The sequence below is a fragment of the Actinopolymorpha cephalotaxi genome (genome assembly GCF_013408535.1).
In the GTDB taxonomy this organism is placed as follows: Bacteria; Actinomycetota; Actinomycetes; order Propionibacteriales; family Actinopolymorphaceae; genus Actinopolymorpha; species Actinopolymorpha cephalotaxi.
In genome coordinates this window covers 5,617,879-5,674,204 of the sequence record NZ_JACBZA010000001.1, presented here as the reverse complement: position 1 = coordinate 5,674,204, position 56,326 = coordinate 5,617,879, and the positions used below count along the sequence as shown (strand labels likewise).

Genomic DNA, 56,326 nt, shown 5'->3' with positions numbered 1-56,326 from the left:
GGCACTTGGTGATCTCATGATGTCGTTGCCTGAGCACGTGCTGCGGGTCCTGCTGCCCGCGGGCGGACTGGATCGTGTCGACTTCGACGCGCTCGGTGAGAACGAATGTCCACCGGACGCCGAGCCCCACATCCTGACCGCGCGCTGGCACGTTCCGCTGGCCTGGTTCGTCATCTTTGGTGATGAGGACCGCAGTATCGGGATGGATCCTGTGGAGCTTCGCTACCGCGCACCCATGGTGGAGGCGCGCCGCCGGCTCAGCCGGGCCCACCGGCTGCTGACCCGGGCTCGCCCGGATTGGGAGATGGAGCCGCTTCGCACGCTCGGCCGCTGGATCGAGTCGTTCCATCCGCACAGCTGGGTGGAGCTGGACTACGGCGGTCTCGTGCGGCTGATGGGCTCGGAGCGGATGACCGCGGACCGCTCCGCCAGTGACGTTGCCGCCGCCCTCCAGGCGGTGGCGAAGGGTGACGACGAGGAGGCGAGAACGATCTACCACCGCCTACGGAAGCAGTGGTGGGAGATGCGCGAAAAAGAGCGCGCATCGTGAAACACCGGAACAGGTCCGGAAATTCTGGGAAAACTGGGCGGAACTACCGGATACGGGTTACGGTGAGTCACGTGAGGAGAGGGGTGGACTGGGACCACTACGTCGCGTGGGGGATGCATAACACGGCGTGACCAAAGTGGTGCTTGTCCTGACACAAGCCCCTGTCCTCGTAGAGGGATTCGATGCACCATGGAGGGTGCGGGACGGACGAATGTCCGCTTCTCGTGGAGGAGGCCGCTCATGACGACACGTACGCCGGAGACCGAGTCTCTGCTGACGCCGGCAGAGGTCGCGGCCATGTTCAGGGTCGACCCCAAAACAGTGACCCGGTGGGCTAAGGCAGGCAAGCTCAGCTCGATCCGGACACTTGGGGGACACCGGCGTTACCGTGAGTCCGAGGTGCGAGCGCTGCTGGCCGGGGTTCTCCCCGAACAGCGCGGGGGAGCAGAGAGCCGCTGAACGGTGGTTGTCTCACGCTCGGACACGCAGGTATTGCGAGGTGGCGGTCCATCCCGATGATGGGAGGGGCCGCCACTTTCCTGTCTCCGTACGACCTCGTCGTGCGTGCGGGACTTCTGTGCGTACGGGCTTCTGTGTGCGGGGCTTTCCGGGTGTGCGGGCACTTGCGATGTGTACGAAGAGTTCCGACCGCAGCCACACCGTGCCCGGGTGCCTCCCCTCCGACGGCTTCCCGTTCCCGCTGGTCGACCGTCCGACAACATCACTCTGAGTGAACGCGGGGCACGTCGCCGGAGCGACTGTCAGGGTCCGGCCAGATCGTTGCGGATTCGCGATTGGCGGCGCCCAGGGTGGTCCGGCAGGCTGACGAAGCTGACCGTCGAGGTGCCGGGGGCGGAAGGGGCGGGCTGTGCGTGCACGCGGACCGGCGGCCCGCTGGGCCGGCGTGGCCATGGTCGCCATGGTGCTGGTGCTCCTTGCCGCCGGCGCCGTCGGCCTCGGCTGGCAGGACCGGGTCTCCCTGAACTCCCAGCAGATCTCGGCGAGGACGATCGTCGGGATCTTCATGGTGCTGCTGGGCCTGAGCCTCGCGCTGGTCGTCGCGGCGCTGATCCTCGGGCCGTCGCTGCGCCGTAAGGACCGCCCGCAGCGGACCGGCGGGGCGAGCATGGTGATCGGTGCCGTGGTGATGCTGGTGATCGTGCTGGCGCTGTTTGCGTTCCGTGACCAGATCCAGTCGGCCCTGCAGGGCCACGGCGCGACGCCCACGACACCGCCCACCACGCTGCCCACCGGCCCGCCGGCCGGTGCCGAGACGGCCACGCCGGCACCGCGGCCGGGCGCACGCCCCACCTGGAACTGGCCGATCGCCGTCGCCGCCGGGTTCGTCGTCGGCCTGGTCGCGCTCGCGCTGGCCCTGGTAGTCCGCCGGCAGGCGCCGCAGGTGCGCGAGGTCGAGGTCGAGCCCTCCGTGGCCGACGTGCACGCGGTCGTCGCCGCCGGCCGGGCCGCGCTGGCCGACCTGGACGAGCCGCGGGCGGCCGTGATCGGGGCGTACGCGGCGATGGAGGAGGCCCTGGCCCGGACGGGAGTTGCCCGCGCCGCCGGCGACACGCCCACGGACCTGCTGCGGCGGGCGGTGGACGCCGGGCTGTTCAGCGCCACCGGAGCCGCGGCGGCGGAGGAGCTCACCGAGCTGTTCCGGCAGGCCCGCTACACCCGGCGCCAGCTCGATCCGCAGGTGCGCATCCGCGCCGTGGACGTACTCGGCCGGCTGGACACCGAGCTCCGCGTGGCGGCGAGCCGGGGCGAGGCGGCCGGGTGAGGCAGCTTCGCCCGATCCTGATCGTGCTGCTGCTCGGCGCGACCGTCACCCAGCGGCTGCAGGGGCTGCTGCTCGGGCTCACCGTCCTGGCCGTGGCCGAAGTGATCGGTGCGGTGCTGCGGCTGCAGGGCCCCGAACGCGCGCGCCGCCGACCGGTGTGGGACTGGCTGCGGCGACTGCCGTTCCCGTGGCGTCGCCGCCGGAGGACGTCGGCGGCGTCGTTCTCGGCGTACGACCGGATCGTCGCCGACATCGGCTGGGCGAGGTTCTCCCGGCGCGACTTCGACGTCGGGCTGCGCGAGCGGCTGCTGGCGGTCGCGTCGGTCCGGCTGGCCGATGGGCACGGCGTCGACCTGGCCGCGAACCCCGAGGCGGCTCGCCGGCTGCTGGGTGAGGAGGCCTGGGACCTGCTGGGGCCGGGACGGCCGGCGTCCACCGACCGCACCGCTCCCGGTGTCGACCTGCGCACGCTGGACCAACTGGTCGGCACCCTCGAAAGCCTGCGACCCGAGGCGAGCGCCGAGTCACGTACCGAGGCACGTCCTGAGGCACGTCCTGAGCAGGATCCCGCGACCGGTCAGGGTGACCGGCCGGAAAGGAGCACCAGACCGTGACGACACCGCAGAACCCCTCGGCCACGCAGAACGCAGGCGCCACGCAGGACCCGTCCCCGGCGTCTGTCACCCCCGGCACGTCCGGCACGTCCGGTGCGCAGGGCCCGCCGGCGCTCCGCCCGGAGCAGACCCGGGAGCGGGCGCTGGCCGTCCTGGCCGAGCTGGAACGCGTGATCGTCGGCAAGCGCGGCCAGCTCACCCTCGTCCTGCTCGGCATCCTCGCCGACGGCCACGTCCTGCTGGAGGACCTGCCCGGCCTGGGCAAGACGCTGCTGGCCCGGTCGTTCGCGCACACGCTCGGCCTGCACTTCACCCGGGTGCAGTTCACCCCGGACCTGCTGCCCCAGGACCTCACCGGCGCGTCGATCTACCACCAGAAGACCGGCGAGTTCGCGTTCCGGGAGGGGCCGGTCTTCACCCAGCTGCTGCTCGCCGACGAGATCAACCGCACACCGCCGAAGACCCAGGCCGCGCTGCTGGAGGCGATGGAGGAGCGGCAGGTGTCCGCCGATGGGGTGACCCGCGCGCTTCCGTCGCCGTTCGTGGTGCTGGCCACCGAGAACCCGATCGAGTACGAGGGCACCTACCCGCTTCCGGAGGCGCAGCTGGACCGGTTCGTGCTGCGGACCCGGCTCGGCTACCTCACCGCCGAGCTGGAGGCGGACATGGTGCGCCGCCGGCTCGACCGGGGTGCGCAGCGGCCGGTGCCGAACCAGGTCGTGGAGCCGGCCGAGCTGCTGGCGATGAGCGCGTCGCTGGAGCAGGTCGAGGTGCACGACGACGTACTGGCGTACGTCGTGGCGCTGGTGCAGGCCACCCGCGAACACCCGAAGGCGCAGGTCGGCGCCAGCCCGCGCGGCACCCTGGCGGTCACCCAGCTGGCCCGGGGCGCCGCGGTGCTGGCCGGCCGCGACTACGTCACGCCCGAGGACGTGCAGCAGGTGGCGGTCGCAGCACTCGGGCACCGGCTGGTGCTGCGGCCGGAGCTGTGGGTACGCCGGGTGTCCGGCGAGGACGTGGTCGCCGAGCTCCTCGGCCGGGTGCCGACGCCCAGCACCCGGGTCTTCGACCGCACCGGCGCCGCCCGGTGACCGTGCCCGCCCCGGCGCGGCCGGCGTCGCCGTTGCCGGGCGTCGAGGTCACCCCGACCTGGCGGCTGAGCAGGCTCGCGGTCCGGCTGGCGGTGTTCGGCGCGCTGGCGCTGGTGGCCGGCATCGTCGCGGCCCGGCCCGAACCCGTCCTGGTGGCCGCGCCCTGCCTGGTCGCGCTGGTCGTGGCGCTGCGCCGCCCGCGCCCGGAGACGATCCGGGTGGAGGCGGCGCTGTCGGAGCCGCGCAGCTTCGAGGACGAGGACGTCGAGGTGCACGTGGTGGTGCGCGCGGAGGAGGTGCTCGGCGAGATCGGGCTGGACCTGGCGCTGCCGCGGACGTTCGAGGTCGACGGGGAGCGGGCCTGCCGGGAGTTCGAGGTGCGGAGCGTGTCGCACACCTGGACGGTCCGGGCGCGGCGATGGGGACGCTGGCGGGCGGGGCCGCTGCGGTTACGGGTACGCAGCCGCGGGTGGGGTTACGTCGGGACCGCCACGCTCTCGCTGGCCGAGCTCACCGTCTTCCCGCCGCCCTCGGCGGCCCGCGAGGTCGCCGTACCGCCGGCGCTGCTGGCCCGGATGGGCAGCCACGTCGCCAGGCGCCCCGGCCCCGGGGTGGAGTTCGCGGGCATCCGTACGTACGCACCCGGCGATCCGGTGCGGCGGGTCAACTGGCCGGTGAGCACCCGCCGCGGCGAGCTGTACGTCAACGAGTACGCCGCCGAGCGGGCCGCGGACGTGGTGGCGGTCGTGGACACCACCGTGGACCTCGGGCCGTTCGGGCGGTCCTCCCTCGACCTGGCGGTGCGCGGGGCGGCGACCGTGGTGCAGGCGTACCTGCGGTACGCCGACCGGGTGGGCGTGGTCACCCTCGGCGGCGCGCTGCGCTGGCTGGCGCCCGACGTCGGGACCCGGCAGTACTACCGGATCGTGGAGACCCTGCTCGCGTCCCGCGTGGACGAGAGCTACCTCGAACCCGAGCTCGCGCACTTCCCGCCGCAGGCGCTGCCGCCGGGCGCGCTGGCGTTCGTGTTCACCCCGCTGGTCGACGCGCGCGCCGCCGAGGCCGTACGCGACCTGCGTGAACGCGGCCACCCGGTGATCGTCGTCGACGTGCTGTCCACCGAACCCGACGCCTCGCCCCGGGACCCGGACAGCGAGCTGGCCCTGCGGGTCTGGCGGCTGGAACGGGAGGTCCTCCTGCACGGCCTGGCGGAGATGGGCGTGACCGTGCTGGCCTGGGACGAGGAGGTCGGCATCGCCCTGGACCGGGTCCGGCTGGAGCCGCTGCTGGGAGGTACCCGATGAGGATCGGTCCGCTCGCCGCGGCGGTGGCGGCCGGCGCGTGCGTCCTGGCGTTCGTGGTGGTCCTGCTGACAGTGCTGCCGCCGTCGGCGCTGGTCTGGGTCGGGCTGCCCACGGTGGTGGCGCTGTGCCTGGGATACGCGGGCGTGGCCGGCGCCTGCGTCCGGGGGCTCGGCGCCCTGGCCGACCTCGGGCTGGGCGCGTTCGGCATGGTCGGGCTGGCCCTGGCCGCGCTCGGCGTCATGCTGTCCGCCGACAGCGGGCGGCTGCCGGCGCCCACGGCGGCGGTCCTCGGACTGCTGGCGCTGGCGTACCTCGTGCTGGTGGAACTCGCCCAGTCGCTGGCCGGGGAGGACGGCTGGCAGCCCGAGGGCACCCGGGCAGCGGGCTCCGGCGCGAGTACGGCCTGCCTGGCCGGCTGGGTGCGGACAGTCGCACCGTTGCTCGCCGCCGGGCTCGCCGGCGCGGTCGTGCTGTCCGTCGTCGTCGTGCTCCCGCTCCCGCCGGCCGCCTGGCTGGTGGTGACGGCCCCGGCGATCCTCGCCGTCGCGGTCGTCCTCGTCCTGCCGCGCCACTCCCGCCGCTGAACCCGGGCCGGGTTACGCGGGTGCGCCGGCCCCGACCGAGGACGTACGTCCGCGGCCGGGTTCACGCCACGGCTTGGGCGGGGTTCACGCCGGGTCGGTCGCGGAGCTCGCGCCGGGCGTGGTCGCGCCGTACCGCCGCAGCTCCTGCTCCAGGTCGAGCGGGCGGACGCCGTCCTTGCGGCCGGCGAGGGTGGCCTCGTCGAGCAGGCCGGCCGGGACGAACCACGCCACCTCGAACTCGATGCCGTCCGGGTCGCGGCCGTACAGGCTCTTGCTGGTGCTGTGGTCGCTGGCGCCGACCAGCGCGCCGGCGGCGACCAGCCGGGCGCGTACGGCATCGAGCTCGGCGAGCGTGTCGACCTCCCACGCGAGGTGGTAGAGCCCGACGGTGACGCGGCCGGCCTGGGAGGCGCCGGCCTGCGCGCCGATCTCGAACAGGCCGAGGTCGTGGTCGTTGGCCGAGCCCGCGGCCTGCAGGAACGCCGCGCCGGTGAAGCCCTCCGGGGTCATGTCGACCCGCCGGAAGCCGAGCACGTCGGAGTAGAAGGCCACGCTGCGGTCGACGTCCCGTACGTACAGCACGGCGTGGTTGAGGCGGGTGATCGGCATGGCGACCGTCCTCCCTGGAGCGAGTCGGTTGATCGAGCGGACTTGATCGAGCGGATGTGATCGGACAGGTGGTCGAGCAGGTAGTTGAGCGCTTGACTATCTGCAGGCTAACAGAGAATCATCAAGCGTTCAACCAGTTCGGGGTACGATGGGGCCCGTGGCGGAAACCAGGTGGCTCGACGACGGTCAGCAGCGGGTCTGGCGGGACTTCCTCGCGGCGACCCGGCTGTTCTTCGAACGCCTCGACCAGGAGCTGCAGGCGGAGGCGGGCATCCCGCACGCCTACTACGAGATCCTCGTCCGGTTGTCGGAGCACCCCGGCCGGGAGATGCGGATGAGCGAGCTGGCCGACCAGCTCGGCTCGTCCCGCAGCCGGCTCTCCCACGCCGTCGCCCGGCTGGAGGAACGCGGCTGGGTACGCCGCCGCGCCTGCGCCACCGACCGGCGCGGGCACTTCGCGGCCCTGACCGACGACGGCTTCGCCGCGCTCGAGGCCGCCGCCCCCGGGCACGTGGAGGGTGTACGCCGGCATCTGTTCGACCAGCTCAGCGACGACCAGGTGGCCGAGCTCGGCACGATCAGCGCCACCCTCGCCCGGCACCTGGAGGCCGGCCGCGAGGGTGCGGCCCGGCGGGCCCGTGAGACGGGCGTCGGGGAGTCGGCGTAGGACCGCACGGGTCGGCGGGGGACAGCGTCGGCCGGCGTGGGTCGGCGGGGGACCGGGGCCGGACCGGGCATGGCCTAGGGTGCTCGGCGTGGCCTCGACGTACAAGCTGGTGATCTTCGACTGCGACGGCGTGCTCGTCGACAGTGAGCCCCTCGCCCTCCGGGTCGACACCGAACTCTTCGCCGAACTCGGCTGGCCGCTGTCCAGCGAGGAGATCGCGCGGCGGTTCGTCGGCCGGACCACCGACTACATGATGGGCGAGCTGGCCGCACACCTCGGCGGGCCGGTGCCCGAGGACGTCGACGCCAGGTTCACCTCCCGATACCGCGAGGTGCTGGCCGCCGAGCTCCGCCCCGTGGAGGGGATCGCGGCCGCGCTCGACCGGATCGCCGGCCTGACCTGTGTCGCCTCCAGCGGCAGCCACGAGAAGATGCGGTTCACGCTGGGCCTCACCGGGTTGTACGAACGCTTCGAGGGCCGCATCTTCAGCGCCACCGAGGTCGCGCACGGCAAGCCCGCGCCGGACCTGTTCCTGCACGCGGCGCGCACCCTCGGCGTCGACCCGGGTGAGTGCGCGGTGATCGAGGACAGCGAGTACGGCGTACTGGCCGCGCGCGCGGCCGGAATGACGGCGTACGGTTACGTCGGCGGTGGCATCATCCCCGCCGAACGGCTCGCAGGCCCCGGCACCACGTTGTTCGACGACATGCGCGACCTTCCGGGGCTGCTCGGGGAGGAGTGACCCGTCGATGTCGCAGGCCGGTCGGGAGAGTTCGAGCGCAGACCTTCGTCCGGAGGCGGGTTCGGCCCGTGCCGGGTCCTCCGGTGCGACCCGCTGGGTGCCGGCGATCCTGGCGGTCTCCTTCGTGGTCTCTGTCGTCCACTACGCCGACAACACCGTGCGCTTCGACCGGTACGCGCTCAACCCCGACAGCCCCGTCGCCAACGCGCCGTGGTCGGTCCCCCTGGCATGGGTGGTGCTCACCGCGGTGGGGCTGGTCGGCCTGCTCGCCTATCGCGCGGGGAACTGGTGGCGGGCGGTCGGCGCGTTCGCGGTCTACTCCGTCAGCGGCCTGGTCAGCGCGGTCCACTACACCGACGCGCCGCCCTCGGCGTTCGACGGTCTGCAGAACACGCTCATCGTCGCCGACCTGGTGGCCGGGGTCGCCGTCGTGGGACTGGCGCTGTGGGTGATGTTCCGGCGCGCGCTGGTGGCCGACGCCCAGGCGGGTGCCGCGCGTCTGCGGGGCTGACGGAGCTGGCGGGCTGGCGGGGCTGACCGAGGCCCCTCAGGAACCCGCGCGGACGATCGCGCCGAGTTGGGTGCGCGAGGTGACGCCGAGCTTCGGATACGCCTTGTAGAGGTGGTATCCGACGGTACGCGGACTCAGGAACAGCCGGGCCGCGATGTCCCGGTTGGAACTCCCCTCGGCGGCCAGCCGGACGATCTGCAGCTCCTGCGGGGTGAGGGACGCCAGCGGGTCCGGGGCCTGATCCACGGTCGGCGATCCGGACGCGCGCAACTCTGCCCTGGCGCGGTCCGCCCAGGGGGCAGCGGCGAGTTGCTCGAACGCGGTGAGCGCGGCAGCGAGCTGGGTACGCGCGTCGGTCGGGCGGTGGGCCCGGCGCAGCCACTCGCCGTACAGCAGCCTGGTGTGCGCGGCCTCCCACGGCTTCGCCGACGCCTCGTGCAGCCCGAGCGCCGCGACGAAGTGCCCCTCCGCCTCCTCCTCGGGTGCCACCAGCGCCCGGCACCGGCGGACGAGCGCGTCAACCCAGGGTTGGCGTACCCACGAGGCCCATTCGGTCAACCGGGCAAGGGATTCGGCGGCCCGGTCGGGTGCGCCGAGGCGGACCGCTGCCTCCACCTGGTCGGGTGCGCAGCGGGTCGCGGGGATCTGGTGCCGGGCCGGTCCGCGTGCGAGCGCCTCGAGCCGGTTCAGGCTCGCCTCGGTGCGGCCGGTCGCGAGGTCGTACGTCGCCAGCGCCCACTGGGTCCACGACGGGCCGGGTGAGGAGTCGCCGGCGGTCGCGGCCCGCACCGCGCCGACGAGTTCGCGCAGGTGCGGCTCGTCGCCGCGCACGGCGGCGAGGTAGGCGCGGACGCCGCCGAAGTGGCTCACCGCGTGTGCCTGGCCGGTGTCGGCGCCGATCCGCATCGCCTCGTCCAGCCGGGCGGCGGCGTCGCGGTGCCGGCCGAGGAAGAGTTCGGCCTCGCCGAGCGAGCCGAGGGCGCCCGCGAGCCAGCCGATCCGGCCGTCGGCGCGAATCCGGTCGACGGAGGAGGCGAACACGTCGTACGCCAGGTCGTCCTGCGCGGTGATCCAGGCCGAGCCGCCGATCATCACCGTGGTGCGGGGGTCGCCGGTGCCGACCTGGCCGAGCGCCTCGGCGACGATCGACGGCCGGTCGCCGTCGTCGCGGGCCTCGCTGTCCCCGGGGCCGGGTGCTCCGCTCGCCAACCTTCCCAGCAGGGCCATCAGCGGAAGGATTGCCCGGTGCGGGTGGCCGGCGGGCAGGCGTACGTCGCGCAGCCGGTCCGCCGTCGCCCGGCTCAGGTCGCGGTCCCCGGTGAACCAGGCGACGTACATCGCCTGCATCGACAGCCAGGCGGCCAGCTGCTGGTCGCGTGAGGCCGCGGCGGTGGCGCCCTCGAGCAGCAGGCGGTGCGCGGTGGGAAAGGCGCCGGCCCAGAAGTGGGTGTTCGCGCGGACCAGCGCGAGCCGGGCGCGTTCGGTCGAGCGCTCCTCGCCGGGGTCTCCGGGGTCGTCGGGGTCGTCGGGGTTGCCGGGAGTGTTCGGTACGCGGTCGGCGAGGGCGAGCGCGCGGGTGAAGTCGCCGGACTGGGCGGCAGCCTCGGCGGCCAGGAGCAACCGCCGGGCGCGGTCCCGCGCCGTGGTGCTGGATCGGGCGGCGCGTTCGTACGCCGTCGCTGCGGCCGCGTCCCCACCGCGCTCGGCCGCGCGGGTCGCGGTGGCCTCGAGCTCGGCGGCGACGTGGTCGTCCGGGCCGGTGCTCGCCAGCGCGAGGTGCCAGGCCCGGCGGTCGCGGTCGGCAGGGTCGGCGAACGCCGCGGCCAGCGCCCGGTGCGCCTTCAACCGCAATCCGAGCGGGGCCCCCTCGTACACCGCCGCCCGCACCAGCTGGTGGCGGAACCGGATGGTGCCCGCGCCGGCGACCACCAGTCCGGCGTCCTCGGCGTCGGCCAGGTCGGTGAGCCCGGCGCCGAGCTCGCCCGCCGCCCGCAGTACGACGTCAAGGTGCCCGGCGTCCTCGGCCGCGGCGACCAGCAGGGCGAGCTGCGTCCTCGGTGGAAGCCGGCGTACCTGCCCGTCGAAGGCGACCCGCAGACGCTCGGTCAGCGGGAGCGCGCCGGGCCGGGCCGCCTCACCCGACGGCGCGGCGGCGAAGGCCGCGGGGAGCTCCGCCAGCGCCAGCGGGTTGCCGTGCGCCTCGGTGAGCACCCGGACGCGCACCTGCGCTGTCAAGCGTTCCTTGACGGGATGGGAGTCGAGCAGGGCGGTCGCCGCGCCGGCGTCGAGGCCGGCGAGGTGGAGCTCGGCCAGCCCGGTGGAGGGGAACGCGTCCGCCGCGTTCCGGGCGGCGACCACCAGGGCCACGCCCTCGGCGTCCAGCCGGCGGGCGGCGAACGACAACGCGTCCGCCGACGCCCGGTCCAGCCAGTGCGCGTCGTCGACCAGGCAGACGGCACCACCGTCCTCGGCGACCTCCGACAGCAGCGACAGGACACCGAGCCCGACCAGGAACCGGTCGCCTCCCGCCGGCGCCGAGGACAGCCCGAACGCGGCGGAGAGCGCGCCGGCCTGGGGCGGTGCGAGGGCGCCGAGCCGGTCCAGCGCCGGGTGCAGCAGCAGATGCAGTCCGGCGTACGGCAGTGTCGCCTCCGCCTCGATCCCGGCGCCGCGGAGCACACGCAGCCCGGCGGCCCGCGCCCGGTCGGCCACGTCGTCGAGCAGCGCGGTCTTGCCGATGCCCGGCTCGCCGCGCAGGACGAGCACGCCGCTGCGGCCCGTGCGGGCTCCTTCGACCAGGCCCGCCAGGCGTTCCTGCTCCTCCGCCCTGCCGTACAACACCGCTGCACGGTACCCGGGGTGATCCGCACCAGTCATCCACCGGTCATCCACCGGTCAACCACCGGTCGTGCGCGGAGGGCGGACCAGTCATTCGACAGATGCCGCGGACGCCCCGCGATTCCTAGCGTGTGAGGCACAACGACAACGCACCACGACCGGAGGTTCACCACCATGAGCGACTTCACCGAACTCGTCGAGCGCTACATCGCCACCTGGAACGAGACCGACCCCACTGCCCGTCGGGCGGGGGTCGAGGCGGTCCTCGCCGAGGGCGGCACCTACACCGACCCGCTGGTCGACGTGGCCGGCCACGACGCCTTCGACGCGACCGTCGCCGCGGTGCAGGCGCAGTTCCCGGGCCTTGAGTTCCGGCTCGGCGGCGGCGTCGACACCCACCACGACATCGCGCGGTTCACCTGGGAGCTGGGGCCAGAGGGCGGCGAGGCGCTGGTCGTGGGGTTCGACGTCGCGGTCCGCGGCGAGGACGGGCGGATCCGGGCGGTGCTCGGGTTCCTGGACAAGGTGCCCGCCGGCGCCTGAGCGCGAAGCCCCTCACCGCCGTACGCCCGTCACCCGGACGGTTTGACCTGAACCAAGGTTGAGCCAGCAGGGTGGCGGGCGTAGGCGTGTTCAGAGCCGGAGCAGGACGTGGACCGAGGAGGGGACGTGGAACGGATGTGGGCCGTACGGGTGAAGGAGTTCGGTGGGCCGGAGGTCCTGGTGCCGGAGCGGGTGCCCGCGCCGGCCGCCGGGCCCGGCCAGGTCGTGGTCGGGGTCGACGTGGCGGACACCGGCTTCGTCGAGACCCAGATCCGGCGCGGTGCCTGGCAGGACTACTTCCCGATCGGGCTCCCGTGGGTGCCCGGCAACGCGGTGGCCGGCCGGGTGCTCTCGGTCGGTGCGGACGTGGACCCGGGCTGGACCGGTCGCCGGGTGGCGACCGCAACGGCCGAGTGGGGCGGGTACGCCGAGCAGGCGGTGGCCCTCGCCGAAACGCTGGTCGTGCTGCCCGACGAGGTGGAGAAGGCCGTCGCGGCGGCACTGCTGCACGACGGGGTCACCGCGCTCGGGGTGTTCGAACCGGCCGCACCCGCAGCGGGTGAGACGGTGCTGGTCACCGCCGCCGCGGGCGGGATGGGCGTACTCCTCGTCCAGTTGGCTCGGTCGGCGGGCGCCCGGGTGATCGGGGCGGCGCGGGGCGCGGCGAAGCTGGACCACCTGCGCACGTACGGCATCGACGTCGTCGACTACGGCGAACCCGACTGGCCGGCGCGGGTCCGGGAACTGGCCGGGCCGCGCGGTGTGAGCGTGACCTTCGACGGTGCCGGCGGCGCCCTCGGCCGGGCGGCGTTCGAGCTGACCGCCGACGGGGGACGCATGTCCGCCCACGGCGCGCCCGGCGGCGGCTTCGCCACCGTCGATCCACGCGAGGCCGAGCGCCGCGGGGTGAAGCTGCGCGGGATCACCGACGTTCAGTTCGCGCCGGTGGAGGCGGCCCGGCTGGCGGAGCGGGCACTGGAGCTGGCGGCCGCCGGCCGGATCGTCCCGATGATCGGGGCGACCTTCCCGTTGGAGCGCGCCGCCGACGCGCACGCGGCGATCGAGGCGCGCTCGGTGGTGGGCAAGACGGTGTTGACAGTGGGTCGACAGCAGGCCTGACAGGCGGTGTCGACAGCGGGGTAGGCCGCCAGGGGACAGTTGCTCGGGCGGGGGAGGGAGCCCGCCGCTCCCTCCCCCGCCCTTCCTTCCCCCCGGCGCCGGCTCGTCCGCGACGGCTCCGGCAGCCGTCATGATGTGCGGACGTGACCGACGCGTCCTGGCGGGACGTGGCCGGGCAGCAGCCCGGGCTGAGGGTCCGGTCTCAGCCGAGCGCGCTGCCGGCCTTCCATTGCGACCAGTTGAGGTTCCAGTCGCCGTAGCCGTTGGTGAGTTCCATCCGCGGACCGTCGGGGTTGTGCACCTCGACCGGGTCGCCGATGCGGGTGTGGTGGAACAGCCAGTCGGAGTCCTCCAGGTCCATGCCGACGCAGCCGTGGCTGACGTTGGAGTTGCCCTGGGAGCCCGTCGACCACTCCGCGGTGTGCAGGAACTCACCGCTCACCGTGACCCGGATCGCGTACTGCGAGAGCAGGCTGTAGCTCTCCGGCACGTTGATCATCTCGTTGGTGAAGACGTAGTCGGTCTGCTTGTCGATGATCACCTTGGTGCCCTGCCGGGTCTCCCAGCCGGGCTTGCCGCCGGTGACCGCGATGGTGCGCTCGAGCTTTCCGTCGACGTACGCCCGCGCGTGGTGGTCCACCAGGTCGACCTTGGTGATCACGGAGTTGCCGATCTCGAAGCTCCGGGTGAGGTTCGCCGTGCCCCACACGTCCGCACCCGCGTTCACCTTGTCCAGGTCGGCGGACAGCGTCACCTTGGTGTGGGTCGGCCAGTACTCCTTGGGCCGGTAGTGGATCTCGGACGGGCTGATCCAGTGCCAGGCGCCCACGACCGGCCTGGACGTCTTCACCTGCAGGCGTTTCTCCACCGCGGCACGGTTGCGTACGGCCGTGGAGAACCGTACGGCGATGGGCATGGCCACGCCGACCTCGGCGCCCTCACGCGGCATGACGTCGGTGTTCAGCGCCTTCGGCGGCTCGGTGGTGCTGAACGTCCGCAACGTCTCCGAACTCCTGCCGTCGGCGTTGACCGCCTGCGCTCGCACGCTGTAGACCTCGGTCGGTACCAGCGTGCCGGTGCCTGTCCACGTCGTCCGGGCGGGGTTCAGTGAACCCGTCAGCGCCCGCCCGGTCTGGTCGGTGACCCGGACCCGGGTGAGCATGCCTCCGGAGGCCACCACCCTGATCGGGGTGTGCAGGCCGACCGCCACCGCGTTGTCGAGCGGGTTGGTGGCGATCCGGGCCGGCGGCACCGGGCCGCGCTGGTCCTTGTCCGGACCACCGGACCCCGTGCAACCAGCCGCCAGGGCGGTGCACGCGGTGAGCGCGAGAATTCCGATACCGCGAATTCCCATGCCGCGAGTGCCGTGAATTCCGGAACCCCCCGTGGCGGGGCTTTCCTTCCGTCCGCGCGGACGGGTGAATTCGGCCGATCCGGAGAATTCGGGTGCACCGGTGAGTTGTGTCGGTGTCGAACCGGTGGTCTGCGCCGTGTGTGGCGGGCGCACTCGTCGTGGAACCATCTCGACCCCCTGTACCGGCGGGCTTCGGGCGAGGTGTGCGCTTCCTTCGGCAGGGCCTCGGCGCTGAGGTGGTGCACCTGTCTCGGGGAAGGTCATCGCTGTGGTGCCACACAAAGATTACCCAACGACAGAGTTCGGGGACGGTGAGTGAGAGTTTTTCGGCGTACGGCGGTGTGGCCCGCTCAGCGGGTCGTCGGAATGTCCGTACTAATGAACTCCGGTACCTTTTCGAGAATATCGAAATGATCGCGAAGAAAGGCATGGAACAGTTCTTCGCCTTTCGACCCGAAGGTCACCAACCGGAAATGCCTCCCGACCAGGCGTTGGGGTCGGATAACCGGACGCGGCCTCAGTCGCGGCGGACGAACAGGTCCGGGTCGAACGCGGCCGCCGCGAGGTTCTGCACATACGGCCCTTCCGAGCCGTCGCGGTTCCCGGTCGGGTTGAGGGAGTACACCGCGACCCGGCGCAGGTCCCGGGTGGCGAAAGCCGCCATCGTGTAGCCGGGCACCGAACCGCTCTTGCCCCAGGCGGTCACGCCGTTGGGAAGAGTCGTCTTCTGCAGTCCCATGCTGAAGCACGCCCGGCCCGCTTCCGGTCCCACCCGGCACGGAACGCCGCCGCCGGTGTAGGGCACGTCCGGGACGCCGAACAACCGAGCCTGCTGCGCCGGCGGCAGGAGCCGGCCGCGGAACAACGAGGTGACGAAGCGGGTGAGGTCGCCGGCGCTGGACACCATGCCGCCCTCGGCCCACGACCACGCGCTCTGCTCAGTCACGTCGACGAGCGCGCCGTCCACGGTGACGTAGCCGTGCGCGTGCGGCCCGCGCAGCCTGGTGTCGGCGTAGCCGGGAGCGGAGGTGTGCGACAGCCGCAGGGGCCGGACGATGCGCCGGCGTACCTCCGTGGTGTACGAGTGTCCGGTGACCTTCTCGATCAGCAGGCCCGCGACGAAGTAGTTCGTGCCGTTGTACCGCTGCTGCGTGCCCGGCGCGAACTCCATCGGCGCGCGGACGGCGTCCGCGACCACCTGGCCGGGCGTCCAGCCCTCCAGCCGGTGCTCGGCGAACCAGCGGGGATCAGTGTCGGCGTCGTCGATGTGGGAGACGGGCAGGCCGCTGGTGTGGTCGAGCAGCTGCCCCACGGTGATGTCGGGGTAGGACGCGGGCAGCAGGTGCGGAAGGTAGTGCTGGACCGGCCGGTCGAGGTCGAGCCGATGCTCGGCGGCAAGCTGCAGAACCACCACCGCGGTGAACATCTTGGTGCCGCTGCCGATCCGGAAGACGCCGTCGGCGGGCACCGGCCGGTGAGTGCGTACGTCGGCGACGCCGCCGGTCCCGGCCCATGCTCCTGACGGTCCGCTCACCCGGACCAGCGCGCCGGTCACGGTGGCCGAGGGCAGGTCGCCGATCGCCTCGCGGAAGAGATCCGGGTCCAGCGGTGGGAGCTCCGCGTTCGTCCCGCTGGTCGCGGAGGTGGCGGAGATAGTGGAGATAGTGGCGCGGGAGGTGGCGAACGCCGGTGTCGACGGTACGGCCACGGTCGCCATCACGGCGGTCAGGGCGAGGCCGGTGCACACCGCGCCCAGTCTGCGGCTTCTGCTGGAGATCACGAAACGCCTTTCCTGACAGGGGAAAGCGGGCAGGCGACCGATCGGCGGTCGCGCTCGATCCTGGACGCTCGGAGGTCCGTGGGCATCCGGGCTCGGGCCCGAGTACTCCCTGACCGAACCCCGCCGCCGTCTCGGGGTCGGCGATTCCGGCTCGTGCCCGACGGCTGGTGCGTTGCCGGGCTGCCCTGTCAGGTCGTGGGCGGTCAGGTGAAGCGAGCGGGTGTGCCGGGCCGCCACGTCAGGCCGTCGTCGATGCGCATCCGCATGGACGCATGGATGTCCAGGGACGGCAGGTCGCTCAGCGGTACCCAGCGGGCCGCACTGGTCTCACCCGGCTGCGGACGCAGTGAGCCACCGACCGGCTCTGCCCGGAAGCAGATGCTGAACTGCTGGCGTACCTCGCCGTCGTCGTACCGCATCACGTGCCGCGGGTCGGTGTAGACGCCGACCACGCCGGTGACCCGCACGTCGAGTCCGGTCTCCTCCGCGGTCTCGCGTACTGCCGCTTGTACGGCGGACTCGCCGCGGTCGACACCACCACCGGGCAGTGCCCAGCGGTCGTTGTCCACCTTGTGGATCAGCAGCAGGTGCGCCTCACGGGTGACGACCGCGGTGACCGACGGAACGATGCTGGTGGGGGACGGCGCGTTCGGGTCGTCCCAGAAGTCGACGCGTGCCATGCCGTCCCTCCGCTCTCGTGGTCCAGCGGTCGATGCCGAATCTCTTTGCCGACCTTCGTTGTCGGTGGTGTCCAGCATGCTGTCCGCACCGATGAGTTCAGGCCGGGACGCCGGTCAACACCGCAGAGCGTCTCACACCGTTCAACTGCCTCACCGCACTCCGTTCAATTGCCACACCGTTCCACACCCCTTATCCGCAAGGAGTTCTCATGCGCTCGAAGACTGCCCCGGCCGGAGCGACCAGACTGCCCGCGGCGTTGGTGGCCGTGCTCGCGACGCTCGCGTTGCTGGTCGCGTCGGCCGCCGTCGTCGGCCCGGCACCTGTCGCTCGCGCCGACGACCGATCCCCGAACGCCGGTCGATCCCCCAACGCCGGCCCATCCCAGAACGCCAACCCATCCCAGAACGCCGGTCGATCACCGGACGACGGCCGGCGCCATCCGGTCCCGCACTGGACCGCGGCGTGGGCCGCCGCCGTCCACCACCCATTCACCCTGTCGGAGTGGTTCGGCCCCAACTGGTCGATGGAGGGATTCGCCGACCAGACGGTGCGGCAGGTGGTCCGGGTCTCCACCGGCGGCAACCGGGTCCGGGTCCGGCTGTCCAACCGCTTCGGCACGGCGCCGCTGCGGGTCACCGGCGTCACCGTCGCCAGGGCGGGCGACGGCGCGGCCGTCCGGCCCGGGAGTCTGCGCCCGGTGACATTCGGCGGCCGGACGAGCACGACGATTCCTGCCGGCAGGGACCTCGCCTCCGACCCGGTGCGGCTGCCGACGCGGGCGCTGCAGCGGCTCGCTGTGACGACGTACTTCGCCCAGCCGACGGGTGCGACGACGTTCCACGAGGGCGGGCTGACCACGACCTACCGCGCGGACGGTGACCATCGCTTCGCCACCGCGGCCGGGCCGTTCGGCGACGAGACCACCCACTCCTACTACCTCCTGACCGGCGTGGACGTCACGCGCGGGACCGGTCGCCGGACCGGCACCGTGGTGACCTTCGGCGACTCCATCACCGACGGCGCGCTCTCCATGGCGAACGCGGACAACCGCTACCCGGACGAGCTCGCCGAGCGACTGGTGGCCGCCGGGCGACGGCTCGGGGTCGTCAACCTGGGCATCAACGGCAACAAGGTTCTGGGTGACTCGACCTGCTTCGGCGAGTCGGGAGTGGGGCGGTTCGGGCGGGACGCGCTCGGCCAGCCCGGAGTCCGCACCGTGATCGTGCTCGAGGGCATCAACGACATCGGCTCCGGCGGGCTGCCGGACAGCGGGTGCGGCGCTTCGCCGAAGGTCACCGCCGACCAGATCATCTCCGGCCACCGCGCCATGATCGCCGCCGCGCACGCCCGCGGGGTCAGGATCCTGGGTGCGACGCTGACCCCGGTGAAGGGCAACGAGTACGGCTACGACACCCCGGAGAACGAGCGGATCCGCGACGAGGTGAACCACTGGATCCGTACCAGCGGCGAGTACGACGCGGTGGTCGACTTCGATCGTGCGGTCGCCGACCCCGACGACCCGGACGCGTTCCTGCCGGCCTACGACGGTGGCGACGCCCTGCACCCCAACGACGCGGGCATGCGGGCGATGGCCGCGGCGATCGACCTGGCCGACCTCTGAGGTGAAGCGAGCTCTGAGGTGAAGCGGGTCCCGGGCGCCGTCCATCGGCACCCGGGACCCGGCCGTTCGTCAGGAGCGCGGGCCGTTCCAGTCGACGAGCTGGACGATCACGCCGTTGGGGTCGCGTACCTGAAAGGCGCGCTCGCCCCACTCCTCGGCGGTCAGGGGCATGGTGATCGGCACGCCCTCGGCCTGCAGTCGGGCGAGTTCGCCCTCCAGGTCCTCGACCACGAACGCGAGGATGATCCCGCCGGCGTGATCGTTTCGCTGGTCCTCGGGCAGGGTTTCCAGCCCGCGCCGCAGGAAGACGACGTTCATGCCGGCGTCCTCGCGGGTCAGCGAGGCGAAGCCGGGCGCGGCCATCTCCTCGGTGAAGCCGAAGTGCTTGGTGAGAAACGCGCTGGCGGCCGACACGTCGTCGACGTTCAGCGACACGGCGGACGAGGTGATCTTCACGAGACTCCCTGATGGTGCTGGTCCAGTAATTCCGTACACAGTACGTCGTACAACGTACGATGCGCAAGAATGATGCCCGTGCCGATCGAACGCAGCAGCGCCGGCGACCCCGCCCGCACCCTCGCCCTGTTGTGGCGGGACGCATCCGTGGTGCCCCGCCGCGGTCCCGCGCGCGGCCTCAGCCTGGACGCGGTGGTCGACGCGGCGACCGAACTCGCCGACGAGGAGGGCCTGGGGGCGGTCACCATGCGCCGGGTGGCGGAGGCGGTCGGGGTCGCGCCGATGACGCTCTACACCTACGTCAGGGGCAAAGCGGAGCTGCTCGACCTGATGCTCGACGCGACGTACGCCAGGATGCGCCGGGCCGACACCGGCGGCGAGCCGTGGAGGCAGCGGCTCACCGCGGTCGCGACCGAGAACCGCGCGCTGTACGACGCGCACCCGTGGGCGGCCGGCGTCTCCACCCTCCGGCCGCCGTTGGGGCCCGGGCTGGTCGCGAAGTACGAGCACGAGCTCGCCGCCTTCGACGGGCTTGGGCTCACCGACGTCGACCGGGACGACTGCCTGACGTACCTCCTGGCATTCGTCCAGGCCGGCGCCCGGGCCAGGATCGAGGCCCGCGCCACGGCGGCGGACAGCGCGATGAACGACGAGCAGTGGTGGGCGGCCGCCGGACCGTTGCTGTCCAGGGTGCTCGACCCGCAGGCCTACCCGCTGGCCACCCGGGTCGGTTCGGCCGCCGGCGCCGCCCACGGCAGCGCGCACGACCCCGACCACGCGTTCGCCTTCGGCCTGGAGCGGGTCCTCGACGGCCTGGCCGTCGTCATCGAGCGGAGCGCTCCGGGTCCGGCCGAGAGCTGACCGGGGCGAGCCACCTGTGCCTCAGGGCGTCCGGCCACGACAGTGAACACCACGGATCCGGGGCGACATCGGTGTCAACGTCAGCTTGACATGGGGCGAGCCGCCGAGTCGCTGGGCCGTTGTCGATCCGGTCCAGGCGGTCCGTCCGAAGGAGCGGATCCTCCACGCCTGGCTCCGGTCGTACGCCGGTCGGCGTAGCGGGATCTTCGCCCCTCGGCCGACGACCCGGCGGTGGTCACGCCGCCAGGATGGTGCGAGCCGAAACATCGGCAGTCTTCGAGGAGGAGCTGTGACGGAGCGGACGCTCGACAGGCAGGTCGCGATCGTCACCGGGGCCAGCCGCGGCATCGGGGCGGTCACGGCCCGGGTGCTCGCTCAGGAGGGCGCGACGGTCGTGTGCGCGGCCCGGGACGAGGCGGCGCTGTCGGAGGTGACAGAGGAGATCGCCGCGAACGGTGGCGACGCGCTGGCCGTCCCCACCGACGTCGGCGACCCCGAGTCGGTCGCCCGGCTGGTCGCCCGCACGGTCGAGGCGTACGGACGACTGGACGTCGCGGTCAACAACGCCATGGGTGGCGGGCACCCGCCGACCCGGCTGGCCGACGTCGCGGTCGAGGACTACGACAGTGCCCTGCGGGTGGGGCTGCGCGGGGTCTTCCTGTCCATGAAGTACGAGATCCCGGCGATGCTCGGGTCCGGTGGCGGCGCGATCGTGAACATGACCTCGACGGCCGGCGTCCACCCGATCGGCGGGCTCGCCGGCTACGTCTCGGCGAAGTCGGGAGTGATCGGCCTCACCCGCAGCGCCGCTCTGGACTACGCCGAGGCGGGAGTACGCGTGAACGCCTTGGCGCCGGGCCCGACCGCCACCAGGCGCCTGCGGACACCCACCCCGGACGTGGCGCGGCGCATCACCGACTCGGTGCCCATGCGCCGGGTGGGTACGGCGGAGGAGGTGGCCGCGGCCGTGGTGTGGCTGTGTTCACCGGCGGCAGCATTCGTGACCGGCACGGTTCTCCCCGTCGACGGCGGGATGCTCGCGGGTGCGGCGCCCTTCAGCCGGCCGGGGCCCGCACGGGTGCCCGGGGCGTAAAGCCGGGGGACCGGGGCGGGAGGAGCCGAAGCGAGGCGAGCGGGCCGGCGCCCAGGGCGTGTCCTAGCCTGGCCGGGTGGAGGATCCTCGCCACGAACTCCGGGCCGACTGTGCGCGGTGTTTCGCCCTGTGCTGTGTCGTTCCCGCGTTCGCGGCGTCGGCGGACTTCGCGATCGACAAGCCCGCCCGCACGCCCTGCCCCAACCTGGAGCAGGACTTCCGCTGTGGCATCCACGACCAGCTTCGCCCTCGCGGGTTCCCGGGCTGTACGGCGTTCGACTGCCTCGGCGCGGGTCAGCAGGTCGCACAGGTGACCTTCGAGGGCCGCGACTGGCGCGCGCATCCGGAGACCGCGCAGCCGATGTTCGACGCGTTCGTGGTGATGCGGCAGTTGTACGAGTTCCGCTGGTATCTCACCGAGGCGCTCGCGCTGACCGAGAAGCTTGCGCTGACCGAGGCGTCGGGGGCGCCGGGCGAGCCCGGGGAGACGGTCGGGCCCGGACCCTCTGGGGTGCCGGGGCCGGCCGCTGCCCGCGCACTGCGCGAGGAGCTCATCGAGGTGCACGACCGGACCGAACGCCACACCCGCGCCGACGTCGGCACCCTGCGTCAACTCGACCTTGACGCCCATCGGTCGGCCGTCAACCCGCTCCTGCGGCGGACCAGTGAGCTCGTCCGGGCGCAGTCGCCGGGGCCCGTGCGCGGTGCAGGTGGGGCGCGTCCTGCAGGAGGCCAGGGGCGAGAACAGCAACGAGGGCAGGGGCGAGGGCAGGGGCGAGGCAGGCGGGCGCGTTCCGGTGGGGCAGGGCGTACGGACAGAAACCGGTGGCGTGGCGACCTGCGTGGGGCCGAACTCCCCGGAGCGGACCTGCTGGGTGCGAACCTGCGCGAGGCCGACCTGCGCGGCGCGGACCTGCGCGGTGGCTACCTCATCGGCGCCGACCTGCGCGGGGCGAACCTCGCCCGGGCGGACCTGATCGGCGCCGACCTGCGCGCGGCCGACCTGCGCGGCGCCCACCTGCGAGAGGCGTTGTTCCTCACCCGCACCCAGCTCGCGGCGGCCATCGGCGACAGCGAAACCGAGGTGCCGCCGTGGTTCACTCCGCCCGCTCACTGGCTGGGCTGACCGCGGCCTCGGGTGCGCCGGATCCAGCTGACGCGCCGGACGCGCTGGTTGCGCCGGTTGCGGCGGCCGTACGGCGCCGGCGTGCGTACGCGAACGGAACGGCCGCCAGCAACGCGACCGAGACCACCGCGAGCACGGCCATCAGCGGGTTGAACCAGAACGGGACGATCTCCTGGCCTCGGCACACCGTGCTGAGCGGCAGCAGGTCGGAGGACTCAGGGAAGGCCCGCGCCCCCATGGTGAAGTAGCACGTCTTGTCGGGGAAGAGTCCCGGCGAGTACTTCAGCGCGCCCAAGGCGTACGCCTCGACCGTTCCCACCGACACCAGCACCGCGAGCCAGCCCAGCGAGGAGACCGAGCCGAGGCCCCGGCGGTCGCCGGCACGACCGCGGAGCAGCCGTACGACCCGGGTGGCCAGCACCACCGCGGCGACCAGGCACACGGCGGGCCCGCCCACCGTCAGCGCCAGCAGGACGACCAGAATCAACGCCGCGAGCACGCCTCACCCTCCCGCCGGTGCGCCGGCTCCGGGCGCACCGACGGGCGGCGTTCCCGTCCCGCGCCGGGTACCGGACCAGGCGACGGCGGTCGCCACCACGCCCGCGGACAGCGACACGAAGAACCCGGCGCTCGCCCCGTGGCCGTCGATCACCCGCCCGGCGATCGCGCTGCCGAGTGCGATCCCGCCGACCAGGGCACTCGTCGACCAGGCGATGCCCTCACTGAGCCGGCTGACGGGAACGGTCTCCTCGACCCGCGCCACGCTGGCGATCATCGTCGGCGAGATCGTCAGCCCGGTGAAGAACACGATCGGCGCCAGCAACCCGAGATGGGAGACGAACGGCAACGGCAGCATCGCCACCGTGATGGCCGCCGCCCCGATCCGGAACCGTGTCAACGGCGGCTTGCGCAGGGTCCGGCTGCCGAGGACCGCCGCGGAGAGCATCGAACCCGTCGCGGTGATGCCGAGCAGGACACCGGACCACGCCCGGGCGTCGGCCTGGGTGGCGAGAGCGATGACGGAGATGTCGAACGCGCCGAAGAGGGTGCCGATCCCCACGCTCGCGCCGACCACCGGGAACAGCGCCGGCCAGCCCATCGGCGCCGCTGCCGTACCGCTTCCGCCGCGACCGTGCGCGGGTGGCTCGGTGTCGCGGAGCGCGGCCAGCAGCAGGGTGCCGACCAGGCCGCAGGCGAGGGCGACCAGGAGGCCGGCGTTCGGGCTGATCCCGGTGGCGAGGAACGTCACCACCGGCGGCCCGACCATGAACAGCAGTTCGTCGGCCACCGCCTCCAGCGCGAACGCGGTCTGCAGCTTCGGCCCCCGTCCCAGCAGATGGCTCCACCGCGCCCGGACGTACGAACCGATCGACGGCGAGACCGCCCCGGCCACCCCGGCCAGCACGACCGGCACCACGAGCGGCGCGTCCACCTCGACCGCGACCACCAGCCCGCCCAGCGCGGCCGCGTTCAGCCCGGCGATCGCGGGCAGGGTCCGGTGCTGGCCGTGCCGGTCGACGAGCCGGGCCTGCATCGGTGAGCAGACGGCCCGGCAGACGACGAAGACCGCGGACACCACCCCGGCCAGGCCGTACGAACCGGTCTTCGCCGAGACCAGGATGACCAGACCCAGCGACACCATCGAGATCGGCAGCCGGGCGAGCAGTCCGCTGGCCGAGAACCTCAGGGCGCCGGGTAGGCGCAGCAGACCGCGATAGGGGGCGAACACACCCCCGACACTAGGTCGTCGTTCGCGCGGAGCGTTCCCAGGTTGGCGACCTATGTTGGACGGTGGTGCGGTGGTGGCGCGCCACGGTGACGGCGGGGGCCAGGTCACGACATGCCGGGCTCCCGGAGCTGCCCCGGCTGGTGCGAGCCGGCCCGGAGCGAAGGGGATGAACGCCCGCATGTGTGGCATCACCGGCTGGGTGGACTTCGAGCACGACCTGAACCACGAGCGGGCGGTGCTGGCCGCGATGACCGCGACCATGGCCTGCCGGGGACCCGACGACGAGGGAATGTGGACCGGCGCGCACGTCGCGCTCGGGCACCGCCGGCTCTCGGTGATCGACCTCGAGGGCGGGCGGCAGCCGATGGCGGCGGAGGATCCCGGGACGTCCGGCGCCGCGACGCCGGAGCGCGGAGAGTCGAGCCCCGGGACGCCGGCGGCCATCCTCACCTACAGCGGCGAGGTCTACAACTTCCGTGAGCTGCGCGAGGAGCTGGCCGCGGCCGGGCACCGCTTCCGTACCCGCAGCGACACCGAGGTGGTGCTGCACGCCTACCTCGAGTGGGGCGAGGACCTCGCCGCCCACCTCAACGGCATGTACGCGTTCGCGGTCTGGGACACCCGGGCCGAGTGTCTGCTGCTGGTACGCGACCGGATGGGCGTCAAGCCGCTGCACTACTACCCGACTCCACACGGCGTGCTGTTCGGTTCGGAGCCGAAGGCGATCCTCGCCAACCCGGCCGCGCGGCGGGTGCTGGACGCGGACGGCATGCGGGAGTTGCTGTCGTTCGTGAAGACGCCCGAGCGCGCGGTGTTCGCCGGGATGTACGAGGTACGCCCGGGCTCGGTGGTCCGGATCGACCGGGCCGGCCTGCGCACGCGGCGCTACTGGCAGCTCGAGGCGTGGGACCACCCCGACGACCTGGACACCACCGTCGCGACCGTCCGGGAGCTGCTGGACGACATCGTCACCCGCCAGCTCATCTCCGACGTACCGCTGTGCACCCTGCTGTCCGGCGGGCTGGACTCCTCGGTGATCACCGCGCTGGCGGCGAAGGGCCTGGCCGAGCGAGGCGCCGGGCCGGTCCGGTCGTTCGCGGTCGATTTCGCCGGGCAGACCGAGCGGTTCGAGGCGGACCTCATGCGGGACACCCCGGACACGCCGTACGTGCACGAGCTCGCCAAGCACGTGGCCGCCGACCACAGCGACATCGTGCTGGACACCCGGGACCTGATGGACGCCGACGTCCGGTCGGCCGTACTGCGGGCGAACGACGCGCCCAACGGCATGGGCGACATGTTCACCTCGCTCTACCTGCTGTTCGCGGCGATCCGCGAGCACTCGACGGTGGCGCTGTCCGGTGAGTCGGCCGACGAGGTGTTCGGCGGCTACCTGTGGTTCCACGAACCCGAGGCGGTGCACGCGGACACGTTCCCCTGGCTGGCGATGTTCGGGCGCGCGGGCGGGGAACGGCTGGGAGTGCTCGACCCCGGCCTGACCAGGGCCCTGGACCTGCCCGGCTACCAGGCGGACTCCTACCGCCAGGCGGTGGCCGAGGTGCCGCGGCTGCCCGGCGAGGAGGGGCTCGAACGCCGGATGCGGGAGGTCAGCTACTTCCACCTCACTCGGTTCGTGCAGTACCTCCTGGACCGCAAGGACCGGATGAGCATGGCCAGCGGCCTGGAGGTGCGGGTGCCGTTCTGCGACCACCGGCTGGTCGAGTACGTCTTCAACGCGCCGTGGGCGATGAAGACGTACGACGGGCGGGAGAAGAGCCTGCTGCGGGCGGCCACCGTCGACCTGCTGCCGGAGTCGATCTCCGCCCGGCGCAAGAGCCCGTACCCCTCGACCCAGGACCCGGCCTACGAGCAGGCCCTGCGCGAGGAGTTCGGCAGACTGCTCGCCCGGCCGGACGCGCCGGTCCTGCCGCTGATCGACCGGAAGCAGGCCGGCGACATCCTCACCGAGTCGGTCGGGTCGGTGAGCTCGGAGTTCACCCGGCGGGCGGTCGAGCTGGTGCTGGGCCTGGACCGGTGGCTGGAGGAGTACGAGGTCGAGCTCGACCTGCCCGGCTGAGGCCGCCCGCTGAGGTCGGCCGCTGAGGCCGGCCGCTGAGTTCGCCCGGCTGAGGTGCTCCGCCGGCGGTCAGGCGGGTGCTGCGTAACAGTGGATGGTGACCGCCTGACCGGCTCCCCACACCTGCTCGGCGCTCCCCAGCGGGGTCCAGCCCAGCCGCTCGTAGAGCGCGACCGCGGACCGGTCGGAGTCGACCACGTCGAGGACCGGACGCAGGCCGTGTGCCCGGGCGTACTCGACCGCGCCGGTCAGGAGGCGTGCCCCGACGCCCCGGCCCCGCGCCGCCGGGTCGACGGCCAACCGGCCGAGGACGACGGGCCGCGGGTCCCTCTCGTCCGGGCCGGCTTCCCGCGCGCGGAGCAGGTCCGGAGCCACGTCCCCGGGACCGCACCGTGCCAGCGCGACGTGCCCCACGATGTGGTCCTCGCCCCGGTCGTCCAGGAGTGCGACCCAGGCCGCGAGGGGAGCCGAGCCGACCAGCCAGTCGACCGGCCGCTCGGGCCAGATCAGCGGGTAGCCGTCGCGTCCGTGCACCTCGGCGAGCAGGCGTACGCAGTCGGCCAGGTCGGCGTCCTCGCGTGGGCGTACCCGAACCAGTCCGTCGGCGTCGGTGTCGTGGCGCGTCACGGTGTCGTTCACGTGCCCATCCAAACACCGCGGTGTCCGGCGCCGGCCGGTCCCTCGGATCGTCAGGACTCGAACCCGCGAACGTGCCATCATGCGGCTCTCACCGATCTTGTGGGGGCATGATGGCCGACCTCGACGACTTCAACCGCGACTCCTCCGGCGAGTCCGGCGACTTCCTGCCATCCGCTGTCGAGGACCACCTGCGCGCACGGATGAAGCAGCACCACATCCCGGCCCTCGGGCTGGCCGTCGTCCGTGGCGGCAGGCCGCTGGCCAGGGCGTACGGCACCGCCAACCTGGAGTGGGACGCCCCCGCGACGACCGGTACGGCGTTCCAGCTCGCGTCGGTGACGAAGCTGCTGACCGCCACCCTGCTGATGCTGGTGGTCGAGGACGGGACGCTGCGCCTGGACGCCCCGGTGGGGGAGTACCTCCCCGACGCGCCGCCGAGCTGGGACCAGGTCACCGTACGCCGGCTCACGTCCCACACCTCGGGCCTCAGTGACGACGTGGGCAGTCCCGCGTCGGTGGAGGAGGCGGCAAGGGCGGCGTTCGAGCGGCCGCTGGAGTACGAGCCGGGCACGCAGGTGCGGTACGGCCTGTCGGACTACGTCGTCCTGGCGTACCTCCTGCAGTCGGTGACCGGGCGGGCCTTCCCCGACCTGCTGCGCGAGCGCCTCACCGACCCCCTGGGAATGACCTCCACCCGGTTCGACCACGCGGCTGACGACGGGACGGCCCGGGTCAGCGACGTCCTGCCCCGGCGCGCGACCATCTACGACGTACGCGACGACCGGCGGCAGGTGTACGCGTTCCTCTTCCCCGCCTGGACCTACGCGGCCGGTGGGCTCTACTCCTCGGCCGCCGACCTCGCCACCTGGGCCGCGGCACTTCGGGGCGGTGACCTGCTCTCCCCGGCCTCTGTGCGGGAGATGTGGACGCCGGAGCGACTACGGGATGGGTCGGCGGGCCCGTTCGGGGTCGGCTGGATCGTCGACCAGCGGCACGGGAGCCCGGCGGTCGGTCACAGCGGTGGTCCCGCGCTGGCGGACGTGATGCACCTGGTCGACGACGACCTGACGGTGGCGGTGCTGACCAACCAACAGAACCTCCGCCCGTACCTCGCCGGCGAGGTCGCCGACCTGCTGCGGACGGCCGGCTGAGAGTCTGTCCCGTCCCGAGGGCATTCCCGGCCTGAGGACCTGTTCCGTCCCGAGAGCAGATACGCCTGAGGCAACGTCGTACGGTTTCGGCCCGCTGCGTCGGGTAGCCGTTCCCCATACAGTCGTCTCAGCTACGACCGTCCAGCACGACCAGTCCGGCACGACCAGTCCGGTACGACCGTTCAGCCGAAGGATGAGGGATGACGACACACGCTGGTGGCAACGGCGCGTCCAACCAGGACGCGCCTCCGGCGGACGCGGAGGAGAAGCCCGACAGTCCACTCGACCTGGCGCCGCCGACCCGGAAGTTCATCCTCAAGAACACCGTCCGTGAGTTCCTCGACGACGAGTGCACCGACCTCGCGGCGGGGCTGACGTACTACGCCGTTCTGTCCCTGTTCCCCGCCATCCTGGCCCTGGTGTCCGTGCTCGGCCTGGTCGGGCAGAGCAAGCAGACCACCTCGATGCTGATGGACATCCTGCGTGGCCTCGGCGCCGACCAGGCGGTCAGCACCATCCAGCCCGTGGTGGAGCAGCTGACCCGTAGCCAGTCGGCGGGACTCACGCTGATCATCGGCCTGGCGGTGGCGTTCTGGTCCGCGTCGGGTTACATCAACGCCTTCAGCCGGGCGATGAACCGCGTGTACGAGGTCGAGGAGGGCCGGCCGATCTGGAAGCTGCGCCCGGTGATGCTCGGTATCACCGCGCTGGTGCTCGTCCTGGTGGCGATCACCGCGATCGGCCTGGTGATCAGCGGGCCGCTGGCGAAGACGATCGGTGGGGTGATCGGCCTCAGTGACGTCGCGGTCACCGTGTGGGGCATCGCCAAGTGGCCGGTGATGCTGTTCATCGTCATCTTCATCGTCGCAGTCCTCTACCACCTCACCCCCAACGTCAAGCAGCCGAAGTTCCGCTGGCTGAGCATCGGCGCCGTCGTCGCCATCCTCACCTGGGTGGTCGTCTCGGTGGCGTTCGGCTTCTACGTCGCCAACTTCAGCAACTACAACAAGACCTACGGTTCGCTCGGGGGCGTCATCGTCTTCCTGCTGTGGATCTGGCTCACCAACCTGGCGCTGCTGTTCGGCGCCGAACTGGACGCGGAGATGGAACGCGGCCGGCAATTGCAGGCCGGGATCCCCGCCGAGGAGTCGATCCAGCTGCCGCCCCGCGACACCACCAAGATCGACAAGGACGCGAAGAAGGAGGAGAAGGCCCTCGTCGAGGCCCGCGAACTGCGCGAGGAGGCTGCCCGGTCGGACGAGACGTGACCGCCCGGCGAGACGGGGGCGCTCGGCGAGACGTGACCGGTTGACGGCACACCGTCAGGTCGACGGCGACTTCCGACCGGGTGGTGCGGACGCCGAGGTCCGGATGAGACCGTGAGGACGACCGCGCCCACGAGGAGGATCGCCGAGGTTTCATGCAGGTAGTCACCGCCGTCAGTACCGCTGTGCCCGACCCGATGCACACCCTCCTCGTCCTGGGCTGTACCGCGGCGGCGGCGCTGGTGGTGACCCTGCTCACCGGCAGGATCACCGCCCGTCTCGCCCGATCGGAGAGCCGGCCGTTCTGGGGACGGCTGCGAAAGCGCTGTCACCGGCCGTGGACGGTGACGCTGCTGTCGGTGGCGTTGCTTGCCGCCCAGCCGAGCGCGGGCCTGCATGGTGAGCTGGCGAACGGCGTACGCCACCTGCTGGTGGTCCTCACCATCGCCGCCGTCTCCTGGCTGGTCACCGCGGTGCTCTTCCTCGCCGAGGACGCCGCCCTGCGGCACATCCGGGTCGACGTGACCGACAACCGACGGGCCCGGAAGGTGCAGACGCAGCTGACCGCCCTGCGCCGGCTGACCGCGGTGCTGGTCACGCTGGTGGCCGCGTCCGCCATCTTCATGACGTTCGACGCGTTGCGCACCTACGGAGCGTCGATTCTGGCGTCTGCCGGGGTCGCCGGTGTGATCGCCGGTCTGGCCGCCCAGACGACTCTGGCGAACGTGTTCGCCGGCCTGCAGCTGGTGTTCACCGACGCGCTGCGGATCGACGACGTGGTGGTGGTCGAGGAGGAGTGGGGCCGGGTCGAGGAGCTCACCCTCACCTACGTCGTGGTCAACCTGTGGGACGAGCGGCGGCTGGTGTTGCCGGCGACGTACTTCACCACCACGCCGTTCCAGAACTGGACCCGCTCGGAGTCCCGCGTCATCGGCGCCGTCGTCCTCTACCTCGACCACAGCACGCCGGTCTCCGAACTCCGCGCGGAGGCCCGGCGGATCATCGAGAAGAACCCGCTGTGGGACCGGCGCGAGTGGACCCTGCAGGTCGTCGACACGACCGAACACTCGATCGTCGTCCGGGTGCTGGCCTCGGCGGCGGACTCCGCGTCGGCGTGGGATCTGCGCTGTGACGTACGCGAGCACCTGCTCGGGTGGCTGCGGGACAACCACCCGGGCTCGCTGCCCCGGCTGCGGACCGAGCGGGCCGGGGGTCCCGGCGGCCCTGGCGACTCGGGCGGCCCTGGCGGCCTTGGCGACTCAGGCCAGATCGTGGTCGGTGAGGACCTCTTCGACCACGCGCAGGTTGCCCGCCGCTAGCGGCCGATCCTGGCGGACGTCGTCGGCCAGGCCGAGCAGCGCCTTCCACAGCGCCCACCCGCGGGCGCGGGCCCAGGTGCCGGCGTCTTGTCCGACCGTACGGCGGAAGGCTTCCCGGCTCGGTCCGGCGAACATCGTCCACGCGATCACCAGGTCGCAGGAGGGGTCGCCGACGCCGCAGGTGCCGAAGTCGAGCACGGCGGCCAGCTTCCCGTCCCGTACGAGCAGGTTGCCGTGCGCGACGTCGCCGTGGAACCACACCGGCTCGCCTCGCCACTCGGCGGCGAGCGCCGCGTCCCAGACGGCGGCGGCCCGGTCGGTGTCGAGGTGGCCCGCCAACGTGCGCAGACAGTTCCGCGTCTCGTCGTCGTAGTACGCGGGCGGGGCGCCGCGGTGGAAGCTGTGCGCTCCGGCCGCCGGGCCGTCCGTGGCGTCGACGCGCTGCAGGGCCAGCAGGAACTCCGCCAGCGACTCCGCGAACGCCGGCAGGTCGGCGATCCGGTCCGGTCGGGCGGTGTCGCCGTCCAGCCAGCGCCGGACCGACCAGGGGTGCGGGTAGCCCTCGCCCGGCTCGCCCAGCGCGACCGACACCGGGATGGGTACGGGCAGATGCGGGGCGAGCACCGACAGCCAGCGGTGCTCCTTCTCCACCGCCGGGACGTATCCCGGCGCCGTGGGCAGGCGGACGGTCAACTCCTCGCCCAGGCGGTAGGTGCGGTTGTCCCAGCCGTCGACCTCGACCGGTGTCACCGGAAGATCACTCCACTGCGGGAACTGCGCGGCGAGCAGCCGCTTCACCAGGTCCGCGTCGATGCCGGCACGTCCGTCGAGATGTGGGTCCGAAATCACGCGCGAAGTGTTCCAGCCGCCGTCGCCTGCGGCAAACGCATTTGCCGTACAGGAGTCAGCCGGTGCCGCTGTCGACGAAGAACTGTTCGGGGCGGGTCGGGCCGGGATCGGGCCGGCCATCGACTGCCGGCCCGCGTCGACAGACGTCATGGCCGTTGCACTTTCTGGTGGACGTCCACCCATTCGGGCGGGATGTATTCGGGGTGGCCGTGGCTGCCCATGCGCACTTGCCAGCCCTTGTGGTGAACGAAGGTGTGATGGGTTCTGCAGAGCAGGACTCCGTTGTCGAGGTCGGTCGGCCCGAGGTCGTCCCAGGCAGTCATGTGGTGGGCGACGCAGCGTCGTTCTGGCACTTGGCATTCGGGGAAGTGGCAGTGGGAGCCGTCGCGGACGGCGAGTGCGCGGCGCTGGGCTTCGGTGAAGAACCTGTCAGCCATCCCCACGTCGAGCACCTCGCCGTTGCCGCTGAGGACGACGGGGATGATGTTCGCGTCGCACGCCATCCGCCGGATCGTGGCGACCGAGACCGGCTCCCCGCGCAGGCCGGTGATGCGGGCCGATCCGCCGCCACCACATTTCTGGCACCCGTCGTAGGGGTCGAGGGCAGCCTCGGGCACCGCCGCACCCTCTTCGGGTTCGGCGTCGTCTTCCACTCCGAGGTTCCAGTCCTCGGCTCCCGTATGTGGTTCCGGATTCCCGTTGTGTGGTTCGGGTTCCGGGTCGTGCCCGGGTCCGGATTCCGGTTGGGTTCCGGTGGCGGTGTTCGGTTGTGGGTGGTGTCCGGGTTCTCGCGGTGCGGGTATCCGCTCCGCAGCCCCGGCCGTCGGGTCCGGCTGGTCGGCTGGTGTTTTCTCGTTGTCTGGTTGATCTTTCTGGGCAGCCGCTGTGGTCTCGGCGGCAGTGGGACCCGCCTCCGGAGCCTCGGTACCGGTCGGCACCGCACTCTCGTCGAGGTCACTCGTCGCGTCCGAGTCGCCGTTGCCGACCGGGTTACCGGACTGAACGGGGTCGCTCGTGTCGTCGGGGTCGGTGACTCCTTGGTCTGGCCGGGCGTCGGGCCCGGTGTCGTCGGCGTCCTCGCTGGCCCTGGTGTCTGCACCGGGTTCACCGTTGCTGTTGGGCTCGGTCGCCTCAGACGTGGCCGTCTCGGTGCTGCCGGGATTCTCACCCGGCTTGGTGTTCTCGGCCTTGTCGGGCGTGGCGCTCTGGCCATCGCCGGCACTCTGCCCGGGTTCGGCGTCTGTCGTGCCGCCGCGACTCGTGCCCGGCCCGGACTCGCCGGACTCGCCGGACTCGCCGGACTCGGAGCTCTTGCTGCGCTGGGCGTTCGTGCGGGCTTTCCGCTTGGCATTCTGGCGCTGGGCTTGGCGTTTGGCGTCGGGGGTTTGGCATCCGCATGGCATGGGGCGGACGGGGTTGAGGTCGTCGATGGTGCCGAACCCGACGCCTGCCATGAGTTGCTGCAGGTGGATCAGGACGGTGACGCAGTCCCGTCCGCGGCCGCGGTTGGGGGAGGCTTCCCACTCGGCCATCGCGGCGACGAGTTCGGCGAACGCGTCCCCGCGGCGTTGGTCGAGGGGCCTATCGTCGGGTGCTTGGGCGTTGTCGCGGGCGATGAGCATCTCGATGATCTTGCGGAGTTGTTCCATCTCCAGCACCGGCAGCTTGATCACCACCGTCTCCGACCCCGGGATGCCGTTCGGGACGTATTTCAGGGACCGTGCACGCTGCGCGGCCTGTTCCTCATCGCCGAGTTCCTTACCGAGCCGTTTCTCCCACTCTTCGGGTGCGAGGTACTGCAGCAGCGCCCGCCCCAGCACCCGCACGTCGTCGGGGTTACGCCGCCGGGACTCCTCGATCAGGTACTCCTCGGCCTTCACCCGTTGTTCGAGGCTGATCCATTTGGGCAGGTCTTTGATGGCTCCTGCGATGACCTGGGCGTGCCGGAAGGAGACCTCCCCGCGTGCCATGGCGCGGGCGGTCAGGGTGATGGTGCGGTCCAGGTCGCGGGCGAGGTTGACGGTGGCGTAGGAGTCCTTCGTGCCCATCCGCTGCGTGGTCCACAGCCACGCCGCCGTCGTGGCCGCACCGGTGGTTTTGCCGATGTCGCAGGCTTCTGCCTGACGGACCCACCCGAGCTTCAGCGCGTCGAACCGGGACTCCTCCACCGTCAGTTCGCCGATCAGCTCACCCAGGGCGCGGGCGTCGACGTAGGTGGTGGGGGTGGACAGGGCGTCGTCGAGTCCGGCGCGGAACATGCCGACCGCAGCCTTCAACCGGGCGACGGCGCCGTAGCCACCGCTGCCGGGAAGGTCCAGCGTCGTCGAATGCATGTTCGAACTCTACCGGCTGCCACCGACACCTAACCCGTTGTCCACAAGGGAAAGCCGATCCGCCACCTGTGGACAAAAAGCTGGCACTGGCCGAGCGACGCGGTCGCCCGTCACACGTCAGTCGCGAGCATCCGCGCTCGTACGGTCCCAGATCCGGCCGGTGGCCCAGGCGTACTCCCAGGCCTGGACGTCCGGCGGCTGGATGCCGAGCCCGGTCAGGACCGCGCAGACCTGCTCGCGGTGGTGGTTGGCGTGGTTGAGCGCCTGGGCGACGAAGATGCCGGCTCGGCACTCGCGCAGACCGTCGTCGATGACGACCGCACGTTCGACGTCGATCGGCCCGGCGAGCACGTCCTCCCAGACCCGCTCGGCATCGCCCGCCCAGTCGGCGATCGTCGCGAGGTCGACGCCGGTCAGGGGCTGGTCGACCCACTCCAGCTCACGCTGGGCCAGCCGGCGCACATAGCTGCCGTCGCAGATCACGATGTGGTGCAGCGTGGCGAGGATCCCGCCGAAGGTGCCCACCCCGTTCGCGTCGACCAGTTGCTCACGGGTGAGGTCCTGAGCCTGGCAGAAGGCGATCAGTTGCCGGGTCGCCCAGGCGTTGTGGCGTACCGCGTCGAACAGGATCTCGTTCATGGTTGCCCCTCGGGATGTGCGTAGGAGCGCGGCCGGCGGCCACACCCGAACCGTGCAGGGAGGCTACTTCGGCACCCGTTGCGTTCTCCTCCGGATTTCCACCTTGACCACGGGTCGGCCTGGGGCTACTGCTGATGGCGGACGACCGACAAGGAGGCCCTCATGGGGCTCGACGCGAACTACCCCGCCGTCACGATGAACAACCCGAACGGGCACGTGGCGGTCTACAACCAGGACCACGTGGTCATCGGCACGCTCGGCCCGACGCCCTACGAATCGCCCTCGGTCAATGTCACCTGCCGGCTGAAGAAGTGGGACGACGCGTACTGGTACCGCCTGCTGAACCCCGACGGGTGGCCCTTCCCCGCGACGAGTGCCTACGTCTCCGCCGACGAGACGCACGACCTCAACCCGGGGGTGCCCTACCCCATCCCCGAGTGCTCCGACGGCAGTTGCCTGTCCACCGCCACCCGGGTCGCGGGCCCCGCGCTGGCGGCGCTGGGCGCGGTCGGAGGCGCGATGTGGTGGCGGCGCCGGTCGCGGGGAAGCTGAAGCGCGAACGCCGCGTCAGGCAGGACGACGCCGGGTCCGCCGACGGGCCACGGATCTCCGTCCACGCCACCCGCGCCGTCCGCGCTGTCCACACCGGTCCGATACCCGGTGGCGGACCGGTCCCTTCTGTGGAGTACGAAAATCCTCGGTCGCGCTAGCGTGTGCTGGTGGCGAAGAGGATCGACTTCCTGGACGGCGCCCCCATCGAGGGCGCGCCCGAGCCGGCCTGGATCCACGGCGCGCTCTCCAACCGGCTGACCACCGATCCGTTGATCCAGGTGCACGCGCACGATCCGCACACATACGTACTGCGGCAGAGCAAGGCCACGAGCTACGAGGCGCCGTTCGTGTTCCTCCTCCTCGGCAACGAGCGAGCCCTGCTCCTCGACACCGGGGCCACCGCCGACCCGGAGAAGTTCCCACTCCGGGCGACCGTGGACGGCATCATCGACGACTGGCTGTCCGAGCATGCCGGGCACGCTCGGGACAGTTACGAACTGGTCGTCGCGCACACCCACGGACACGGCGACCACGTGGCCGGCGACCCGCAGTTCGCCGGCCGGCCGCACACCACCACGGTCGGAGTCGAGGTGGCGGCCGTACAGGCGTACTTCGGGTTCTCGGACTGGCCCGAGCAGATCGTGCGGTTCGACCTCGGCGGGCGGGTGCTGGAGATCACCGGCTGTCCGGGGCATCACGCCGCGTCGATCGCGGTCTACGACCGCTGGTCCGGTTTCCTGTTCACCGGGGACACGGTGTATCCCGGACGCCTGTACGTAAAGGACTTTCCGGCGTTCGTCGCCAGTCTCGACCGGCTGGTCGACCTCGCGGCGGAACGCCCGGTCACCCGGGTGCTCGGCTGTCACATCGAGATGACCCGTAGGCCCGGCCGCGACTATCCGGCCGGCTCCACCTACCAGCCGGACGAGCCTCCGCTGGCGATGACCGTGGCGCAGTTGACCGCCGTACGCGATGCCGCGCACGAGGTCGCCGACCGGCCGGGTGTGCACCGGCGGGACGACTTCATCATCTGGAACGGCGTCACCCTGCGTCCGCAGCTCGTCCAGGTGGCCCGGCTGTGCGCCGAGCGACTGCGCAACGGGATCCGCCACCGGTCGACCCGGTCGCCCACTCCGTAGACTTCGGCGGATGGACTCCCTCCCCGACGTGCAGACCGAATCGCCGCTGGCGGTGCTCCGGCGGGTCTTCGGCTACGACGCCTTCCGGGGCGAGCAGCGAGAGATCATCGAGCACGTCGTCGCCGGTGGGGACGCCCTCGTCCTGATGCCCACCGGCGGGGGCAAGTCCCTGTGCTACCAGATTCCGGCGCTGGTGCGGCCCGGTGTCGCCGTCGTCGTCTCGCCGTTGATCGCGTTGATGCAGGACCAGGTTGACGCGTTGACAGCGGTCGGGGCGCGGGCCGGGTTCCTCAACTCGACGCAGGACCTGGCCGAACGTCGCCGGGTCGAGGCAGCTTTCGTCGCCGGGGAGCTCGATCTCCTCTACCTGGCGCCCGAGGCGCTGGGCAGTCGGGCGACCGTCAACCTGCTCGACCGTGGCGCAATCGGGTTGTTCGCCATCGACGAGGCGCACTGCGTGGCGCAGTGGGGGCACGACTTCCGCCCCGACTACCTGGCGTTGTCCATGCTGCACGAGCGCTGGCCGGACGTACCCCGGATCGCCCTGACCGCCACCGCGACCTCCGCGACCGCCGCCGAGATCGCCACCCGGCTGGACCTGACGGCGGCCCGGCACTTCGTGGCCAGCTTCGACCGGCCCAACATCCAGTACCGCATCGTGCCGAAGCGGGAGCCGCGTAAGCAGTTGCTCGACCTGCTGCGCACCGAGCACCCCGGCGACGCCGGCATCGTGTACTGCCTGTCCCGGGCGTCGGTCGACAAGACCGCGGAGTTCCTGGTACACAACGGCATCACCGCGTTGCCCTACCACGCGGGCCTGGACGCGCCCACCCGAGCCGCCAACCAGCAGCGGTTCCTGCGCGAGGACGGTCTGGTGATGGTGGCCACCATCGCCTTCGGGATGGGCATCGACAAGCCCGACGTACGCTTCGTCGCCCACCTCGACCTGCCCAAGTCCGTCGAGGGCTACTACCAGGAGACCGGCCGCGCCGGCCGGGACGGGCTGCCGTCCACCGCCTGGCTGGCCTACGGCCTCCAGGACGTCGTCCAGCAGCGCAAGATGATCGAGTCCTCCGACGGCGATTCGGCCCGCCGGCGGGTACTCGCCGCCCACCTGGACGCCATGCTCGCTCTGTGCGAGACCGTCGACTGCCGCCGGGTCCAACTGCTGCGTTACTTCGGCCAGGACGGCTCGCCGTGCGGCAACTGCGACACCTGCCTCACTCCGCCGGAGTCCTGGGACGGCACCGTCCCGGCGCAGAAACTGCTGTCGACCGTCCTGCGGTTGGAACGCGAACGCAACCAGAAGTTCGGTGCCGGGCAATCCGTCGACATTCTGCTCGGCCGGCACACCGACAAGGTCAGGAAGTACGACCACGACTCGCTCACCGTGTTCGGCATCGGCGGCGAGCTGTCCGAGGCCGGATGGCGTGGCGTGGTGCGGCAACTGCTCGCCCAGGGACTGCTCGCGGTCGAGGGTGACTACGGCACGCTGGTGCTCACTCCGGGCAGCGCGGAGGTGCTGGGCCGCCGTCGTACGGTGATGATGCGCCGCGAGCCCGAGCGGCCGGCGTCCCCTTCCCGGGCGGCGAAGGCCCGGTCCGCCGGCGCCACGGCCGTCGAGTTGCCCGCCGACGCCGAGCCGGTGTTCGAGCGGCTCCGCGCCTGGCGGGCGGCCACCGCCAAGGAGCAGGGAGTCCCGGCGTACGTCGTGTTCCACGACGCGACGCTTCGGCAGATCGCCGCCGATCCGCCGACGACGCTGGACGGCCTGTCCCAGGTCAGCGGGGTGGGGGAGAACAAGCTGGCGAAGTACGGCGAGCAACTCCTCGCCGCCCTCGCCGGCTGACCGCCCCGCCGCCGCCGGGCTGCCCGTCCGGAGTCAGCCGACCTTAGGCAGCGCGCGCAGACCGAGGTGGGCGTACGTCGACCCGTCCTCCAGCGTCGAGAACGCCACCGGCGTCCAGGACCTCGCGTCCGGCTGCCTGGTGAGGAACAGGTCCTTCTCCACCGGCACCAGGGTGTATTCCTCCACCGGCTGGTCGACCACCTCCGCCAGTGCGCCGGTGGCGCTGACCCTGGCCACCAGGCCGCGGTCCTCGACGGTGAGCTCGACGTGGCGGCCGACGGCGGCGTACGTCCCGGCGTACGCGGTGAGGTCGAGCTCGACCGGCACGTCGGGCGGCGTCGGCCGCGGCGGCAGCGCGAGATCGCAGAACTCCGCGAGCAGCCCCTCGAACAGTTCGTGGTAGAGGTCCTCGGCCCGGCCGCCGTTGGTGAGCAGCGCGATCGCCACCCCGGCGTCCGGCACCACCCGCAGGAACGACGACTGCCCGATCGTCCCGCCGTCGTGGCCGAAAGCCCGGCGTCCGTTCCAGTCGTACAGCGCCCAGCCGAGGCCCCACCCGGCCGCGGTCGCGCCGCGGTGCAGGTGCACCGAGCGGGTGCGCATCGCCGCGACGGAGGAGTCGGTGAGCACCTCCCGGCCGTTCACGCCGAGACCGCCGTCCAGGTGCACCCTGGCCATGCCGACCACGTCCCGTGCCGTCGCGCACAGGGTGCTCCCCGCGGGCGCGGCAGAAGAGGGCAGCTGCCACCGGGCGACGAGGGTGGGCGGCTGGTCGCCGACGACGTCGTGGCCGTACGCCACCCTGAACCGCAACGCGTCCTCGGGCAGCGCGGTGGTCTCGTGCAGACCGGCGGGTTCGAGCAACCTGGTCCGCAGCGCCTCCCGCCAGGGCTGCCCGGTGAGGTGTTCGATGATCCGGCCGGCCAGGACGAAACCGGTGTTGCAGTACGACATCAGGGCGCCGACCGGGTGAACGAGCCCGAGGCCGGCGCAGGTGTCGACGTACTTCTCCACCGCGTCGTCGCCGCGGCCGGTGTCCTCGAAGTGGTCGCCCGGGATGCCGCTGGTGTGGGTGAGCAGATGGCGGACCGTGATCCTGCCGAGCGCGTCCGCGTCGGCCAGCCGCAGCTCGGGCAGCACGGTCACGATCGGCTGGTCGAGGTCGAGCAGGTGTTCGTCGACGAGCCGCATCACCAGGGTGGTCGTGAAGATCTTGGTGATCGAGCCGATCTGGAAGACCGAGTCCGGGGTCGCCGTCACGCCGGTCTCGACGTTCAGGATGCCGGACGCCGCGGTCGACACGTCACCGTCGGCGAGAACGGCGAGTGACGCCCCGGGAACACCGTGCCTGCGGACCAGTTCGTCCAGGCGTTGCTGCCACTCCACGAAACGTCTCCCGGGCATCGGGCACTCCATTCAGTCGGCAGATGAGCAAAGCGTAATAAACGGCAGGGACCACTTCAGCCGCTCAAACAACTCGAAACCCCGCTGTTGTACGAACGTGGTCACGGGGCGCGTCGACGGACGTGGCGCAGGCTGCGCGGGAAGCGCGGGGGAGGAAAAGGGCCTTGAGGTCAGGGACGTTCGACTACTCCGAAGGGGGACATCGGTAGCAGCCCGGACGCAGGGACCAGCGGGACCCTCTATGGACCGAGTTCACGTCTGGCAGAAAGAGGGCGTCATGTCCGCCGAAGGCGCATCCGGGCAGAGGCGTCCCATGATCGCGCGTGAACTCGACCCGACCGAACGCGAACTCCTCGTCCGCGCCGCGATCCTGGCGCCGACCACGTACGAGGCCCGGCCGTGGCGGTTCGACGTCGACGGCGACACCGTGGACGTGTCCCGGGATCCCGGCGAGAGCTCTGCCGACTTCGGCGAGGACCCCGGCGACTTCGGCGAGGACTCTGGTGGACGACGGGCGATGGTCTGCGTCGGCGCGGCGTTGTTCAACCTGCGAGTCGCAGCGGCGGCGCTGGCGCGGGGTACGACCACGAGGCTGCTTCCCGACCCGAGCCGGCCGGACCTCCTCGCGCAGGTCCGGGTCTGGCCGGGGCCGGGCGCGGAGGTCTGCCTGGCCGGACTTCTCCTTCATCTGTACCGGCCGCGGCAGGGCCGGCTTCCGTACGCCGACCGCCGGATCCCGCCCGCGATCCGGCTCGAGCTGGAACGCGCGGCGGCCGCGGAGGGAACCACCCTGAGCTGGGCGGACGACGGACACCACGACGGGCCGGCGGACCTGGACGGGGCGGGCTGTCGGGACGGCGTACTGGATGGTGGGCTGTGTCCCCTGCCGTACGAGGACCTCTGGACGCGGGCGGTCCTGACCATGCCGGCCGCGTCCCCCACGTCCCTCACGTCCGCCACGGCAGGCGCCTGCCCGCGCGACTGGATGGTCGCGGGGCAGGCGCTGCAGCGAGTGTTCCTGGTGGCGGCCGGGCACGGCCTGTCCGGCTCGCTCGACGAGCTCGACGAACTCGACAGGCTCAGCAGCCTTGGCGGGTCCCACGGGTTCGACGGGCTCGACGGGTCGGTGGGCTGGCCCGGCACGTTCGGGCCGTCGTACCAGTTGCGGGCGGGCGGACCCGCCCAGGTGAGGCTGCGACTCGGCTGGGGACCGTCGGTCGCGTCCACGCCTCCCCGTCCGCTCGCCGACGTCGTGGCCGACGACGTGTGTTGCACCCTCGAGGATCAGTGGACGTGGCCGTCGAAGTGAGCCTTCTGGATCACGCCGTGCACGCCGACGGTCTTGTCGACGACTTGTGAGACCTCGAAGTTGGCCGCCGCGGACAGGTAGGCGTACGCGACGGGCCGGTCCATGCCGCGGTCGTGTTCGAGGAAGTCGAGTGCGTTGACCACGGCGCGCCGCATCGCGATGTCGAGATCGTTGCCCTGTCCGTTCTGAACTCCATCCGGATCCGACAGGCCGACCGGCACCCACGCGTCCGGCGTCTCGGCGAACGGGTATCGGTAGGCGACCGAGGGGGCGGTGGCCTTGCCCGCCTTGCGTACGGTGAGCCGGAAGGTGCTGCGCAGGGAGCCCTCCATCGCAGTCAGTGCGACCTCGCCGTTCCCCATCGCCAGGTGCGGATCTCCGACGAAGAAGAGCGCGCCTTCGGCGAACACCGGCAGGTAGAGCCTGGCGCCGCTTCCCAGCAGGTTGATGTCGATGTTGCCGCCGCCCAGGGTCGGTGGAATCGAGTTGAGTACGGGATCGGTGAGGCGGGACGCCTCGGCGAAGGCGACCCCCATCGCACCCATGAAGGGGTGCAGCGGGAAGGCCGCCTGACCGGACCGGCCGACCGGCATGACGCCGGTCAGTGAACCGGCCTTGCCGCGGCGTACCGGAGTGAAGGTGGACACGTTGCCGTAGCTGGTCGGGTCACCGGTCGCCCGGCCGTCGGTGGCCACTGGCGGCATGATCTCGTCCAGGGTGATTCCCGGCGGAACGCCTCCGTCGGGCAGACGGGGGAGCGCGCCTTTGCCGTGTCGGCTGGAAACCACGCCGTAGGGAACGCGCGGCAGCATCGACAGCATCTCGATCTCGAGCACGTCGCCGGGCTCTGCTCCGTCCACGTGCACGGGACCGGTGATGACGTGCGGGCCGTCGACGTCGAAGTCGCGGCTGGTCCGTGAGTAGTCGCGGGCGACGGCGACGGCATCGTCGAGGACCTGTCGCCGCGAGACGCCATGGCCGGCGAAGTAGGCGACCGGGTCGCGCCCCTGGTCCTCGAGGATGCCCTCATGGGAGATCGTGTCGACCGTGAGCGTCTCCCCTGAACGCATCCGCAGGACGGGCTCGCTGCCGACCGCGGGCACGTAACCCCACCGCACCTGGTCGGGAAGCGACGCCAGGTAGTGCCTGCCGTGAATCGGACCCTTGTGGGGTTGGAGGATCGTCCCAGGTGAACCATTCCGTTGCCGGCCGCGCGGCCGAGGCTCGTCGGCGTACGCCCGACCGCCCAGCGTCGACGCCGCGCCGCCGACGCTGAGCGCGGTGGCGGCGCGGAGGAACTCCCGCCGCCCGAGCCCGTCGACGAGAGCGTTTCGTACGGCGCCCAGGTGGTTCTGTAGCTGCATCGAGGTACCTTCCCTGCGTCGCTGTCCGGTCGGTGAGCGCGGCCACCGGTCCAGCAGGTGGGCGCGCTCACCGACTGTGTAACAACGGCAGGTTTCGGTTCTCCCTCGCGAGGGTTAGGCGCCTGTTACGGCGTTCTGAGGTGATGTCAGGTCAGGCCCTTCGCGGCCGCCCACTGCTTGGCGACCTCCCACAGGTGGGAGTCGTCGACCGCGTTGCCGGGATCGGGGTCGGGCCCCGGGTCGGGTGGCTCGGGCGTGACCAGGGCCCAGGTCGGCACGGTGACGTCGCCCTGCTGGGACAACAGCCACTTCAGGTCGGCGGCCTTCAGGTGGCCGATCCCGTCGGCACCCCAGGCGGTCCCCCAGGAGTTGGTGAGGGTGTAGGTGCTGGTGTCGACGTCCAGGCCGTTCACCTCGAGCTCGTGACCACCGGCGACCCCGGACGACTTGTCGACGGTGATGAGGCCGTCGGAGTCGGGCTCGAACATGCTGTTCAGCCACGGAATACCGATCATGACCGGCGCCGACTGAAGCGCCGCGTTCAACGCGTCCAGGCTGAACGCGTGCTGGTACGACGTGGCCAGCCCCAGCGCCTTCAGGGCCTTGGCCACACCGAGCCCGGACGATCCGGTGTCGTCGGGTGGATAACTGCCCGTGAACTCGTCCAGCTTGGTCGCGAGCGAGTACAGACGTACGGCGAAGTCCTCGTCCAGGGGGAACGATCCCGCGGTGAAGACGCCTTGCGACGCGGCGGCGGCTGCTGCGGTGATGTCGACCTTCACCAGGCCCTGCCGGGCGGTGGAGTCGGTGCCGAGGAGGCCGGTGCCGGCCTGACCCGTGCACGAACCAAGGTTGCCCTGGTCAAGGATGCCGATCCGTCTGTCCCAGTGGACGGTCTTGATGGCGGAGCGGGGGAGGACACCGACTGCGTAGGCCAGCGATCGTTCGTCGTGCTCGACGTGACGGCCGAGCCGGCGATCCTGGCGGTCGTACTCGAAAAGTTCCATCAGAGCCTGCCTTCCACGGATGCGCGGTGGAACGACCCGGATACAGCCTTTTCAGAGTACGTCCGAAACAGCGCAGGGTCGCCGGTTCGACGCAAATCTGCACTTCGTCACAGCGTGGCTGTCGCGGGCCTCGCGCCGGTCACATCCGACGAACGGTTCGGCCACGTCCACTCCTCGGGGTCGGTCAGGCGAAGTAGGTGCGGTGGGTGAGGAACTCGTCGACGTCCGGGTCGCCGGCGCCCTCGCAGACCAGCATCCAGAACCGGCAGTACGCCCGGAACTCCGCAAAGCGTGGCAACGGCAGAACCGACTCGTACCCGCGTCGGAAGTCCTCCGGGCGGGTGAGGCAGGTCTCCACCACCGCCAGTTCCAGCTCGCGCGGGCCCACGACGTAGGAGTCGAGGTCGACCACTCCGGCCAAGGTGCCGGCGTGATAGACGAACTGGTTGCCAGAGATGTCCGGCATGATCGGCGCCAGATGACCGGCGAAGACGTCCGGGTCCGTCGCCGCCGCATGGCGTTCGAACCACGCACCGATGTCGGGCCGATGCGACCAGAACCTCGCGATCGTGTCCCGCATGCTCGCGTTGGTGCGGGTCACGAACTCGGCCGGATCGATGGCCTGCTCGGTGAGCGTTCCGTACGTGTCGTAGGTACGCAGGTGCAGGCGCGCGACGTACTCCCCGAGCCGTTCGTGCACCTCGGTGGAGTCCGGGAACTCGTCCGGCTCCCGCGACGTCCCCTCCAACCAGGTGAAGATGTACGCCGGCCGGTCGCCGACCGTGGTGCCGGCGACCGGACGCGGAGCCTGGAGCAGCCCGTCCTCGTCAACGGCGCGGAGGATCGGGCCGACGGACAGCAGCTGGGTGCCGTAGCGCAGACCGAAGACGTCCTGCAGGTGCTGCCAGAACGGCGAGAGCACCGGCGGACGCAACCGCGGGACGCGTAGCGAGTACGCCGCGCCGGAGGCGGTCTCCAACCGGTAAAGGAAGTTCGAGCTCCTCGCCACCAGGTCAACGGAAGTGACAACCTCCTCGAGGGCATTGCCGGCGCTCGCCCGCACAAGGTCCTCGGTCGGCTCGCACATGCGGGGCTGCCTCCATGCTCTCCGGTCGACGCGGTCGGGTCAGCGTGCAAAGTTCAGCAAGCGCAGCTCCTTGGGTCAACGCGTTTGCCGTATGTGCTCTAGAGGATCAGGTCCTCGCGGAAGCCCGGTCCCTGTTGTAGTGTCGGACCGTGCCGCACCGATAGCGGCCTCCAGTTCGTACGAAAGCGCCGTTGTGCGCTGTCCTTTGGAGGTCCGCTCATGTCGTCCGTTCAGGTGCGCCCGTTCCGCCGCAGCGATCGCGAGCAGCTCACCGTACTGGTCAACCGCCACATCCAGGTGGTCGTCCCCGGTATGTCGGTGTCGGCGAACACGGTGCTGAGCCAACTCGAACGCGAGCCTGGCGAGCCGATCGTCGATCCCTGGGTTGCCGAACGCCGCACGCTGGTCGCGGTCCAGCACGACCGGCTGGTCGCCGCGGCACACCTGCTGCGCTACGGCGACAGCGAGCCGGTGGGTGAGGGCTATCGCGGTCTCGGGGAGATCCGCTGGCTGGTCTGCTGGCCGCCGGACTTCCCGTGGAACGACGCCGAGCATGCGGGTGACGTGCTGGCGGCGGCCTGCCACCAGCAGTTCGACGCCTGGCGGGTTCTTCGGCGCTCCGCCGACGGTGCGCTGCCGGCACCGGGGATCTACGGCGTTCCGGAGCAGTGGCCGCACGTGCGCGCGATCTACGAGCGGGCCGGGTTCGGGTACGACGGCCAGCACACCGAAGTAGTCCTGCTCGCCCGGGTCGAAGACCTGCCCAGAGTGGGCGAGCCGCCGATCCCCGGACTTGCCGTACGCCGATCAGTGGGCATCAACGGCACCCGATTCTCGGCCTACCTCGGCGACCTTCGAGTGGGCTACATCGAGGTGGAGAACCTCGCCGACGCCGGCCGCGTGGCCCGGCACGACGGCTGGGCCGACATCGGAAACCTGCACATCCTGGAGGACTACCAGCGGCGAGGGATCGCGACGTGGCTGTTCGGGTTGGTGGCCGACTGGCTCCGGATGGCGAACGTCGACCGCCTGCTGGAGTATGCCCTCTCGACTGCCGACGCCGAACTCGCCCTGTTCCGTAAGCTCGGCTTCGTCGAACTGACCCGCACCGATCGCGGCTTCGACACCAGGAGCTGAGGCTCCATGGCCTGGAGGGATCGTGAAGACGCCAACCCCGCAAGCCATCGCGCAGGCCTTCGGGCTGGGGCGACCACTGAGCCGGCTCGTCCACGTCAGAAGCGGGGACACCGACACCTGGCGACTCGATACCAGCATGGGCAGCTACTTCATCAAGGGATACAGGCCGATGTCAGCAGGCCTGTATCTGGGCGCGGACCTGCTGGGCCAGCTGGAGGTCGCGATGTCGTTCGAACGCAGTGCGAGGGAGTCCGGCATCGACACGCCCGAGCCGGTGCCGCCGGTAGATCCCTGCGTGGGATGGGTCTCCCGCATCGACCGCCGACTGTTCCGGGTCTACCGATGGGTCGAGCATCGGGCACTGCGAGCCGACGACGACATCGCTGAGTGGCTCGGCCGGACGATGGCACGGATCCACCGGCTGCGGCCGTCGAAGCTGGCCGGTCTACCTGCCTGGTGGAGCCGGCCGCTCTGGCCACGAGTGACCTGGGAGGAGTGGTTCGCCGAGGCGCGGCGACGGAACCGGGCCTGGTCGGAGTTCGCGGGGGAACGGCTACCGTGCATCCTCGACTCGTCCGCGCGGATCGAGAGGCTGTGCGGGAGGGCACCGGACCGCGTGACGACACACGGAGACTTCAAGGCGCACAACATGCTGATGGCGAGGTCAGGTCCGGTCTTGGTCGACTGGGACTCCGTGCGGGAGGACAGCGCGGCCCTCGAAGCGGGCCGGGTGGCGTACATCTTCGGCGTTGGTGAACCGGAGCCGATCAACGACATCCTGCGTTCGTACGCCGATGCCGGTGGTGACGTCACCTGGGCCGGACCGGACCTCTTCCTCAGCGTCGTACGACACGATCTGCACGCGCTGTTCGAGCGGGTGCAGGTGTCGCTCGGCGAGCTTCCGGCACCATGGTGGATGGGTGACGAGCAGACGAACGAGCAGACAATCGGCGACCTGCTGCAGGAGTTTCCCGCCAAGGTGACGCACCTGGACCAGCTCGCGATGGAGGTCAGCGAGAACCAGCTGACCTGACGCGGACCGCGGCTTCGACATCGCATGACGGCGACGTCTGGTCGCGGGCATCCCTTGTCTGCTAGGCATGTGACCACTGTCGCTCGCGGGGAGGAGCCCTCATGTCCGAGCAGGTTCACGCGTCCGTCTCGGGGCCGGGGGAGTCCGGCCGGAACGGCTTCGGCCTCGCGTCGTTGACTCTCGGCATCATCGGCCTGAGCATCGCCTGGATACCACTGTGGGGGTTCCTCGCCGTTGTCCTCGGTGCGGCCGGGCTTGTGCTCGCGCTGCTGGGGTTCGTGCGCCTGCGTCGGGGCAGGGCGAACAACGCCTCTGTGGCGATCGCCGGTGGGACTTCCTCGCTCATGGCGGTGCTTGTCGCGCTGTTCGCGTTCAAGATCATGCTTGTCGGCTTCGAGTTCCGGCAGTCTTACCTGGAGAACGCGGGGCTCGTCGACCCTCTGTGTGAGAAGAAGTGATCGAAACCGAAAGGGAGACTCGATGACCGACAAGAGCATCATGTGTTTCGGTGATTCCCTCACCTGGGGCTGGGTGCCGGTGGCCGAGGGCGCTCCGTCGTGGCGCTACCCGCGCGACGTGCGGTGGACCGGAGTGCTCGCCGACCGGCTCGGAGACGGCTACCACGTCGTGGAGGAAGGGCTGAGTGCGCGCACCACGACGGCCGACGACCCGGCCGACCCGCGGCTCAACGGTTCGACGTACCTCCCGTCCGCGCTGGCCAGCCACCTGCCGCTCGATCTGGTCGTCGTGATGCTCGGTACGAATGACACCAAGTCCTACCTGCGGCGCACGCCGAACGAGATCGCTACCGGCATGTCCCTCCTGCTCTCCCAGGTCCTCACCTCGGCCGGCGGGGTCGGCACCGCCTATCCGGCGCCGAGGGTGCTGCTGGTCGCACCGCCGCCGCTGGCCGAAATGGGACACCCATGGTTCGAGGTGATCTTCGAGGGTGGCCGGGAGAAGACGATCGAACTCGCGAGGAAGTACGAGGCGCTGGCGAGTTTCCTGAAGATCCCGTTCTTCGACGCGGGCTCGGTCATCAGCACCGACGGTGTCGACGGTATCCACTTCACCGAGGACAACAACCGCGTACTCGGCGAGGCCCTGGCCGGCGAGGTGCGGCGCATCCTCGGTGACTGACCGCCGCGCAGGCTGATCTGCCGGATAGGAAGGCCCGCTACCCTGCCTGCGTCGGCGGGAACGCGGTCCTGCCCGGAACGGACGTCAGAATGCCGAAGTCGCGAACTACCCCCACAGGGCGGCAAGGGGAGGCGGTCGCCACGCCACCCGTGTCCCTCGCCCACCGCGTCCTGCTGGAGAATCCGTCCGGTTTCCGCCCCTTCCGCGGTGCCGGGCTCTTCGACCGGATCGGTGGGCAAGCGACGGTTGACAGACTCGTCGACGCTCTCTACGACGGGTTCGAGAACGACAAGGAGCTGCGTCCCCTCTTCCCGCGTGATCTCGCCGACGGGCGAGCGATGCAGAAGGTGTTCTTCGTCGAGTGGTTGGGCGGGCCGAACCGCTACTCCCAGCAGGCCTACGGCAGCCTGCTCCACCGGCACGAGAGTGTCCCGATCACCCGTGCGGCGGCCGGCCGGTGGCTCTGGCATTTCCGGCAGGCGCTGGGTGCCACGATCGCGGAGGAGGACGACCGGCAGACGATCCTCGACCAGGCACATTCTCTGGCGCTGGCACTGGTCAACCGGTCCTCTCCGGCTGCCGATGGGCGTCAACAGCACGTTGCGCTGCACGGAGTCGGCGGCCGGATCGTCAAGCAGGCAACGAATCTCGCCCGTCGCGGTGATGTCGGCGGACTCGATGCCGCGGTGGCGGAGGAGCCGGACCTGCTGCTTCCCGTGTACGCCGGCGCGATCATGCAGGAGGCCGCCCTCGCCGGGCGTACCGATGTCGTTCGGTCGCTGCTGCGCCACGGAGTCGGAGCCGACGTCCCGTTCCGCCTTCAGGTGGCGATCGTCGGCCGTGCGTACGAACGCGTGGTGTTCGCGACGCCGCTGTGCGTGGCGCGGCTGAGGCGCCGTTCGGAGGTGGAGTCGCTGCTGCTGGACGCCGGCGCCAAGGAGGACGTGTTCACCGCCGCGTTCCTCGGTGACCTTCCTTCGCTCGAACGAATGCTCGCCGACGATGGGGACCTCGCGCGGTCGCCCGATCCGGCGGTCGACGCCCTCGACATCACTCCGATCGACCACGCGGTCGCCGGTGGACAGGTCGAGGCACTGCGGTTGCTCGTGGACCCTGACCCCGACGTGTTGGACGGGGGAGTGCGCGCCCTGCGAGGCGCCGCCGAGCACGGCAGCGTGCCGATGGTCGAACTCCTGCTGGAGCACGGCGCCGACGCGACTCGGATCGGAGTAGGTCGCTGGGTGCTGCATCCCTTACTCGCACCACTTCTGGCCGGGAGCGGTGCGTCGATCGACTCCTCGGGTGCGTGGATCGGTGCCAGCTGTACGGGGAACCAGGGCCGCAAGGACGATCCGGACTACGTCCGTGCCCTGCTCCAGTACGGTGCCCGCGTGGACGACCGCCGAACCGGTGAGCCTGGGCGTATGAGCGGGGTCGAGGCGTTGAACGCCACGGCGCTGCACTACGCGGCGAAGGCAGGTTTCCTGAAGACGATAGAGGTACTTCTCGATCACGGGGCAGACCCTCGCGCCCTGGACAGCGGCAGTCGTACCCCACTCGACTGGCTGGAAGAGGCGACGCGGTCGGTCGACCGATCCGAGGTCCGGCGCCTCCTCTCCCGGAGGTCGTGACGCCTGTCCGGGACGGCGGTCAGGACGGCTGGCCTATGGTGCGGGCATGACGAGCGCACCCAGGCTGGAGAAGATCACGAAGGAGAACTTCGACGCCGCGATCGGTCTGCGGATCCGTTCGGATCAGGAACATCTGGTCGCGCCGGTGGTGAAGTCGATCGCGCAGGCGTACGTCTATCCCGACATCGCCTGGCCTCGCCTCATCGTCGACGGTGAGCGGGTCGTCGGCTTCCTGATGGCGTTCTTCGACGTCGAGTGGACCGACGACGGGGAAGGTGCCGATGTCCGTTCCGGCCTGTGGCGGCTGAACATCGCGGCCGGCGAGCAGGGTCACGGTTACGGGCGCTTCGCGGTGGAGTCCGTGGCCGACGAGATCCGTCGTCGTGGCGGCACCCGGCTGACCACCACCTGGCATTCGGGCGAGGCCGGGCCGGAGCGCTTCTACCTCCGCCTCGGCTTCAGGCCCACTGGCGAGCTGCGGGGCGACGAGACCGTCGGCGAGCTGGAGCTGCGTTAGCTCAATCCACGCACGGCTTCCTCACGGGCGGGCGATCGCGAGGTATCGCGCGTCGGAGATCTCACGTCCCCAGAACGTCGGGTCGTCAAGCCGCTGGACACGGACCGACCGGCAGTGCGTACGCAGCAACGCCTCGCAGTCGTCGGCCGCGATTCCGCCGCCCGTCTCCCACCTGCCCTCGACCAGAACCAGTTGGCCCTCTGGCCGGAGCAGTTCCACCCAGCGTTCGAGTGCGCCGGCCGGATCGGGGAGCGCCCACAGCACGTGCCGCGTGAGTACGACGTCGAAGGAGTGTGGCTCGTGCGGCGGTTGAGCCGCGTCCCCCTGCTCGAACCTGACGTCGACCCCGGCCGCGGTGGCCTTCGCCTTGGCGGCCTCCACCATCTGTTCGGCAAGATCGACACCGGACACGCGATAGCCGACCTCCGCGAGAAGCACCGACAGACTGCCGGTCCCGCAGCCGAGGTCCAGTACGTCCGCCGGGCTGGGCGGCAGGACACCGAGCAGGAGATCCTTCCAGGCTCGGCGTACGAGCGGATCACGCAGACCGTGATCGGGCTCGTCGTCGAAGGTCGGCGCGAACGCGTTCCAGTACTCACGCATGTCGGTGTCTCAGCTCCTAGGTCCGCTTCCTCAACTGGTGCCGGGCTCGCCCAGCAGTGGCTGGCCCGCAGCGTACCGGCGGAGGAAGCCCGCGGTCGGGGTGTCGGCGCGAGCGACCTCCTCCGGAGAACCCGCCGCGACCACCACCCCGCCGTCTGGGCCCGCGCCCGGCCCCAGGTCGATCACCCAGTCCGCGGAGGCGGCGACCGGGATGTCGTGCTCGGCGACGACCACGGTGTTGCCCGAGTCCAGCAACAGGTCGAAGGCGTCCACCATGCGCTGGATGTCGGAGGGGTGCAGGCCGGACACCGGTTCGTCGAGAACCACCAAGCCGGCTTTGCGGCCGGCCGCGCCCCGCTGAATGGCCGAGGCCAGCTTCAGCCGTTGCGCTTCGCCGCCGGAGAGTTCGGTGGCGTTCTGACCGAGTTGCAGATAGCCGAGGCCGGCTCGGTTCAGGGCTTCCAGCGCCTCCGCCAACTGCCTTGGTTCCGTGAGGCGTTCCACGGCTTCGGCGACGGTGAGTTCCAGCACCCCGTCGATGGTCAGCCCTTCGTAGGTGATCTCCAGAGCCTCCGGCGTGTAGCGGCGACCCTCGCAGATGTCGCAGACCACCCACACATCCGGCAGGAAGTGCATGTCTACCAGCTTGCGGCCGTACCCGGTGCAGGTCTCGCAGCGTCCGCCGTTCGCCGTGTTGAAGGAGAACCATGAGGCGTTGAGGCCCCGCTTGCGTGCCTCGTCGGTTTCCGCGAACAGCCTGCGGACGATGTCGAAGGCCTTGCTGTACGTCGCGGGGTTGGACCGGGGGGTGCGGCCGATCGGCTCCTGGTCGACCACGGCGACCCAGCTGAATCCCTCGCCTCCGGTGACCCTGCGGACGGTGTCGGTCGCCGTTCCGTTCAGGGCTGCCTCCATCCCGGCGCCGATCGCGCCGAGCAGGCTGCTCTTGCCGCTGCCGCTGATCCCCGTCAGGCAGGTCAGCCGCCCGATGGGGAAGCGGACCCGGTCCGCGGTCACGTTGTGCGCGGACAGCCCGTGCAGTTCCACCCAGTCGGTGCGGTCCCCGACCTGTCGGCGGGTACGGCGCAGTCGCGGCCCCCTTCCCGCGAGGAAGTGTCCGGTCAGCGACAGCGGATGCGCCGCGACGTCGGACGGTGTGCCGGAGACGAGCACCTCGCCGCCGAGCCGCCCGGCGCCCGGTCCCAGGTCGATCACCCAGTCGGCGCGGCCGATCAGTTCCGGGTCGTGCTCGACCAGCAGCACGGTGTTTCCGGCCGCTCGCAGTTCCAGTGCGATGTCGAGCAGGTGCGCCTTGTCCGCCGGGTGCAGGCCGGTGCCCGGCTCGTCCAGGACGAAGATGATGTCGCTGAGTTCGGTGCTGAGCTGGGCCGCGAGCCGGGTTCGCTGGAGCTCACCGCCGGACAGGGTGGCCGCGCTGCGGGACAGTTGGAGGTGGTTCAGGCCCAGCCGGTCCAGGACCCTGAGCCTGCGTACCAGGTCCTGCAGCAGTGGCTCGCCCACCGCGCGTTGCCCGATGCCGAGGTCGGCGCTGACCCGGTCCCTCCAGCTGCGCACCTCGCGTACATCGACTTCCAGCAGTTCGGGGTAGGTGAGGCCACCGAGCCGCACCGACCTGGCCACGTCGTCGTAGCCGCTACCACCGCAGGTGGCGCAGGACATCTTGCGCATGTACGGCAGGTAGCGCTCCTTGGCGCTGGGCGTGGCGGCGTTCGCGAAGACCCGTTCCACCTCGGCGAGTGCTCCGCGCAACGGTTGGCTGGAGGTGTACGTCCAGGAGGACGCCTCGTTCTTGTTCGGCATGTCGACGGTGGCCTCGAGCTTCTCCTCACCCGTCCCGTACAGCACGTTGTGCCGGAACGCCTCGGGCAGCGTCTGCCAGGGCCGCGTGAGGTCCACGCCGCGCTTGTCGGCCAGAGCGGGAAGGAAGGCGTGTTCCCCGGAACGCCACTTCGCGTACCAGGGGGAGGCTCCTTCGAAGAGGGGCAACTCCGGATGGGTGATGATCAGTTCTTCCCTCGCCTGCCAGCGACCACCGACGCCGTGGCAGTCGGAGCAGCTCCCCTCCGGAGCGTGCCGGTCGAAGTGGGCCGTGGTGAGGTGGCCGGCGACGGGCGCAGCGTCCGGAGCTGTGCCGGGCAGCCGGGAGTAGAGCAGTCCGAGGTGGCCGTCGATGCCCGTGATGGTGGCGACGGTGGACCGTGGGTTGCGGTTGAGCCGACGCTGATCGACGGCGAGGGTCGCGCCCAGGCCGAGGACGCGGTCCGCCTTCGGCCGGTTCTGCTGAGTGATGTACTGCCGAACGAACGGCGAGAGCCCTTCCAGGTAACGGAGTTGAGCCTCGCTGTGAATGGTGTCGATCGCCAACGACGTCTTGCCGCTGCCGCTGACTCCGGTGAAGGCGACCACCTGTCTCTTGGGAATACTCACGGTCACGTCGCGGAGGTTGTTGGTGCGAGCTCCCACCACCTCGATGGTCTCGTTGTCGTGCATGAACGCTCTCATTCGATCAGGCGCGGTACGTCTCCGGCCACCACGACGATGCGGACCGGCCAGGTCGGGTGTGGTCACGGCGTGACAATAAACGAACGGTCATTTATATTCAACTCGCGACACGTCTCCCCGCCTCACACTCGGGCGGTCTGCGCTGTCGGAGCAGTGAGACACCTTCATCACAAGGGAAGGCGCGTCATGCCCGCACTGGTACGGCACACGCGGCCGCACGAGTTCGCCCCTGCTCGCGAAGGCTGGGACCGGAACCGGATCCGAACCGTCCTCTACTGGGCCACCACCCTCGTCATCCTCGTCGAGCTGGCATCGGGATCGGTCTGGAACCTGGTCCCGATCGACTGGATCACCGCCCAACTGGACCACCTCGGTTACCCGTCCTACTTCGCCGGGATCCTCGGGGTCTGGCAGGTCGCTGCCGCAGCCGCCATCATCGCGCCGCGGTTCGCGCTCACCAAGGAATGGGCCTACGCCGGCTGCTGCTTCCTGTGGTCGGGTGCCGTGTGGTCACACCTGATCGCCGGCGACAGCCCGAGCCTGTGGGGAGTGCCGTTGGTGTTCGGCGTGTGCGCCGTCGCGTCCTGGGTGTTGCGACCAACCGACCGTCGGCTCCCGGTGACGTTGCTCCACCGGCACCGGGGCAGTGTGGGCGACGAACGAGCGCAAGGCTCCCGTTCTCGCGCGTTCGGCGCCGGCCACCGCGCATGGGCGGTAGCGGCAGGGCTGCTCGTCGCCGCGTATGCCTTCTCCCTCCTCACCCTCCCAGTGATCGAGCCGGTGATGCACGAGCGGGCCGTCGAACTCGGCTGGCTCGACCCGTAGGTGGCTGCCGGAAGGTCGGCGATCAGGTCACGACGGAAGCTTCTTGAGGTAGTAGACGAGTGTCCACTGCCACTCGGGCCTGGTCTCGCGCCCGATCTCGATGTAGCCGATGCCTTCGTAGAAGGCCATCGCCTCGGGCATGTTCGTGGCTGTGTCGAGCCAGGTCTCGGTGAACCCTCGACGTGCCGCTTCGGTTTCCACGGCATCCATCAGGCCGCGACCGATGCCGTGCCGGCGCAAGGCCGGGTGAACTCGTACGTGCACGACCTCTGCGCGTCCTGGGTTTCCGGTCGATCGGAAGCCCGCCATACCGACCAGGTGACCGTCCGCTTCCGCTACAAGAAGACAGCCTCCCGCCTCAGCCGGCGACCCGGAAGGGTCAGCGAGGTCGGGGAACTCCGGCGGCGGCGCGCAGGCTGCGGGAAGTGGGATCGGGACCGACGAATCGGCGGTGGCGCCCCGATGCGGAAGTACCGCCATCGACCACAGGACCGGCAGGTCCGCCGTTCGCACAGTCCTGATGATGATCACCAAGGCAGCGTGCCACCTGGCGGCCCACGCCGCAGCAGCTTTTCGTTCGTGCCTCGGGCGCTCAGTCGACCGAGAACCGTGCCCAGGCGGACTGACGGCTCACCCCGAGCGCCTTGCCGATCTCCTCCCAGGTGATGCCCTGCTCACGTGCTTCACGTACGGCTTCGGCCAGCGAGCCGTCGAGCGACTTCGTGCCTTCGCTGATGCCCGAGATCACGTTCAGTGGTTCGTGTACTAAAACAGGTCGGCGCTGCGGTCGGTGAGGTGGCAGGCTGACCTGGCGTACGGCGGCAACCTGACAGGGGTTCTGAGCATGGGCGTGAGCGACCAGGAACGATATCTGTTCGACCTCAACGGTTACCTCGTCGTACGCGGCGTGCTGGACCCCGGTGAGGTGGCACGGCTCAACGAGGTGCTCGACCAGCAGGGGTTGGACGATCTCGACGAGGCCGGAAGAGAAGCCGCCCTGGAGTGGCTGCCCAACCTCGGCGGGCCGTTCCTGAACCTGATCGACCACCAGTGCATCCTCCCGTATCTGATCGACTTCGTGGACGAGCGAGTACGACTCGACCACTCGTACGGCATCCAGATGGTCGCCGGTTCCCCAGGCCTGGACCTGCACGGCTTCCCTGACGACCGGCCACGCAACTGTGCCTGGTACCACGTCCGGAACGGAACCATCTCCGCCGGACTGATCGTGGTGAGCTTCGCGCTGACGGAGGTCTCGGCAGCGGACGGCGGCTTTGTCTGCGTGCCCGGCAGCCACAAGGCGAACCTGCCGTCGCCCTTCCTTGACAAGCGAGCAAACCCCGACGATCCGTGGTTGCGCCACGTGGAGCTCGACGCAGGCGACGCCGTGATCTTCACCGAGGCGCTGACTCACGGCTCGCTGGACTGGAAGGGACCCGGCGTACGGCGAGCGCTGTTCTACAAGTACGCACCCGGCCAGTGGGCATGGCTGTCCCACCAGTGGGCGCCGCACGAACTCGAGCCGTTGACACCCCGGCAGCGTGCGATGGTCGCCGCTCCTGGCGTCGTCTACGCCGAAACCCGCCAGGAGCGCCGTCCGATCGAGGTCGCATGATCGTCTGGCTGAACGGGCCCTTCGGTGCGGGGAAGACGAGCACGGCGGCCGAGTTGGTACGCCTGCTGCCGAAGTCGCGCATCTTCGACTCCGAACAGGTCGGCTTCATGCTCGGCCACGTGCTCACCACCGAGCCGGTCGCCGACTTCCAGGACCATCCACCGTGGCGTCCGTTGGTGGCGCAGACAGCGATCCAGATTCTGCGGTACGTCGGCGGCACGCTCGTGGTGCCGCAGACCCTCGTGGTGGAGGCGTACGCCCGGGAGATCTTCGGCGAGCTGGCCGCGGAAGGCGTCGAGGTCAGGCACTTCGTGCTGGACGCGACAGGCGACGAGTTCGTACGCCGCATCGAGAACGACGCCGAACTGCAACAGGCGAAGGAATGGCGGCTGCGGCGACTGGCGGACTACCAGGCCGCGTTGCCGTGGCTGCGCAGATCGGCGACCGTCGTGGACACGAACCAGAAGACACTCGCCAACGTCGCCGCCGAGATCGCCGGCCAGGTTGAAACTCCCAGGTGCAAGAACACCAGGAACTGATGCGGTGGGCGGTTCCCGCTGACCCGGAGGGCAACGAGTTCTGTGTATTCGTCAAGCCGTCCAGAGGGTGAGCGCGGTGGCGACGATCGTGTCGTGGGTGGCTTTGTCGCCGATCGACAGGTGCCAGGACGCGCCCTGGACTCCGAGGGCGAACAGCCACTTCCGGGTCAGCTCGCGGTCGAGTTCGAGCCGGTCGGCCAGGGCGTCGACCCGGGCGGGTGTGACGGCGCCGTCCATGTCGTGCTGAAGAAACAACCCGGCGTCGTACGACGGATCGCCGACCATGGCGAGCGGGTCGATCGCCAGCCAGCCGCGCTGGGAGAGTACGACGTTGCGCCGGTGGAAGTCGCCGTGCAGCAGCACCGAACGATCCGAGGACGCCGGCAGCGAGGCGAACAGCCGCGCTGCCTCGCGAAACGGTCCGGTGTCGACGACGTCGCCGAACTGCTCAGCGCGGCCCTCCACCACTCGGGCACGGGTGGTGGCCGCGATGTCCAGGGACTCCAGGCCGTCGGGACCGGACAGGCCGTCGGAACCAGACGGCTCAGGCAGCTCGGGCAGGCCGGACACGTCGGCGGACCACAGCTGCGGCAGGACCGCCACCGCGACGTCGTCGGCGGCTTCCGGCGAGAGATGCTCCGCGTGGGTGCCTGGCACGCAGCACTCCATCAGCGTGGCCCCGATCGCCGCGTCATGGGCGAACAGGCGTACGGCACCCCGGCCGGCCCACGCCTTCAGGGCCGTGAGGTGGTCGCTGGTGACAGGCATCGGCACGGTGAGCTGGAGCACCGCCAGGTCGCCGTCCGCCAGCCGCACCGGAGCGGTCCAGCTCGAGTCGCCGCCCGGCTCGAACGCGGGCAGCAGGGTGAGGTCCCACCTGCGGGCACAGGTCGCGATCAGTCGGGGGAGTTCCTCCAGCCAGGCGGCACCTGCCGGGTAGTAGGTCCGGATCCGCTCCGCCAGGCCGGCGGGGACGAGGCGGGCGGCGTCGCCGACGTCCGCGTCGGCAGCGTGCGCTGCGTCCGTGGCATCGGTCACCTGGCTCTCCCTCTTCCCGCCGTGTTTCCGCAGACTCCCTGCCGATCGACTGCGCGACCAGACCAGGGGAAGTATGCCGGACGGCG

General features: G+C 71.0%; 54 protein-coding genes (1 of these 54 cut by a window edge). 33 read left to right on the top strand and 21 right to left on the bottom strand.

All coding sequences use genetic code 11. From position 1 onward, the window contains the following. From FHR37_RS25265 to FHR37_RS25235, 7 genes are all read left to right on the top strand, one after another. Nucleotides 1–550, top strand: the 3' portion of a protein-coding gene (locus FHR37_RS25265) for a hypothetical protein (protein WP_092885809.1). The gene continues 281 nt to the left of window position 1, outside the view; 550 of the gene's 831 nt are visible here — the last part of the coding sequence; the start codon falls outside the window, past its left edge; it ends in the stop codon at nt 548–550. Nucleotides 551–790: 240 nt separating this feature from the next. Continuing rightward, the gene (locus FHR37_RS25260; RefSeq protein WP_092651690.1) at nt 791–1,009 is read left to right on the top strand and encodes a BldC family transcriptional regulator; all 219 of its coding nucleotides are present in this window, start codon (nt 791–793) and stop codon (nt 1,007–1,009) included. A gap of 409 nt (nt 1,010–1,418) precedes the next feature. Then, entirely contained in the window at nt 1,419–2,333 is a 915-nt protein-coding gene (locus FHR37_RS33300; RefSeq protein WP_202818240.1) for a DUF4129 domain-containing protein, read from the top strand. Beyond that, entirely contained in the window at nt 2,330–2,947 is a 618-nt protein-coding gene (locus FHR37_RS25250) for a hypothetical protein (protein ID WP_092885807.1), read from the top strand. The genes FHR37_RS33300 and FHR37_RS25250 overlap by 4 nt, the downstream gene beginning before the upstream one ends. Beyond that, nucleotides 2,944–4,038, top strand: coding sequence for an AAA family ATPase (locus FHR37_RS25245; RefSeq protein WP_175542654.1), 1,095 nt, complete (start codon nt 2,944–2,946; stop codon nt 4,036–4,038). Before FHR37_RS25250 ends, FHR37_RS25245 begins: the two co-directional genes overlap by 4 nt. Next, a complete protein-coding gene (locus FHR37_RS33295; RefSeq protein WP_092885805.1) occupies nt 4,035–5,342 on the top strand; it encodes a DUF58 domain-containing protein in 1,308 nt (435 codons plus the stop codon). Before FHR37_RS25245 ends, FHR37_RS33295 begins: the two co-directional genes overlap by 4 nt. Beyond that, a complete protein-coding gene (locus FHR37_RS25235; protein WP_092885803.1) occupies nt 5,339–5,926 on the top strand; it encodes a hypothetical protein in 588 nt (195 codons plus the stop codon). The genes FHR37_RS33295 and FHR37_RS25235 overlap by 4 nt, the downstream gene beginning before the upstream one ends. Before the next feature lie 84 nt (nt 5,927–6,010). Here the strand turns inward: FHR37_RS25235 and FHR37_RS25230 are convergent, their stop codons facing one another. Then, nucleotides 6,011–6,535 carry a VOC family protein gene (locus tag FHR37_RS25230; RefSeq protein ID WP_092885801.1) on the bottom strand — a complete coding sequence of 175 codons (525 nt, stop codon included), beginning with the start codon at nt 6,533–6,535 and terminating at the stop codon, nt 6,011–6,013. Nucleotides 6,536–6,692: 157 nt separating this feature from the next. On the opposite strand from FHR37_RS25230, the gene FHR37_RS25225 reads away from it, so the two are divergent. The 3 genes from FHR37_RS25225 (at nt 6,693) to FHR37_RS25215 (ending at nt 8,455) form a co-directional block, all read left to right on the top strand. Continuing rightward, nucleotides 6,693–7,202, top strand: a complete 510-nt coding sequence (locus FHR37_RS25225; protein WP_202818239.1) for a MarR family winged helix-turn-helix transcriptional regulator — start codon at nt 6,693–6,695, stop codon at nt 7,200–7,202. A gap of 88 nt (nt 7,203–7,290) precedes the next feature. Further along, nucleotides 7,291–7,944, top strand: a complete 654-nt coding sequence (locus FHR37_RS25220) for an HAD family hydrolase (RefSeq protein WP_092885924.1) — start codon at nt 7,291–7,293, stop codon at nt 7,942–7,944. 7 nt (nt 7,945–7,951) lie between these two features. Beyond that, on the top strand, nt 7,952–8,455 hold the full coding sequence (locus tag FHR37_RS25215; RefSeq protein WP_092885796.1) for a hypothetical protein: 504 nt from the start codon (nt 7,952–7,954) through the stop codon (nt 8,453–8,455). 36 nt (nt 8,456–8,491) lie between these two features. On the opposite strand, the gene FHR37_RS25210 is transcribed toward FHR37_RS25215, so the two are convergent. Continuing rightward, nucleotides 8,492–11,296 (bottom strand): helix-turn-helix transcriptional regulator, encoded by a 2,805-nt coding sequence (locus FHR37_RS25210; protein WP_202818238.1) that lies wholly within the window; start codon nt 11,294–11,296, stop codon nt 8,492–8,494. A gap of 171 nt (nt 11,297–11,467) precedes the next feature. On the opposite strand from FHR37_RS25210, the gene FHR37_RS25205 reads away from it, so the two are divergent. Together FHR37_RS25205 and FHR37_RS25200 are read left to right on the top strand one after the other, a co-directional pair. Further along, nucleotides 11,468–11,836: a nuclear transport factor 2 family protein gene (locus tag FHR37_RS25205; RefSeq protein WP_092885794.1), complete on the top strand. Its 369-nt coding sequence runs from the start codon at nt 11,468–11,470 to the stop codon at nt 11,834–11,836. Nucleotides 11,837–11,971: 135 nt separating this feature from the next. Continuing rightward, nucleotides 11,972–12,955, top strand: coding sequence for a zinc-binding dehydrogenase (locus FHR37_RS25200; RefSeq protein ID WP_092885920.1), 984 nt, complete (start codon nt 11,972–11,974; stop codon nt 12,953–12,955). A gap of 202 nt (nt 12,956–13,157) precedes the next feature. On the opposite strand, the gene FHR37_RS25195 is transcribed toward FHR37_RS25200, so the two are convergent. The 3 genes from FHR37_RS25195 to FHR37_RS25185 form a co-directional block, all read right to left on the bottom strand. Next, nucleotides 13,158–14,309 carry a L,D-transpeptidase gene (locus tag FHR37_RS25195; RefSeq protein WP_175542653.1) on the bottom strand — a complete coding sequence of 384 codons (1,152 nt, stop codon included), beginning with the start codon at nt 14,307–14,309 and terminating at the stop codon, nt 13,158–13,160. Nucleotides 14,310–14,826: 517 nt separating this feature from the next. Beyond that, on the bottom strand, nt 14,827–16,089 hold the full coding sequence (locus FHR37_RS25190) for a serine hydrolase domain-containing protein (RefSeq protein WP_202818237.1): 1,263 nt from the start codon (nt 16,087–16,089) through the stop codon (nt 14,827–14,829). A 203-nt stretch (nt 16,090–16,292) separates the two neighbouring features. After that, nucleotides 16,293–16,769, bottom strand: coding sequence for an NUDIX hydrolase (locus FHR37_RS25185; protein WP_092885792.1), 477 nt, complete (start codon nt 16,767–16,769; stop codon nt 16,293–16,295). 209 nt (nt 16,770–16,978) lie between these two features. On the opposite strand from FHR37_RS25185, the gene FHR37_RS25180 reads away from it, so the two are divergent. After that, nucleotides 16,979–18,391 carry an SGNH/GDSL hydrolase family protein gene (locus FHR37_RS25180; RefSeq protein WP_237768954.1) on the top strand — a complete coding sequence of 471 codons (1,413 nt, stop codon included), beginning with the start codon at nt 16,979–16,981 and terminating at the stop codon, nt 18,389–18,391. Nucleotides 18,392–18,460: 69 nt separating this feature from the next. Here FHR37_RS25180 and FHR37_RS25175 read toward each other — a convergent pair whose 3' ends face one another. Beyond that, nucleotides 18,461–18,847 carry a VOC family protein gene (locus tag FHR37_RS25175; RefSeq protein ID WP_092885790.1) on the bottom strand — a complete coding sequence of 129 codons (387 nt, stop codon included), beginning with the start codon at nt 18,845–18,847 and terminating at the stop codon, nt 18,461–18,463. Between the two features lie 69 nt (nt 18,848–18,916). Here FHR37_RS25175 and FHR37_RS25170 point away from each other — a divergent pair, with 69 nt between their 5' ends. The 3 genes from FHR37_RS25170 (at nt 18,917) to FHR37_RS25160 (ending at nt 21,927) form a co-directional block, all read left to right on the top strand. Continuing rightward, entirely contained in the window at nt 18,917–19,708 is a 792-nt protein-coding gene (locus FHR37_RS25170; RefSeq protein ID WP_237768953.1) for a TetR/AcrR family transcriptional regulator, read from the top strand. Nucleotides 19,709–19,997: 289 nt separating this feature from the next. Next, nucleotides 19,998–20,801, top strand: a complete 804-nt coding sequence (locus FHR37_RS25165) for an SDR family NAD(P)-dependent oxidoreductase (protein ID WP_092885788.1) — start codon at nt 19,998–20,000, stop codon at nt 20,799–20,801. Between the two features lie 76 nt (nt 20,802–20,877). After that, nucleotides 20,878–21,927: a pentapeptide repeat-containing protein gene (locus tag FHR37_RS25160; protein WP_092885786.1), complete on the top strand. Its 1,050-nt coding sequence runs from the start codon at nt 20,878–20,880 to the stop codon at nt 21,925–21,927. On the opposite strand, the gene FHR37_RS25155 is transcribed toward FHR37_RS25160, so the two are convergent. Further along, nucleotides 21,899–22,426: a hypothetical protein gene (locus tag FHR37_RS25155; RefSeq protein ID WP_092885784.1), complete on the bottom strand. Its 528-nt coding sequence runs from the start codon at nt 22,424–22,426 to the stop codon at nt 21,899–21,901. The genes FHR37_RS25160 and FHR37_RS25155 overlap by 29 nt on opposite strands. 3 nt (nt 22,427–22,429) lie before the next feature. Then, nucleotides 22,430–23,656 carry an MFS transporter gene (locus tag FHR37_RS25150; RefSeq protein WP_092885782.1) on the bottom strand — a complete coding sequence of 409 codons (1,227 nt, stop codon included), beginning with the start codon at nt 23,654–23,656 and terminating at the stop codon, nt 22,430–22,432. A gap of 166 nt (nt 23,657–23,822) precedes the next feature. On the opposite strand from FHR37_RS25150, the gene asnB reads away from it, so the two are divergent. Further along, entirely contained in the window at nt 23,823–25,733 is a 1,911-nt protein-coding gene (asnB, locus tag FHR37_RS25145) for an asparagine synthase (glutamine-hydrolyzing) (protein WP_237768952.1), read from the top strand. Nucleotides 25,734–25,802: 69 nt separating this feature from the next. On the opposite strand, the gene FHR37_RS25140 is transcribed toward asnB, so the two are convergent. Further along, on the bottom strand, nt 25,803–26,372 hold the full coding sequence (locus FHR37_RS25140; RefSeq protein ID WP_202818236.1) for a GNAT family N-acetyltransferase: 570 nt from the start codon (nt 26,370–26,372) through the stop codon (nt 25,803–25,805). 107 nt (nt 26,373–26,479) lie between these two features. Here FHR37_RS25140 and FHR37_RS25135 point away from each other — a divergent pair, with 107 nt between their 5' ends. The 3 genes from FHR37_RS25135 (at nt 26,480) to FHR37_RS25125 (ending at nt 30,107) form a co-directional block, all read left to right on the top strand. Then, nucleotides 26,480–27,523, top strand: a complete 1,044-nt coding sequence (locus FHR37_RS25135) for a serine hydrolase domain-containing protein (RefSeq protein ID WP_092885780.1) — start codon at nt 26,480–26,482, stop codon at nt 27,521–27,523. Between the two features lie 200 nt (nt 27,524–27,723). Further along, nucleotides 27,724–28,791 (top strand): YihY/virulence factor BrkB family protein, encoded by a 1,068-nt coding sequence (locus tag FHR37_RS25130; RefSeq protein WP_202818235.1) that lies wholly within the window; start codon nt 27,724–27,726, stop codon nt 28,789–28,791. A 152-nt stretch (nt 28,792–28,943) separates the two neighbouring features. Beyond that, the gene (locus FHR37_RS25125) at nt 28,944–30,107 is read left to right on the top strand and encodes a mechanosensitive ion channel family protein (RefSeq protein ID WP_092885778.1); all 1,164 of its coding nucleotides are present in this window, start codon (nt 28,944–28,946) and stop codon (nt 30,105–30,107) included. Here FHR37_RS25125 and FHR37_RS25120 read toward each other — a convergent pair. The 3 genes from FHR37_RS25120 to FHR37_RS25110 all read right to left on the bottom strand — a co-directional run bounded on the left by FHR37_RS25120 (nt 30,048) and on the right by FHR37_RS25110 (nt 33,928). Continuing rightward, nucleotides 30,048–30,956, bottom strand: coding sequence for an aminoglycoside phosphotransferase family protein (locus FHR37_RS25120; RefSeq protein ID WP_237768951.1), 909 nt, complete (start codon nt 30,954–30,956; stop codon nt 30,048–30,050). The two genes, FHR37_RS25125 and FHR37_RS25120, sit on opposite strands and share 60 nt — an antisense overlap. A 146-nt stretch (nt 30,957–31,102) precedes the next feature. Then, entirely contained in the window at nt 31,103–33,289 is a 2,187-nt protein-coding gene (locus FHR37_RS25115; RefSeq protein ID WP_179771024.1) for a DUF222 domain-containing protein, read from the bottom strand. A 117-nt stretch (nt 33,290–33,406) separates the two neighbouring features. Next, nucleotides 33,407–33,928 carry a DinB family protein gene (locus FHR37_RS25110; protein WP_092885774.1) on the bottom strand — a complete coding sequence of 174 codons (522 nt, stop codon included), beginning with the start codon at nt 33,926–33,928 and terminating at the stop codon, nt 33,407–33,409. Between the two features lie 162 nt (nt 33,929–34,090). Here FHR37_RS25110 and FHR37_RS25105 point away from each other — a divergent pair, with 162 nt between their 5' ends. The 3 genes from FHR37_RS25105 (at nt 34,091) to recQ (ending at nt 37,468) form a co-directional block, all read left to right on the top strand. Further along, the gene (locus FHR37_RS25105) at nt 34,091–34,480 is read left to right on the top strand and encodes a hypothetical protein (RefSeq protein WP_092885772.1); all 390 of its coding nucleotides are present in this window, start codon (nt 34,091–34,093) and stop codon (nt 34,478–34,480) included. Nucleotides 34,481–34,647: 167 nt separating this feature from the next. Continuing rightward, nucleotides 34,648–35,619, top strand: a complete 972-nt coding sequence (locus FHR37_RS25100; protein ID WP_202818234.1) for an MBL fold metallo-hydrolase — start codon at nt 34,648–34,650, stop codon at nt 35,617–35,619. A gap of 10 nt (nt 35,620–35,629) precedes the next feature. Continuing rightward, nucleotides 35,630–37,468: a DNA helicase RecQ gene (gene recQ, locus FHR37_RS25095; RefSeq protein ID WP_092885770.1), complete on the top strand. Its 1,839-nt coding sequence runs from the start codon at nt 35,630–35,632 to the stop codon at nt 37,466–37,468. Nucleotides 37,469–37,501: 33 nt separating this feature from the next. On the opposite strand, the gene FHR37_RS25090 is transcribed toward recQ, so the two are convergent. Continuing rightward, nucleotides 37,502–38,872 (bottom strand): serine hydrolase, encoded by a 1,371-nt coding sequence (locus FHR37_RS25090; protein ID WP_175542652.1) that lies wholly within the window; start codon nt 38,870–38,872, stop codon nt 37,502–37,504. 313 nt (nt 38,873–39,185) lie between these two features. On the opposite strand from FHR37_RS25090, the gene FHR37_RS25085 reads away from it, so the two are divergent. Beyond that, nucleotides 39,186–40,181 carry a nitroreductase family protein gene (locus FHR37_RS25085; protein ID WP_092885766.1) on the top strand — a complete coding sequence of 332 codons (996 nt, stop codon included), beginning with the start codon at nt 39,186–39,188 and terminating at the stop codon, nt 40,179–40,181. Here FHR37_RS25085 and FHR37_RS25080 read toward each other — a convergent pair. The 3 genes from FHR37_RS25080 to FHR37_RS25070 all read right to left on the bottom strand — a co-directional run bounded on the left by FHR37_RS25080 (nt 40,157) and on the right by FHR37_RS25070 (nt 43,639). Beyond that, nucleotides 40,157–41,545, bottom strand: coding sequence for an acetamidase/formamidase family protein (locus FHR37_RS25080; protein WP_092885764.1), 1,389 nt, complete (start codon nt 41,543–41,545; stop codon nt 40,157–40,159). The two genes, FHR37_RS25085 and FHR37_RS25080, sit on opposite strands and share 25 nt — an antisense overlap. A 146-nt stretch (nt 41,546–41,691) precedes the next feature. After that, a complete protein-coding gene (locus FHR37_RS25075; RefSeq protein ID WP_092885762.1) occupies nt 41,692–42,552 on the bottom strand; it encodes a C1 family peptidase in 861 nt (286 codons plus the stop codon). Nucleotides 42,553–42,736: 184 nt separating this feature from the next. After that, nucleotides 42,737–43,639, bottom strand: a complete 903-nt coding sequence (locus tag FHR37_RS25070) for a phosphotransferase (protein WP_092885760.1) — start codon at nt 43,637–43,639, stop codon at nt 42,737–42,739. Nucleotides 43,640–43,858: 219 nt separating this feature from the next. Here FHR37_RS25070 and FHR37_RS25065 point away from each other — a divergent pair, with 219 nt between their 5' ends. The 6 genes from FHR37_RS25065 (at nt 43,859) to FHR37_RS25040 (ending at nt 49,097) form a co-directional block, all read left to right on the top strand. Continuing rightward, nucleotides 43,859–44,776, top strand: coding sequence for a GNAT family N-acetyltransferase (locus tag FHR37_RS25065; protein WP_092885758.1), 918 nt, complete (start codon nt 43,859–43,861; stop codon nt 44,774–44,776). Between the two features lie 22 nt (nt 44,777–44,798). Continuing rightward, nucleotides 44,799–45,809 (top strand): phosphotransferase enzyme family protein, encoded by a 1,011-nt coding sequence (locus FHR37_RS25060; RefSeq protein ID WP_139239077.1) that lies wholly within the window; start codon nt 44,799–44,801, stop codon nt 45,807–45,809. Between the two features lie 101 nt (nt 45,810–45,910). Continuing rightward, nucleotides 45,911–46,267 carry a hypothetical protein gene (locus FHR37_RS25055; protein WP_092885754.1) on the top strand — a complete coding sequence of 119 codons (357 nt, stop codon included), beginning with the start codon at nt 45,911–45,913 and terminating at the stop codon, nt 46,265–46,267. Nucleotides 46,268–46,289: 22 nt separating this feature from the next. Next, nucleotides 46,290–46,949 (top strand): SGNH/GDSL hydrolase family protein, encoded by a 660-nt coding sequence (locus FHR37_RS25050; protein ID WP_092885752.1) that lies wholly within the window; start codon nt 46,290–46,292, stop codon nt 46,947–46,949. 89 nt (nt 46,950–47,038) lie between these two features. Then, nucleotides 47,039–48,580 carry a globin domain-containing protein gene (locus FHR37_RS25045; protein WP_092885750.1) on the top strand — a complete coding sequence of 514 codons (1,542 nt, stop codon included), beginning with the start codon at nt 47,039–47,041 and terminating at the stop codon, nt 48,578–48,580. 46 nt (nt 48,581–48,626) lie between these two features. Further along, nucleotides 48,627–49,097, top strand: a complete 471-nt coding sequence (locus FHR37_RS25040; protein WP_092885748.1) for a GNAT family N-acetyltransferase — start codon at nt 48,627–48,629, stop codon at nt 49,095–49,097. A gap of 21 nt (nt 49,098–49,118) precedes the next feature. Here the strand turns inward: FHR37_RS25040 and FHR37_RS25035 are convergent, their stop codons facing one another. Both FHR37_RS25035 and FHR37_RS25030 read right to left on the bottom strand, forming a co-directional pair. Then, nucleotides 49,119–49,700 (bottom strand): class I SAM-dependent methyltransferase, encoded by a 582-nt coding sequence (locus FHR37_RS25035; protein ID WP_092885746.1) that lies wholly within the window; start codon nt 49,698–49,700, stop codon nt 49,119–49,121. A 30-nt stretch (nt 49,701–49,730) separates the two neighbouring features. After that, entirely contained in the window at nt 49,731–52,211 is a 2,481-nt protein-coding gene (locus FHR37_RS25030) for an excinuclease ABC subunit UvrA (RefSeq protein WP_092885744.1), read from the bottom strand. 198 nt (nt 52,212–52,409) lie between these two features. Between FHR37_RS25030 and FHR37_RS25025 the strand changes: the two genes are divergently transcribed. Then, nucleotides 52,410–53,048: a DoxX family protein gene (locus FHR37_RS25025; protein ID WP_175542651.1), complete on the top strand. Its 639-nt coding sequence runs from the start codon at nt 52,410–52,412 to the stop codon at nt 53,046–53,048. A 27-nt stretch (nt 53,049–53,075) separates the two neighbouring features. On the opposite strand, the gene FHR37_RS32725 is transcribed toward FHR37_RS25025, so the two are convergent. Continuing rightward, a complete protein-coding gene (locus FHR37_RS32725) occupies nt 53,076–53,528 on the bottom strand; it encodes a GNAT family N-acetyltransferase (RefSeq protein WP_202885107.1) in 453 nt (150 codons plus the stop codon). 112 nt (nt 53,529–53,640) lie between these two features. After that, on the bottom strand, nt 53,641–53,796 hold the full coding sequence (locus FHR37_RS25015; protein ID WP_175542650.1) for a helix-turn-helix domain-containing protein: 156 nt from the start codon (nt 53,794–53,796) through the stop codon (nt 53,641–53,643). Between the two features lie 42 nt (nt 53,797–53,838). Between FHR37_RS25015 and FHR37_RS33290 the strand changes: the two genes are divergently transcribed. Together FHR37_RS33290 and FHR37_RS25005 are read left to right on the top strand one after the other, a co-directional pair. Further along, nucleotides 53,839–54,663 (top strand): phytanoyl-CoA dioxygenase family protein, encoded by an 825-nt coding sequence (locus FHR37_RS33290; RefSeq protein ID WP_092885740.1) that lies wholly within the window; start codon nt 53,839–53,841, stop codon nt 54,661–54,663. Continuing rightward, nucleotides 54,660–55,202, top strand: a complete 543-nt coding sequence (locus FHR37_RS25005) for an ATP-binding protein (protein WP_092885738.1) — start codon at nt 54,660–54,662, stop codon at nt 55,200–55,202. Before FHR37_RS33290 ends, FHR37_RS25005 begins: the two co-directional genes overlap by 4 nt. Before the next feature lie 51 nt (nt 55,203–55,253). Here the strand turns inward: FHR37_RS25005 and FHR37_RS25000 are convergent, their stop codons facing one another. Then, entirely contained in the window at nt 55,254–56,240 is a 987-nt protein-coding gene (locus FHR37_RS25000) for an aminoglycoside phosphotransferase family protein (RefSeq protein WP_175542649.1), read from the bottom strand. Nucleotides 56,241–56,326 lie beyond the last annotated feature (86 nt).

Bases quoted from the DNA above. Each gene is read 5' to 3' on its own strand.
- FHR37_RS25055 (WP_092885754.1), top strand. From the start codon at position 45,911: ATGTCCGAGCAGGTTCACGCGTCCGTCTCGGGGCCGGGGGAGTCCGGC.
- FHR37_RS25170 (WP_237768953.1), top strand. From the start codon at position 18,917: ATGATGCCCGTGCCGATCGAACGCAGCAGCGCCGGCGACCCCGCCCGC.
- FHR37_RS25110 (WP_092885774.1), bottom strand. From the start codon at position 33,928: ATGAACGAGATCCTGTTCGACGCGGTACGCCACAACGCCTGGGCGACC.
- FHR37_RS25080 (WP_092885764.1), bottom strand. From the start codon at position 41,545: ATGCAGCTACAGAACCACCTGGGCGCCGTACGAAACGCTCTCGTCGAC.
- FHR37_RS25030 (WP_092885744.1), bottom strand. From the start codon at position 52,211: ATGCACGACAACGAGACCATCGAGGTGGTGGGAGCTCGCACCAACAAC.
- FHR37_RS25025 (WP_175542651.1), top strand. From the start codon at position 52,410: ATGCCCGCACTGGTACGGCACACGCGGCCGCACGAGTTCGCCCCTGCT.
- FHR37_RS25230 (WP_092885801.1), bottom strand. From the start codon at position 6,535: ATGCCGATCACCCGCCTCAACCACGCCGTGCTGTACGTACGGGACGTC.
- FHR37_RS25035 (WP_092885746.1), bottom strand. From the start codon at position 49,700: ATGCGTGAGTACTGGAACGCGTTCGCGCCGACCTTCGACGACGAGCCC.
- asnB (WP_237768952.1), top strand. From the start codon at position 23,823: ATGAACGCCCGCATGTGTGGCATCACCGGCTGGGTGGACTTCGAGCAC.
- FHR37_RS32725 (WP_202885107.1), bottom strand. From the start codon at position 53,528: ATGGCGGTACTTCCGCATCGGGGCGCCACCGCCGATTCGTCGGTCCCG.
- FHR37_RS25195 (WP_175542653.1), bottom strand. From the start codon at position 14,309: ATGGGAATTCGCGGTATCGGAATTCTCGCGCTCACCGCGTGCACCGCC.
- FHR37_RS25135 (WP_092885780.1), top strand. From the start codon at position 26,480: ATGATGGCCGACCTCGACGACTTCAACCGCGACTCCTCCGGCGAGTCC.
- FHR37_RS25065 (WP_092885758.1), top strand. From the start codon at position 43,859: ATGTCGTCCGTTCAGGTGCGCCCGTTCCGCCGCAGCGATCGCGAGCAG.
- FHR37_RS25130 (WP_202818235.1), top strand. From the start codon at position 27,724: ATGACGACACACGCTGGTGGCAACGGCGCGTCCAACCAGGACGCGCCT.
- FHR37_RS25215 (WP_092885796.1), top strand. From the start codon at position 7,952: ATGTCGCAGGCCGGTCGGGAGAGTTCGAGCGCAGACCTTCGTCCGGAG.
- FHR37_RS25040 (WP_092885748.1), top strand. From the start codon at position 48,627: ATGACGAGCGCACCCAGGCTGGAGAAGATCACGAAGGAGAACTTCGAC.
- FHR37_RS25085 (WP_092885766.1), top strand. From the start codon at position 39,186: ATGATCGCGCGTGAACTCGACCCGACCGAACGCGAACTCCTCGTCCGC.
- FHR37_RS25125 (WP_092885778.1), top strand. From the start codon at position 28,944: ATGCAGGTAGTCACCGCCGTCAGTACCGCTGTGCCCGACCCGATGCAC.
- FHR37_RS25235 (WP_092885803.1), top strand. From the start codon at position 5,339: ATGAGGATCGGTCCGCTCGCCGCGGCGGTGGCGGCCGGCGCGTGCGTC.
- FHR37_RS25205 (WP_092885794.1), top strand. From the start codon at position 11,468: ATGAGCGACTTCACCGAACTCGTCGAGCGCTACATCGCCACCTGGAAC.
- FHR37_RS25075 (WP_092885762.1), bottom strand. From the start codon at position 42,552: ATGGAACTTTTCGAGTACGACCGCCAGGATCGCCGGCTCGGCCGTCAC.
- FHR37_RS25050 (WP_092885752.1), top strand. From the start codon at position 46,290: ATGACCGACAAGAGCATCATGTGTTTCGGTGATTCCCTCACCTGGGGC.
- recQ (WP_092885770.1), top strand. From the start codon at position 35,630: ATGGACTCCCTCCCCGACGTGCAGACCGAATCGCCGCTGGCGGTGCTC.
- FHR37_RS25180 (WP_237768954.1), top strand. From the start codon at position 16,979: ATGCGCTCGAAGACTGCCCCGGCCGGAGCGACCAGACTGCCCGCGGCG.
- FHR37_RS25200 (WP_092885920.1), top strand. From the start codon at position 11,972: ATGTGGGCCGTACGGGTGAAGGAGTTCGGTGGGCCGGAGGTCCTGGTG.
- FHR37_RS25070 (WP_092885760.1), bottom strand. From the start codon at position 43,639: ATGTGCGAGCCGACCGAGGACCTTGTGCGGGCGAGCGCCGGCAATGCC.
- FHR37_RS25105 (WP_092885772.1), top strand. From the start codon at position 34,091: ATGGGGCTCGACGCGAACTACCCCGCCGTCACGATGAACAACCCGAAC.
- FHR37_RS25005 (WP_092885738.1), top strand. From the start codon at position 54,660: ATGATCGTCTGGCTGAACGGGCCCTTCGGTGCGGGGAAGACGAGCACG.
- FHR37_RS25090 (WP_175542652.1), bottom strand. From the start codon at position 38,872: ATGCCCGGGAGACGTTTCGTGGAGTGGCAGCAACGCCTGGACGAACTG.
- FHR37_RS25260 (WP_092651690.1), top strand. From the start codon at position 791: ATGACGACACGTACGCCGGAGACCGAGTCTCTGCTGACGCCGGCAGAG.
- FHR37_RS25185 (WP_092885792.1), bottom strand. From the start codon at position 16,769: ATGGCACGCGTCGACTTCTGGGACGACCCGAACGCGCCGTCCCCCACC.
- FHR37_RS25045 (WP_092885750.1), top strand. From the start codon at position 47,039: ATGCCGAAGTCGCGAACTACCCCCACAGGGCGGCAAGGGGAGGCGGTC.
- FHR37_RS25115 (WP_179771024.1), bottom strand. From the start codon at position 33,289: ATGCATTCGACGACGCTGGACCTTCCCGGCAGCGGTGGCTACGGCGCC.